The organism is Micromonospora sp. NPDC050200 (genome assembly GCF_040656135.1).
Lineage (GTDB): Bacteria > Actinomycetota > Actinomycetes > Mycobacteriales > Micromonosporaceae > Micromonospora.
Genome location: NZ_JBFALG010000022.1, coordinates 54,379 through 101,880, shown reverse-complemented (window position 1 = coordinate 101,880; position 47,502 = coordinate 54,379). Strand labels below are relative to the sequence as shown.

The 47,502-nt window shown below is 73.7% G+C and carries 51 protein-coding genes (1 of these 51 only partly in view); 19 read left to right on the top strand and 32 right to left on the bottom strand.

The features are described 5' to 3' along the window. Positions 1-45: 45 nt before the first annotated feature. The 3 genes from AB0I41_RS17145 to dnaE form a co-directional block, all read right to left on the bottom strand. Positions 46-1,098, bottom strand: a complete 1,053-nt coding sequence (locus tag AB0I41_RS17145) for an aminotransferase class V-fold PLP-dependent enzyme (protein ID WP_357107959.1) — start codon at positions 1,096-1,098, stop codon at positions 46-48. Positions 1,099-1,159: 61 nt separating this feature from the next. Next, positions 1,160-2,338, bottom strand: a complete 1,179-nt coding sequence (locus tag AB0I41_RS17140; protein WP_357107957.1) for a hypothetical protein — start codon at positions 2,336-2,338, stop codon at positions 1,160-1,162. Positions 2,339-2,407: 69 nt separating this feature from the next. Then, a complete protein-coding gene (gene dnaE, locus AB0I41_RS17135; RefSeq protein ID WP_357107954.1) occupies positions 2,408-5,941 on the bottom strand; it encodes a DNA polymerase III subunit alpha in 3,534 nt (1,177 codons plus the stop codon). Positions 5,942-6,232: 291 nt separating this feature from the next. On the opposite strand from dnaE, the gene AB0I41_RS17130 reads away from it, so the two are divergent. After that, positions 6,233-8,044 (top strand): carbohydrate binding domain-containing protein, encoded by a 1,812-nt coding sequence (locus tag AB0I41_RS17130; RefSeq protein ID WP_357107951.1) that lies wholly within the window; start codon positions 6,233-6,235, stop codon positions 8,042-8,044. Positions 8,045-8,209: 165 nt separating this feature from the next. On the opposite strand, the gene AB0I41_RS17125 is transcribed toward AB0I41_RS17130, so the two are convergent. After that, complete coding sequence (locus tag AB0I41_RS17125; protein ID WP_357107948.1) at positions 8,210-8,779, bottom strand: helix-turn-helix transcriptional regulator; 570 nt, start codon at positions 8,777-8,779, stop codon at positions 8,210-8,212. A 227-nt stretch (positions 8,780-9,006) separates the two neighbouring features. On the opposite strand from AB0I41_RS17125, the gene AB0I41_RS17120 reads away from it, so the two are divergent. The 3 genes from AB0I41_RS17120 (at position 9,007) to AB0I41_RS17110 (ending at position 11,527) form a co-directional block, all read left to right on the top strand. Further along, on the top strand, positions 9,007-10,095 hold the full coding sequence (locus AB0I41_RS17120) for a helix-turn-helix domain-containing protein (protein WP_357107945.1): 1,089 nt from the start codon (positions 9,007-9,009) through the stop codon (positions 10,093-10,095). 143 nt (positions 10,096-10,238) lie between these two features. Next, the gene (locus AB0I41_RS17115; RefSeq protein WP_357107943.1) at positions 10,239-10,580 is read left to right on the top strand and encodes a PadR family transcriptional regulator; all 342 of its coding nucleotides are present in this window, start codon (positions 10,239-10,241) and stop codon (positions 10,578-10,580) included. Further along, positions 10,577-11,527: a permease prefix domain 1-containing protein gene (locus AB0I41_RS17110; protein ID WP_357107940.1), complete on the top strand. Its 951-nt coding sequence runs from the start codon at positions 10,577-10,579 to the stop codon at positions 11,525-11,527. Before AB0I41_RS17115 ends, AB0I41_RS17110 begins: the two co-directional genes overlap by 4 nt. 49 nt (positions 11,528-11,576) lie before the next feature. On the opposite strand, the gene AB0I41_RS17105 is transcribed toward AB0I41_RS17110, so the two are convergent. From AB0I41_RS17105 to pgsA, 10 genes are all read right to left on the bottom strand, one after another. After that, positions 11,577-12,140 (bottom strand): GNAT family protein, encoded by a 564-nt coding sequence (locus tag AB0I41_RS17105; RefSeq protein ID WP_357107937.1) that lies wholly within the window; start codon positions 12,138-12,140, stop codon positions 11,577-11,579. Positions 12,141-12,171: 31 nt separating this feature from the next. After that, complete coding sequence (locus AB0I41_RS17100; protein ID WP_357107934.1) at positions 12,172-12,588, bottom strand: DUF402 domain-containing protein; 417 nt, start codon at positions 12,586-12,588, stop codon at positions 12,172-12,174. Continuing rightward, the gene (locus AB0I41_RS17095; protein WP_357107931.1) at positions 12,588-12,818 is read right to left on the bottom strand and encodes a hypothetical protein; all 231 of its coding nucleotides are present in this window, start codon (positions 12,816-12,818) and stop codon (positions 12,588-12,590) included. The genes AB0I41_RS17100 and AB0I41_RS17095 overlap by 1 nt, the downstream gene beginning before the upstream one ends. Before the next feature lie 5 nt (positions 12,819-12,823). Further along, positions 12,824-13,576 (bottom strand): YebC/PmpR family DNA-binding transcriptional regulator, encoded by a 753-nt coding sequence (locus AB0I41_RS17090; RefSeq protein ID WP_357107928.1) that lies wholly within the window; start codon positions 13,574-13,576, stop codon positions 12,824-12,826. Positions 13,577-13,794: 218 nt separating this feature from the next. After that, a complete protein-coding gene (gene pdxT / locus AB0I41_RS17085; protein WP_357107925.1) occupies positions 13,795-14,397 on the bottom strand; it encodes a pyridoxal 5'-phosphate synthase glutaminase subunit PdxT in 603 nt (200 codons plus the stop codon). 2 nt (positions 14,398-14,399) lie between these two features. Beyond that, positions 14,400-15,317, bottom strand: a complete 918-nt coding sequence (gene pdxS, locus AB0I41_RS17080; RefSeq protein ID WP_357107923.1) for a pyridoxal 5'-phosphate synthase lyase subunit PdxS — start codon at positions 15,315-15,317, stop codon at positions 14,400-14,402. Between the two features lie 186 nt (positions 15,318-15,503). Continuing rightward, entirely contained in the window at positions 15,504-16,007 is a 504-nt protein-coding gene (locus AB0I41_RS17075) for a hypothetical protein (RefSeq protein ID WP_357107982.1), read from the bottom strand. A gap of 8 nt (positions 16,008-16,015) precedes the next feature. Further along, entirely contained in the window at positions 16,016-17,185 is a 1,170-nt protein-coding gene (locus AB0I41_RS17070; RefSeq protein WP_357107921.1) for a glycosyltransferase family 4 protein, read from the bottom strand. 16 nt (positions 17,186-17,201) lie between these two features. Beyond that, positions 17,202-18,134, bottom strand: coding sequence for a phosphatidylinositol mannoside acyltransferase (locus AB0I41_RS17065; protein WP_357107918.1), 933 nt, complete (start codon positions 18,132-18,134; stop codon positions 17,202-17,204). Then, on the bottom strand, positions 18,131-18,751 hold the full coding sequence (gene pgsA / locus AB0I41_RS17060) for a phosphatidylinositol phosphate synthase (RefSeq protein WP_357107915.1): 621 nt from the start codon (positions 18,749-18,751) through the stop codon (positions 18,131-18,133). The genes AB0I41_RS17065 and pgsA overlap by 4 nt, the downstream gene beginning before the upstream one ends. Positions 18,752-19,002: 251 nt before the next feature. On the opposite strand from pgsA, the gene AB0I41_RS17055 reads away from it, so the two are divergent. Next, positions 19,003-21,165, top strand: a complete 2,163-nt coding sequence (locus tag AB0I41_RS17055) for an elongation factor G-like protein EF-G2 (RefSeq protein ID WP_357107913.1) — start codon at positions 19,003-19,005, stop codon at positions 21,163-21,165. Between the two features lie 122 nt (positions 21,166-21,287). Here the strand turns inward: AB0I41_RS17055 and AB0I41_RS17050 are convergent, their stop codons facing one another. Next, the gene (locus tag AB0I41_RS17050; RefSeq protein ID WP_357107910.1) at positions 21,288-21,785 is read right to left on the bottom strand and encodes an aldo/keto reductase; all 498 of its coding nucleotides are present in this window, start codon (positions 21,783-21,785) and stop codon (positions 21,288-21,290) included. Positions 21,786-21,866: 81 nt separating this feature from the next. Continuing rightward, the gene (locus tag AB0I41_RS17045; protein ID WP_357107979.1) at positions 21,867-22,292 is read right to left on the bottom strand and encodes an aldo/keto reductase; all 426 of its coding nucleotides are present in this window, start codon (positions 22,290-22,292) and stop codon (positions 21,867-21,869) included. 121 nt (positions 22,293-22,413) lie between these two features. Between AB0I41_RS17045 and AB0I41_RS17040 the strand changes: the two genes are divergently transcribed. Then, positions 22,414-22,923 (top strand): hypothetical protein, encoded by a 510-nt coding sequence (locus AB0I41_RS17040; protein WP_357107909.1) that lies wholly within the window; start codon positions 22,414-22,416, stop codon positions 22,921-22,923. Positions 22,924-22,933: 10 nt separating this feature from the next. Here the strand turns inward: AB0I41_RS17040 and AB0I41_RS17035 are convergent, their stop codons facing one another. The 3 genes from AB0I41_RS17035 to thrS form a co-directional block, all read right to left on the bottom strand. Further along, positions 22,934-23,581 (bottom strand): hypothetical protein, encoded by a 648-nt coding sequence (locus AB0I41_RS17035; RefSeq protein WP_357107906.1) that lies wholly within the window; start codon positions 23,579-23,581, stop codon positions 22,934-22,936. A 27-nt stretch (positions 23,582-23,608) separates the two neighbouring features. Continuing rightward, the gene (locus AB0I41_RS17030) at positions 23,609-24,121 is read right to left on the bottom strand and encodes an HIT domain-containing protein (RefSeq protein ID WP_357107977.1); all 513 of its coding nucleotides are present in this window, start codon (positions 24,119-24,121) and stop codon (positions 23,609-23,611) included. Positions 24,122-24,260: 139 nt separating this feature from the next. After that, entirely contained in the window at positions 24,261-26,267 is a 2,007-nt protein-coding gene (thrS, locus tag AB0I41_RS17025; RefSeq protein WP_357107903.1) for a threonine--tRNA ligase, read from the bottom strand. Between the two features lie 103 nt (positions 26,268-26,370). On the opposite strand from thrS, the gene AB0I41_RS17020 reads away from it, so the two are divergent. Then, positions 26,371-26,499, top strand: coding sequence for a hypothetical protein (locus AB0I41_RS17020; RefSeq protein WP_357107900.1), 129 nt, complete (start codon positions 26,371-26,373; stop codon positions 26,497-26,499). A 2-nt stretch (positions 26,500-26,501) separates the two neighbouring features. Here AB0I41_RS17020 and AB0I41_RS17015 read toward each other — a convergent pair whose 3' ends face one another. Further along, positions 26,502-27,422 (bottom strand): ADP-ribosylglycohydrolase family protein, encoded by a 921-nt coding sequence (locus AB0I41_RS17015; RefSeq protein WP_357107898.1) that lies wholly within the window; start codon positions 27,420-27,422, stop codon positions 26,502-26,504. Positions 27,423-27,495: 73 nt separating this feature from the next. Here AB0I41_RS17015 and AB0I41_RS17010 point away from each other — a divergent pair, with 73 nt between their 5' ends. Next, on the top strand, positions 27,496-28,185 hold the full coding sequence (locus tag AB0I41_RS17010; RefSeq protein WP_357107895.1) for a response regulator transcription factor: 690 nt from the start codon (positions 27,496-27,498) through the stop codon (positions 28,183-28,185). Positions 28,186-28,214: 29 nt separating this feature from the next. Continuing rightward, positions 28,215-29,618 carry a HAMP domain-containing sensor histidine kinase gene (locus AB0I41_RS17005; RefSeq protein WP_357107892.1) on the top strand — a complete coding sequence of 468 codons (1,404 nt, stop codon included), beginning with the start codon at positions 28,215-28,217 and terminating at the stop codon, positions 29,616-29,618. A 361-nt stretch (positions 29,619-29,979) separates the two neighbouring features. Here the strand turns inward: AB0I41_RS17005 and AB0I41_RS17000 are convergent, their stop codons facing one another. Both AB0I41_RS17000 and AB0I41_RS16995 read right to left on the bottom strand, forming a co-directional pair. Beyond that, entirely contained in the window at positions 29,980-31,005 is a 1,026-nt protein-coding gene (locus AB0I41_RS17000) for an adenosine deaminase (RefSeq protein WP_357107889.1), read from the bottom strand. After that, the gene (locus tag AB0I41_RS16995; RefSeq protein ID WP_357107886.1) at positions 31,002-31,796 is read right to left on the bottom strand and encodes a trans-aconitate 2-methyltransferase; all 795 of its coding nucleotides are present in this window, start codon (positions 31,794-31,796) and stop codon (positions 31,002-31,004) included. Before AB0I41_RS16995 ends, AB0I41_RS17000 begins: the two co-directional genes overlap by 4 nt. An 85-nt stretch (positions 31,797-31,881) precedes the next feature. On the opposite strand from AB0I41_RS16995, the gene AB0I41_RS16990 reads away from it, so the two are divergent. Together AB0I41_RS16990 and AB0I41_RS16985 are read left to right on the top strand one after the other, a co-directional pair. Next, a complete protein-coding gene (locus AB0I41_RS16990) occupies positions 31,882-32,022 on the top strand; it encodes a hypothetical protein (RefSeq protein ID WP_357107883.1) in 141 nt (46 codons plus the stop codon). A gap of 90 nt (positions 32,023-32,112) precedes the next feature. After that, positions 32,113-32,307: a hypothetical protein gene (locus AB0I41_RS16985; RefSeq protein WP_357107881.1), complete on the top strand. Its 195-nt coding sequence runs from the start codon at positions 32,113-32,115 to the stop codon at positions 32,305-32,307. A gap of 158 nt (positions 32,308-32,465) precedes the next feature. Here the strand turns inward: AB0I41_RS16985 and AB0I41_RS16980 are convergent, their stop codons facing one another. From AB0I41_RS16980 to AB0I41_RS16950, 7 genes are all read right to left on the bottom strand, one after another. Further along, a complete protein-coding gene (locus tag AB0I41_RS16980; protein WP_007458127.1) occupies positions 32,466-32,669 on the bottom strand; it encodes a cold-shock protein in 204 nt (67 codons plus the stop codon). A 288-nt stretch (positions 32,670-32,957) separates the two neighbouring features. Next, the gene (locus AB0I41_RS16975; protein WP_357107877.1) at positions 32,958-33,230 is read right to left on the bottom strand and encodes a DUF4235 domain-containing protein; all 273 of its coding nucleotides are present in this window, start codon (positions 33,228-33,230) and stop codon (positions 32,958-32,960) included. After that, complete coding sequence (locus AB0I41_RS16970; RefSeq protein WP_357107875.1) at positions 33,227-33,568, bottom strand: DUF3618 domain-containing protein; 342 nt, start codon at positions 33,566-33,568, stop codon at positions 33,227-33,229. The genes AB0I41_RS16975 and AB0I41_RS16970 overlap by 4 nt, the downstream gene beginning before the upstream one ends. Then, on the bottom strand, positions 33,565-33,999 hold the full coding sequence (locus AB0I41_RS16965) for a phage holin family protein (protein WP_357107873.1): 435 nt from the start codon (positions 33,997-33,999) through the stop codon (positions 33,565-33,567). The genes AB0I41_RS16970 and AB0I41_RS16965 overlap by 4 nt, the downstream gene beginning before the upstream one ends. A gap of 187 nt (positions 34,000-34,186) precedes the next feature. Further along, positions 34,187-35,383, bottom strand: coding sequence for a mechanosensitive ion channel domain-containing protein (locus AB0I41_RS16960; protein ID WP_357107870.1), 1,197 nt, complete (start codon positions 35,381-35,383; stop codon positions 34,187-34,189). 71 nt (positions 35,384-35,454) lie between these two features. After that, positions 35,455-36,276, bottom strand: a complete 822-nt coding sequence (locus AB0I41_RS16955) for a DUF1206 domain-containing protein (protein WP_357107868.1) — start codon at positions 36,274-36,276, stop codon at positions 35,455-35,457. A gap of 61 nt (positions 36,277-36,337) precedes the next feature. Continuing rightward, positions 36,338-36,703 carry a hypothetical protein gene (locus AB0I41_RS16950; protein WP_357107865.1) on the bottom strand — a complete coding sequence of 122 codons (366 nt, stop codon included), beginning with the start codon at positions 36,701-36,703 and terminating at the stop codon, positions 36,338-36,340. A 73-nt stretch (positions 36,704-36,776) separates the two neighbouring features. Here AB0I41_RS16950 and AB0I41_RS16945 point away from each other — a divergent pair, with 73 nt between their 5' ends. Both AB0I41_RS16945 and AB0I41_RS16940 read left to right on the top strand, forming a co-directional pair. Further along, positions 36,777-38,003: a cysteine desulfurase-like protein gene (locus AB0I41_RS16945; protein ID WP_357107862.1), complete on the top strand. Its 1,227-nt coding sequence runs from the start codon at positions 36,777-36,779 to the stop codon at positions 38,001-38,003. Then, positions 38,000-38,287, top strand: coding sequence for a GNAT family N-acetyltransferase (locus tag AB0I41_RS16940; RefSeq protein WP_357107860.1), 288 nt, complete (start codon positions 38,000-38,002; stop codon positions 38,285-38,287). Before AB0I41_RS16945 ends, AB0I41_RS16940 begins: the two co-directional genes overlap by 4 nt. Positions 38,288-38,397: 110 nt before the next feature. Here the strand turns inward: AB0I41_RS16940 and AB0I41_RS16935 are convergent, their stop codons facing one another. Next, complete coding sequence (locus AB0I41_RS16935) at positions 38,398-39,882, bottom strand: glycoside hydrolase family 3 N-terminal domain-containing protein (protein WP_357107857.1); 1,485 nt, start codon at positions 39,880-39,882, stop codon at positions 38,398-38,400. A gap of 211 nt (positions 39,883-40,093) precedes the next feature. Here AB0I41_RS16935 and AB0I41_RS16930 point away from each other — a divergent pair, with 211 nt between their 5' ends. The 4 genes from AB0I41_RS16930 (at position 40,094) to AB0I41_RS16915 (ending at position 44,252) form a co-directional block, all read left to right on the top strand. Then, complete coding sequence (locus AB0I41_RS16930; protein ID WP_357107854.1) at positions 40,094-40,219, top strand: hypothetical protein; 126 nt, start codon at positions 40,094-40,096, stop codon at positions 40,217-40,219. A gap of 85 nt (positions 40,220-40,304) precedes the next feature. Further along, complete coding sequence (locus tag AB0I41_RS16925; RefSeq protein WP_357107851.1) at positions 40,305-41,255, top strand: TIGR03557 family F420-dependent LLM class oxidoreductase; 951 nt, start codon at positions 40,305-40,307, stop codon at positions 41,253-41,255. A gap of 108 nt (positions 41,256-41,363) precedes the next feature. After that, positions 41,364-42,407, top strand: a complete 1,044-nt coding sequence (locus AB0I41_RS16920; protein ID WP_357107975.1) for a MoxR family ATPase — start codon at positions 41,364-41,366, stop codon at positions 42,405-42,407. 90 nt (positions 42,408-42,497) lie between these two features. After that, complete coding sequence (locus AB0I41_RS16915) at positions 42,498-44,252, top strand: hypothetical protein (protein WP_357107973.1); 1,755 nt, start codon at positions 42,498-42,500, stop codon at positions 44,250-44,252. 86 nt (positions 44,253-44,338) lie between these two features. Here the strand turns inward: AB0I41_RS16915 and AB0I41_RS16910 are convergent, their stop codons facing one another. Beyond that, positions 44,339-44,974 (bottom strand): TetR/AcrR family transcriptional regulator, encoded by a 636-nt coding sequence (locus AB0I41_RS16910; protein ID WP_357107849.1) that lies wholly within the window; start codon positions 44,972-44,974, stop codon positions 44,339-44,341. A 111-nt stretch (positions 44,975-45,085) separates the two neighbouring features. After that, positions 45,086-45,925, bottom strand: coding sequence for a methyltransferase domain-containing protein (locus tag AB0I41_RS16905; protein ID WP_357107846.1), 840 nt, complete (start codon positions 45,923-45,925; stop codon positions 45,086-45,088). 289 nt (positions 45,926-46,214) lie between these two features. On the opposite strand from AB0I41_RS16905, the gene AB0I41_RS16900 reads away from it, so the two are divergent. After that, a complete protein-coding gene (locus AB0I41_RS16900; RefSeq protein ID WP_357107843.1) occupies positions 46,215-46,718 on the top strand; it encodes a hypothetical protein in 504 nt (167 codons plus the stop codon). Between the two features lie 126 nt (positions 46,719-46,844). Beyond that, positions 46,845-47,502 carry the 5' portion of a helix-turn-helix domain-containing protein gene (locus tag AB0I41_RS16895; protein ID WP_357107841.1) on the top strand. 371 nt of this gene lie beyond the right edge of the window, so 658 of the gene's 1,029 nt are visible here — the first part of the coding sequence; the start codon lies at positions 46,845-46,847; the stop codon falls past the right edge of the window.

Sequence of the window (47,502 nt, the reverse complement as noted above, 5' to 3'; positions counted from 1 at the left end):
CCGGGACGGCGACGGGAAGGCCGGTGATGGCCTGCGTGGCTGCGGTCAACCCGGATCGGGTCGCCCCGTCAACGCGTCGAGCGCCAGGTCCACGTCCGCCTCGGTGGAGTAGACGTGGAACGAGGCGCGGACCCGGCCGGCGCGCACCGCCGCCCGCACCCCGGCCCGTTCCAGCTTCTCCCGCGCACCGGGCACCTCCACCGTCACGATCGCACTCTCCCCCGGCGGTCGGCCCAGCCCGGCGAGGAACCGGTTGGCCAGCGCGACGTCGTGCGCGCGGATCACCGGCACGCCGATCTCGGCGATCAGTTCCAGGGCCGGTGCGGTGCCGACCCAGCTGAACCAGGCGGGCGAGATGTCGAACCGCCGGGCGTCGTCGGCCAGCCGCAGCGGCGGGCCGTAGTAGGAGGCGTGCGGGTCCTGGCCCGCGTACCAGCCGGCGGCGTCCGGGCGCATCCCGTCGCGCACCGACGGCGCGAGGTAGGCGAAGGCCGAGCCACGCGGCGCCATCAACCACTTGTACGCGCCGACCACGACCACGTCGGCCAGGCCCCCGTCGAACGGCAGCCAGCCGCACGCCTGGGTGGCGTCCACCACCACCAGGGCGTCGTGCGCGCGGGCGGCTGCCACGATCTCCTCGTACGGAGCGACCGCGCCGTCGGCGGACTGCACCAGGCTGAACGCGACCAGGTCGGTGTGGGCGTCGATCGCGTCGACCAGCCCGGCCAGCGGCACCGTGCGCACCTCCACTCCCCGCTCGCCCTGCACCAGCCAGGGGAACAGGTTGGAGGTGAACTCGACCTCGGGCACCACCACGGTCGCTCCGGCCGGCAGGGCCGCCGCGACGGGGGCGAGCAGCTGCGACACGGTGCTGCCGATCGACACGTCCGCCGCCGGCACGCCGACCAGGCCGGCGAAGGCGACCCGGGACCGGTCGACCGCCTCGCCCCACCCCTCCCACGACGTACGCCCCACCCGCCAGTCGGCCAGCGCCTCCTGCACCGCCGTCCAGACCGGGTCGGGCGGCAGTCCGTAACTGGCGGTGTTCAGCCAGCCGGGCTGCGGCTGCCACAGCTTCTGCGCCTGTTCCAGCTCCATGCCGCCGACGGTAGTGGGACGCGGCGTCGTCGGGGACGGCCAATCGACGGTCGGCGGCCCGCTACCGGATGTTGCCGGTGTGGCCGAGGGAGTAGCGGCCGGGCTGCGGCCAGACGGTCAGGCCGTGCGGGCCACGGCCGACGGGGATCCGGGCCAGCAGCTTGCCGTCCTGCGTGCTCAACACGTACACCTCGTCGTTGAAGCGCCCGGAGAGCCAGAGCTGCCGGCCGTCGGCGGACAGCCCACCCATGTCCGGGCTGCCGCCGGGGATCCGCCAGGTCGTGGTGGGTTTCAGGGTGGCCAGGTCGAGCACGGTCACGGTCCCCTCGTCCCGGTTGGTGACAAAGGCACGGGTGGCGGCCCGGTCGAAGTAGATGCCGTGGGCGCCGTGGCCGGTGGGGATGAAGCCGGTCTGGCGCTCGGCCCGGCCGTCGAAGACGTACACCCCGTGGGCGTGCATGTCGGCGACCAGGAAGTGCTGCCCGTCCGGGGTCAGTCGGGTGTCCTGGGGCATGCCGTCGGCCGTCCTGGTCAGCCGGAACTCGCGCACCTTGTCGAGGGTGGCGGTGTCCAGGACGATCATCCGGTTGGCGAACTCGCAGCTGAACAGCATCGTCCTGCCGTCGGCGGAGTAGTCCATGTGGTTGATGCCCCCGCACGAGGGGAACCGCACCGAGCGCGTCCGCTTCCAGGTGGTCGGATCGTAGAGGTCCAGCCGCTGGTACGCCTCGGCGACCACGATCGCCTGCTTGCCGTCCGGGGTGAAGTAGAGGTTGTAGACATCCTCGAGGTTGACGAACTCGCCCGGCTTCCCGGTCCGGGCGTCGATCGGGATCACCCCGCCCCGGGGTATCTGGCTGGATGCCACGTAGAGGGTGCGCAGGTCGTAGGAGGGGACGACGTGCTGCGGCTCCGGCCCGCCGGGGAACTTCCCCACCACCTGGAAGGTGGCGGGGTCGATCATCCAGACGTCGTTGCTCTTGGTGTTCGGCACGTAGACCATCGGCCGGTCGCCGCGGACCTGCTCGGCGAGCTGGTTCGCGCCGGCCGCGGCGTAGACGTTGCCGGCCGCCGGGTACGCCGGCATGCCCGGCAGCCGCGGCTCGAAGGCCGCGCCGGACGGGGCGGCGGAGGACGGGCCCGTCAACGCCTCCCGGGTCGGTTCGCGGCTGGTGCAGGCCACGAGCCCGGCGAGCAGGATCACCACCGGGACGGCGAGCGGTAGGCGTCGGGTGGGCACCAGCCGACGGTATTGGATGAAGTCGCCTCACGTACGGCGAATCCGGCAAGTCGGCAACGGAGCAGGCAGCTAACTGACGTTGGCCGGGCCGAGCACGCTCTTCAGGTCACCCATCAGCGCGGTGGTCGCCGCCACCCGGAACGGCCCGAGCCGCAGCGTGGTGGTCTTGCCGCCGTTGAGCAGCTTGACGTGCACCTCGGTGTCGCCGGGGTGCAGCACCAGGGTCTCCTTGAGCCGTTCCACCAGCGGCGGGGTGCACCGGTGCACCGGGATGGTGAGGGTGACCGGCTTGTTGGCGGGGTTGCTGCTGACGTCCGGCATGGACATGTCCATCGCCATGATCCGCGGCGTGTCGTCGCGGCGGTCCACCCGCCCCTTGACCACCACGATGGCGTCCTCGGCGATGTACTGCCCGATCACCTCGTAGGTGTTGGGGAAGAACAGCGTCTCCACGCCGCCGGCCAGGTCCTCCAGGGTGGCCGAGGCCCAGGCCCGGCCCTGCTTGGTGACCCGGCGCTGCACGCCGGAGAGGATGCCGGCGAGGGTGACCACCACGCCGTCGGGCACCGCGCCGTCCTCGGCCAGCGAGGCGATGGTGGTGTCGGCCGCCGCGCCGAGGATGTGCTCCAGGCCGAACAGCGGGTGGTCGGAGACGTAGAGGCCGAGCATCTCGCGTTCGAAGGCGAGCTTGTCGCGCTTGTCCCACTCCCCCTCGCCGATGGTCGGCATGACCGTGGTGCTGCCGCCGGTGTCGGCCTCGCCGAAGCCGGCGCCGAAGAGGTCGTACTGGCCGACCGCCTCCTTGCGCTTGACATCGGCGTACGCGTCGATCGCGTCGGCGTGCACGGCGAGCAGGCCCTTGCGCGTATGCTCCAGCGAGTCGAAGGCGCCGGCCTTGATCAGCGATTCGATGGTCTTCTTGTTGCAGACCACCGCGTCCACCTTCGACAGGAAGTCGTAGAAGTCGGCGTACTCGCCCTTCTCCCCCCGGCACCGCATGATCGAGGCGACCACGTTGGCGCCGACGTTGCGTACCGCGGCCAGGCCGAAGCGGATGTCCTTGCCGACCGGGGTGAACGGCCCGGCGGAGGTGTTCACGTCCGGCGGCAGCACCTGGATCCGCATCCGCCGGCACTCGGACAGATAGAGCGCCATCTTGTCCTTGTCGTCACCGACGGAGGTGAGCAGCCCGGCCATGTACTCGGCCGGGTAGTGGGCCTTCAGGTACGCGGTCCAGTACGAGACCAGCCCGTACGCGGCGGAGTGCGCCTTGTTGAAGGCGTAGCCGGCGAACGGCACCAGGACGTCCCACACCGCCTGGATCGCCTCGTCGGAGTAGCCCCGCTCGCGGCAGCCGTCCCGGAACGGGATGAACTCCTTGTCGAGGATCTCCTTCTTCTTCTTGCCCATCGCCCGACGCAGCAGGTCGGCCTGGCCGAGGGTGTAACCGGCGAGGATCTGCGCGGCGCGCTGCACCTGCTCCTGGTAGACGATCAGGCCGTAGGTGGGGGCGAGGATCTCCCGCAGCGGCTCCTCCAGCTCCGGGTGGATCGGGGTGACCTCCTGCTGGCCGTTCTTGCGCAGCGCGTAGTTGGTGTGCGAGTCGGCGCCCATCGGGCCGGGTCGGTACAGCGCGATGACCGCGGAGATGTCCTCGAAGTTGTCCGGCTTCATCATCCGCAGCAGTGACCGCAGCGGCCCGCCGTCGAGCTGGAACACGCCGAGGGTGTCACCCCGGGCCAGCAGCTCGTAGGCGACCTTGTCGTCCAGCGGCAGGGCCAGCAGGTCGAGCTTCTTGCCGTGGTTGAGCTCGATGTTCTTGACCGCGTCGTCGATGATGGTCAGGTTGCGCAGGCCGAGGAAGTCCATCTTCAGCAGCCCGAGCGACTCGCAGGTCGGGTAGTCGAACTGCGTGATGATCGCCCCGTCGGCGTCGCGGCGCATCAACGGGATGTGTTCGATGATCGGCTCGGCGGACATGATGACGCCGGCGGCGTGCACACCGGTCTGCCGGATCAGCCCCTCGATGCCCTTGGCGGTGTCGATCACCTTGCGCACGTCCGGGTCGGACTCGTAGAGGCCGCGGATCTCGCCGGCCTCGGCGTACCGGGGGTGCTTCGGGTCGAAGATGCCGGTGAGCGGGATGTCCTTGCCCATCACCGCCGGGGGCATCGCCTTGGTGATCCGGTCACCCACCGCGTACGGGAAGCCGAGCACCCGGGCCGAGTCCTTGATCGCGGCCTTCGCCTTGATCGTGCCGAAGGTGGCGATCTGGGCGACCTTGTCCTCGCCCCACTTGTCGGTGACGTACTTGATCACCTCGCCGCGCCGGCGCTCGTCGAAGTCGATGTCGACGTCCGGCATCGAGACCCGCTCGGGGTTGAGGAACCGCTCGAAGATCAGACCGTGCGGGATCGGGTCGAGGTCGGTGATGCCCAGGGCGTACGCGACGAGCGAGCCGGCGGCCGAGCCCCGGCCCGGACCGACGGCGATGCCCTGGCTCTTCGCCCACTGGATGAAGTCGGCGACCACGAGGAAGTACGACGGGAAGCCCATCTGGTTGATGACGCCCAGCTCGTACTCGGCCTGGACTAGGTGCCCCTCCGGAATGCCGCCCGGGTAGCGGCGGTCCAGCCCGGCGAAGGTCTCCTTGCGGAACCAGGACTCCTCGGTCTCCCCCTCGGGCACCGGGAAGCGCGGCATCAGGTTGTGGAACTCGAACATCCCGGTCGGGTCGACCTTCTCCGCGACCAGCAGCGTGTTGCGGCAGCCCCGCTGCCACAGCTCGGAGGAGTCGACCGCGCGCATCTGCTCGGCGGACTTGATGAAGTAGCCGCCGCCCTCGAAGCGGAACCGGTTCGGGTCGTCGATGTTGCTGCCGGTCTGCACGCAGAGCAGCACGTCGTGCGCGGTGGCCTGGGCCTCGTGGGTGTAGTGCGAGTCGTTGGTGACCACCGGCGGGATGTCCAGCTTGCGGGCGATCTCGGTGAGCCCGTCGCGGACCCGGCGCTCGATCTCGAGGCCGTGGTCCATGATCTCCAGGAAGTAGTTCTCCTTGCCGAAGATGTCCTGGTAGCTGGCGGCGACCTTGAGCGCCTCGTCGAACTGGCCCAGCCGCAGCCGGGTCTGCACCGCGCCGGACGGGCAGCCGGTGGTGGCCATGATGCCCTCGGCGTGCTCGGCGATCAGCTCCATGTCCATCCGGGGCCACTTGACGTAGTGGCCCTCCATGGAGGCGCGCGAGTTGAGGGTGAAGAGGTTCTTCAGGCCGGTGGCGTTCATCGCCCACATGGTCTTGTGGGTGATCGCGCCGTTACCGGAGATGTCGTCGCTCTTCTGCTCCGGCCGGCCCCACTTGACCCGCGCCTTGTGATAGCGCGACTCCGGCGCCACGTACGCCTCGACGCCGAGGATCGGCGTGATCCCGGCGGCCATCGCCTGCTTGTAGAAGTCGTTCGCGCCGTGCATGTTGCCGTGGTCGGTGATCGCCACCGCCGGCATGCCGAGCCGGTTGGCCTCGGCGAAGAGGTCCTTGAGCCGGGCCGCCCCGTCGAGCATCGAGTACTCGGTGTGTACGTGCAGATGCGCGAACGAATCGCCCATGCGTGGCGCCCCCCGGGTCGAATCATGGGTTGGTCGAGGTCGGTCGGCCCACCCTATCGCCGGGCCCGCAGCCACCTCCAGCAGCCGCGCAGGGCGGACCCGGGGCAGTAGCGCGGGCCACACCGGTGGGACGGCCGACCGGCGCCGGCGCATCGGACTCCCCCGCCACCGCGCCGGTTCGTACGGGCCTGTTCCGCACGCCCGTTCGGCGGCTGCGAACAGGGCGGACGTCCCTACGGTGAGCCGACCCGGCGGCGTGCGAACGCCGCTCCCCGACCGGAAAGGCTCTCCATGACGCCATCCCTGAGCGTGCGCGCCGGCGGACGTCGGCGGTTGTTCCGCCGCGTGTCCAGCGCCGTGCTGGCGGCCGTGCTCACCGTCACCCTGCCGGCCCTGGCCCGGCCGGCGGCGGCCGCGCCCCCCACCGGAAACCTGATCATCAACGGCACGTTCGACAACGGCAGCACCGAGCCGTGGTGGAAGCGGCTGTCCGCGACCCGCATGTCCGTGCAGTCGGGCCAGCTGCACGTCCAGACCGCCGGAGCCAACAAGGCCCCCAACGTCTGGGACGACCTCGTCGGGCACTTCGAGTTCGGAGTGACCGCCGGGCAGCCGTACCGGCTCCGGTTCGACGCGGCGGCCGACGTCGCCCGCCCGGTGCGGGTCACGGTCTCCCGGGTCGACACCCCGTTCACCTCCGCGGTCGACCAGACGGTGGCGCTCGACGGCACGATGCGCCCATTCAGCTTCGACTTCGTCTCGCCGTTCAGCGACCCGAAGGCGGTCCTGCTGTTCCACTTCGGCGCGAGCCCCGCCTCGACCGTACGGCTGGACAACATCTCCCTCGTGCCGCTGGCCGTCGACCCGGCGACCGATCCCGTCCTCTACTGGGACAAGGTGCTGACGGACACCTACAGGGCGGTGGACGAGCCGCCCACGGTCATCGCCCGGAAGGCGGCGATCCTGCACGCGGCGATGCACGACGCGGCCGTCTCCGTCACCGGCGTCGGGCAGCCGTACCAGATCCGGGTGCCGGTCAGCTATCCGGGGACGATGGACGACGTGGTGGCCCCGTCGCTGCACGCCGCCATGGACCGGGCCGCGTACACGGTGCTCACCGCCCTCTACCAGGGCATCTCGTTCAGCAACGCGTGGAACGGCGCCGTCGCCCGCCGGCCTTCGGGGACCAACTCCGCCGAGGTGAGTCGGGGCGACTCGGTCGGCACGGCGGCGGCCAACGCCAACCTCCAGGCGCGGGCCAACGACGGCTCCGCCGCCGCGGACACCCCGCCGTACCAGCTCGACGGCGTCCGGGGCTCGTGGCGACCGACGGAGGGCAAGCCGGCGGTCACTCCGAACTGGGGGCTGGTCACCCCGTTCGCCCTCACCTCCGGCCAGCAGTTCCGGCCCGGGCCGCCCGCCGGCGCCGCCTCGTACAACGCCCTGCTCGGCACCGACGAGTACCGGCGCCAGGTCCAGGAGGTACGCGACTACGGCGGGACGGTCTCGTCGCTGCGCACGACCGAGCAGACGCAGATCGCCTTCTTCTGGGCCAACGACCTGGGCGGCACCTACAAGCCCCCGGGCCAGTTGCTCACCCACACCCGGATCGTGGCGGAGCAGGAGAAGCTGGGCATCCTCGCCAACGCCCGGCTGTTCGGGCTGGTCGGGCTCGCCCTCGCCGACGCCAGCATCGCCGCCTGGGACGCCAAGTACCGCACCGCGATCGACCTGTGGCGCCCGGACACCGCGATCGAGGATCTCGGCGATGCCGCCTGGGCGCCGCTGTCTCGGGACACCCAGGGCCGGTCCTTCTCCCCGTCGTTCCCGGCGTACGTCTCCGGGCACGCCACGTTCGCGGGCGCCTGGGCGGCCGTGATGCAGCGCTTCTTCGGCACCGACGCGATCGTCTTCGACGCGACCACGGACGACCCGGCCGTCCGGACCGTCGTGCGCCGGATGGCGGGCTTCGACGCGGCGGCCCAGGAGAACGCGGTGAGCCGGATCTATCTCGGGGTGCACTACCGGTTCGACGCCGACGCCGGCCTGGCCACGGGCCGCTCGGTGGGTGAGTACGTCTACGCGAGCCGGCTCCGGCCCTGAACGGATAGCACCGCCCCCGCATCGCATCGCCCCGTCCGGCCAGCCGCCGGGCGGGGCGACGCGCGCACCGGCCAGCCGGGGCGGCACGGTGCGCGCGGTGGGGGCCACGGGTCGAGCGGCCCGCACCGCGGTCGGTCAGTGACCGGCCGACGCCCCGTCCGCCGGTCACTGCCGCTCGGCCGGGGCGCACCGGCAGCTCCCCAGGCCGGCGTCGCCCGACGCCGACACGCCGGGCCGGCCGGTACCGCGCCATCGGACGGCCAGCAGGCCCGCCGTGCCGGCCAGCACGCAGACGGCGGTGGCGACCGTCAGCCGCATCGTCACGGCCCGGCGGTCCTCGGCGGTGCACCGTGCCGCCGGACCGGGGTGGCCGAGCGGCCCCCCGACCCGGATCAGGCCGGGCCGGAGCGCCTCGGGCGGCCGGCGGTGATCCGGCCGGACCGCCTCGGCGAGGCGCATCTCGATCTCGTTGCGCACCGCCAGCCAGCGCCGTGTCTGGGCGTCCGGCGTTTCGCACGCGGCGAGCAGCGCCAGCACGACCCGCTCCTGGGGCAGGGTGACCCGGCCCAGCGTGGTGGCCAGGGTGCTGGCCGGGAGCCAGTGCCCGGCGGCGGTCGCCCGCCGGGATATCTCCCGATAGGTGAGCCCGGAACGTTGCCGGAGCTGGCGCAGCGACGCCACGTACTCCCCCGGCGTCGAGGCTCGGGACGGACACGCCGGGACGACATCGATCATTCTTACTCCCCGTGGTCGGATCAGGACCGCGAGCCTCCGCGGCAGGGGCCGCGCCGACCAGCGGACACTCACGGTAGGTAGAGCGCCGGGCCCGGACAATGCCGCTGCGCCGCCCCCACGCTGTCCGGGCAGGTCACCGGGGCGTGTCCGGGTTTTTGTCCGGGCGGCCGGACAGCCACCGCAGGGCGGTCTTGTTCCGCCGATTCCGGATTCCCGAGAATCAGGCGATGGACTACGGGGAGCAGCACATCGCCCAGATCACCGACCCGGCCGCGTTCGTGGCGGCGATGCGCGCGCTGAAGGAGCGGTCCGGGCTGACCTACCGGCAACTGGAACAGCGCGCCACCGGCAACGGGGACGTCCTCGCCCGCAGCACGGTCGCCGACATCCTGCGCCGCAGCACGCTACCCCGCCCGGAGGTGCTGGCCGCGTTCGTCCGCGCCTGCGGTCAGGGCGAGCAGGTCACCACGTGGCTGCGGGCGCGGGACCGACTGGCGACGGCGGCGCTCGTCCCGCCCCCGGCCACCGCCCCGTCGGTCGCCGCCGGCCAGCCCGGCGCCGCACCGACCGGCACTGGCACCGGCACCGGCGATGCGGTCGGCCCGTCGGCGGCCGGATCCGCCCGGGTGGCGGCCCCACCGGCCGGCGCCCTGCGCGGCGGGGCCAACCCCGGGCGGCGCCCGAGGGCCAGGCCGGTGGTGCTCGCGCTCGGCGCCGTGGCGCTGGCCGTGACGGGGGCGGGCGTCTGGCTCACCCGGCCGTCCTCCGCCCCCGCCGGGTCGGCCGGGGAGAGGGGCTCGGACGGCACACCTGCCGTGGCGGCCGGCACACCCGGGCCGATCGCCGGCCGGGTCCGCATCCGGCCCGCCCGCACCCCTCAGTTCTGCCTCAGCGAAGGACGCGACCCCACTGGCGCCTACCCGCACGAGATCGCCGTCCAGCGTCCCTGCGGCGGCTCCACCCCGCCCGAGACGTACCTCGAACCGGCGGGCGGCCACCTGCACTTCATCAGGTGGGAACACCCCGTGAAGGGGCCCGGCTGCCTCACGGTACGCGGCGACAGCCCCGGGATGTTCCTGCTGGAGCCGTGGGACGACTGTCGCGCCGAGCGGTCGACACAGGTCTTCCGGTTCGAGCCGCAGCCCGGCGATCCCGGCGCGTACCGGATCCGGTCGGGACGGGAGGGGCTGTGCGTCGGGATCCGGGACGACGCCACCGACGCCTCCGCGGCGGCGCTGATCGAACCCTGCACGGGCGGCCCCGACCAGGAGTTCCTGGTCGACCGGCTCGGACCAGCGGGCGGCGCGGCGGGGTGACGCGCTGGCGCGGAGGGTGGTGAGCGGGGCGCACCGGGTGCCGGTCGCCCCGCCGTTCTTTGCGGACGTCGCCCACATTGATGCCGTTGACACGATGCCGCATCGCTCGACATTACTGTGTGGCACACAGTATGGTGTGACACATGGTGAGCGAGGAGATCCTGCGGACCCATCTCCAGGAGTTGCGCCGTGGCACGGTGGTGGTAGCGAGCCTGGTCGCCCTCCGCCACCCCGACTACGGCTACGCGCTGCTGCAACGGCTGGCCGCGCACGGCTTCCCGGTCGACGCGAACACGCTCTACCCCCTGCTGCGCCGGCTGGCGGAGCAGGGGCTGCTGACCAGCGAGTGGAACACCGAGGAAGTCCGGCCGCGGAAGTTCTACCGCACCAGCGAGGAGGGCGAGGCCGTGCTGCGCCGGCTCCTCGACGACCTCGCCGCCGTGCAGACCTCCGTCGCCGGGCTGATCGAAGGAGTGGACCGATGACCTCCCTGACCGACCGCTACGTCGCCGCCACCCTGCGGGCCGTGCCCGCACCACGCCGGGCGGAGATCGCCACCGAGCTGCGCGCCTCCATCGAGGACATGATCGACGGCCGCACCGGCGCCGGCCAGGACGCCGCCGCGGCCGAACGCGAGGTGCTCACCGAACTGGGCCACCCGGAGCGGCTCGCCGCCGGCTACGCCGACCGCCGACTCCAGCTCATCGGCCCCACCTACTACCTGGTCTGGCAGCGGCTGCTGCGGCGACTGCTCGCCATCGTGCCCGGCACCGTCGGTGTGGCGGTGGGCGTACTCAAGGCGACCGTCGGCGATGATCCCGGCGCGGCGATCGGCGCCGGCATCACCAGCGCCTTCCAGACGGCGGTGCAGATCGCCTTCTGGGTCACCCTGAGCTTCGCCGTGCTGGAACGGACCGACACCTCGCTGAAGCTGCCCGAGTGGAACGTCGACCAGCTCCCCGAGGGCCCCGTGGAGCGGGACGTGCGGATGATCGACACCTGCGCGTCCGTGGCGATGCTGCTGCTCGCCCTCGCCTTCCTGCCCTGGCAGCACGTCCAGTCCTGGGTCTCGGGCACCGACGGCGGGCGCATTCCCCTGCTCGACCCGGCGCTGTGGCGCTCGTGGCTGCCGTTCCTCGCGGCGGTGCTCGTCGCCGGCCTGCTGCTGGAGATCGCGAAGTACCGCGCCCGGCGGTGGACCTGGCCGCTGGTGGCGGTCAACGCCGCGCTCGACCTGGCCATCGCCGTGCCGGTCGCGGGGCTGCTGCTCACCGACCGGCTGCTCAACCCGGACCTGGTCGCCCGGTTCGAGTGGCTGGGCGCGGGCGGGCACCTGGACACCGTCGCCGGGGTCGCCGTCGTGGTCATCGCCGCGATCACGCTCGGGGACGTCGCCGACAGCGTGGTCAAGGCCCGCCGCCGCGACGCCTGACCGGGCCACCCGGCCCGGCGCACACTCCGGGTGCCGGGCCGGGGTCCGCTCAGCGGGCGCCGGCCCGCCACTCCCGGGCCAGCAGGGCGTACACCGCCTCGTCGGTCCACTCCCCCTTGACCAGCTCGTTCTCCCGCAGGTGCGCCTCCCGGCGCATGCCGAGCCGCTCCAGCACCCGGGCCGAGGCGGTGTTGCGGGCGTCCAGCCGGCCGACGATCCGGTGCAGGCCCAGCCCGTCGAAGCCCAGCCTCAGCAACTCCCGGGCCGCCTCGGTGGCGTACCCGTGGCCGGCGTGGTCGGGGTGCAGGACGTACCCGATCTCGCCCTGCCGGTGCGCGGCGCTGGTCCAGCTCAACACCACGTCGCCGACCAGATCCCCGGTCCGGCGCAGCACCACCGCCAGGCAGAGCACGTCGCCCTCCGCGCGCAGCGTGGTACGCCGGCACTTCGTCGCCAGCGTCGCCCCGGTCGCCGCCTCGTCCTCCGGGACGAAGTAGAGGTAGCGGGTCACGTCGGCGCGGGACCGGTAGGCGTGCAGGGCGGCCAGGTCGGCCGGGTTGAAGGCGCGCAGGTCCAGGCGTTCGGTGCGCACCGGAAGATCGGGAACCAGCATGCCGGCAGGCTACGGGCGGGGCAGCTGGGCGTCAGCCGGATTTCGCCGGCGTCGCCTCGCCGCTTCGGCACGCGACGGTGTCCCAACCGGCCGGCAGCCGCGGCACACCCCAGGACGGATCCGGCCGCCAGTTCGCCCAACCCTCGTCCCACCAGCGCCGGCCGGCGTCGAGCAGGGCCGCGATCCGGTCCCCCTCCGCGCGGATCGCGTCCGCCATCCCCGGGTAGCGCCCCTCGGTGAGACGCTGGGCGAACATCTCGACGTCCTTCCAGACGTACCGGTCGGCGCCCGCCGGCCACCACAGGTCCAGCTCGTGGTCGAGGGTGTCCACCCCGATCGGGGTACGCCGGAACGGGTCCTGGAGGTTGAAGTACCAGCCGGCGAAGGCACGGTCCTCGCCGGTCCAGAAGACGTCCACCGAGTGCGCCTCACCCGGGCGCTGGAGCATCAGCTTGCCGTGCCCCGACCAGGCCGTGTGGCCGGCGTCTGCCAGGGGTGCCGTCCACACGGGAAGGAACCGCCCTCCGGGAAGCCGAACTCGGCCCCCGGCGGCAGGTAGAGCGCGAGCAGGTCGGCGGAGTCCTCGACGCAGATGGTCGGGCAGCCGAACCACACCTCGCCGCGCAGGACCTCCCGCCGGACGACCACGTCGCCCGGCGGGAATCGCGGTCCGGTCATCGGGATCAGGCGTCCACCGCGGCCATGACGTCGTCGGAGACGTCGAAGTTGGCGTAGACGTTCTGCACGTCGTCGCAGTCCTCGAGGACGTCGATCAGCTTGAAGACCTTGCGCGCGCCCTCCTCGTCGAGCGGCACGTTGACGCTGGGGATCAGGGAGGACTCGGCCGACTCGTACTCGATCCCGGCGTCCTGCAGGGCGGTGCGGACTCCGATCAGGTCGGTCGGCTCGGAGACCACCTCGTACGCCTCACCGAGGTCGTTGACCTCCTCGGCGCCGGCGTCGAGGACGGCCATCATGATGTCGTCCTCCGTCGTGCCGGCCTTGGGGACGATCACCACGCCCTTGCGGGAGAACATGTACGACACCGAGCCGGCGTCGGCGAGCGAGCCGCCGTTGCGGGTCAGCGCGGTGCGCACCTCGGTCGCCGCCCGGTTGCGGTTGTCGGTCAGGCACTCGATGAGCATCGCCACGCCGTTCGGGCCGTAGCCCTCGTACATGATCGTCTGCCAGTCGGCGCCGCCGGCCTCCAGGCCGGAGCCCCGCTTGACCGCGCGGTCGATGTTGTCGTTCGGTACCGAGTTCTTCTTGGCCTTCTGGATGGCGTCGTAGAGCGTCGGGTTGCCGGCCGGGTCGCCACCGCCGGTACGTGCCGCGACCTCGACGTTCTTGATCAGCTTGGCGAACATCTTGCCGCGCTTGGCGTCGATGACGGCCTTCTTGTGCTTGGTGGTCGCCCACTTTGAGTGGCCGGACATGTCATACCTCCGTCTGTTGACCCACGCCTGCGTCGACTGTCCGCGCCAACCCCACGCCTGGACCGGTGGCCGGTCGGATGGAGGGCTGCGGCGGGCGGTCAGCCCTGCCGAACCGCGGCAATCCTACCGAGGTAGCCCCCCGCGGTGTCACACGCGCACCGCCTCCGAGCGTCGGCAGGGCCCCCTCCCGGGTCGGAAGGGGGCCCTGCCGGCAGCACTCAGGCGGCGCGGACCAGCTCCACGAAGTAGCGGTGCAGCCGCAGGTCGCCGGTGAGCTCCGGGTGGAACGAGGTGGCCAGCAGGTTGCCCTGCCGGACCGCGACGACCCGCTGGGCGGCCGGGCCCTCGGTGACCCGGCCCAGCACCTCGACGCCGTCGCCGACCCGCTCGACCCACGGCGCCCGGATGAACACCGCGTGGAACGGCTCGCCCTCGACCCCGGCGATCCGCACCGGGGCCTCGAACGAGTCGACCTGCCGGCCGAACGCGTTGCGCCGCACCGTCATCTCGATGCCGGCGAAGCCCCGCTGGTCGGGCCGGCCGTCCAGGACCTCGGCGGCCAGCATGATCATGCCGGCGCAGGACCCGTAGACCGGCATCCCGCCGACGATCCGCTTGTCGATCGGCTCGCGCATCTCGAAGATGTCGGCGAGCTTGCTGATGGTGGTGGACTCGCCGCCGGGGATGACCAGCCCGTCGACCGCGTCCAGCTCGGCCGGGCGGCGTACCGGGCGGGCTTCCGCGCCGGCGCCGGCCAGGGCCGCGAGGTGCTCGCGCACGTCACCCTGCAACGCGAGCACACCGATGGTGGGCCCGCTCATGCTCACCAGCCCCGCTCGGCCAGCCGGTGCGGCTGCGGGATCTCGTCGACGTTGATGCCGACCATCGCCTCGCCGAGGCCGCGGGAGACCTTGGCCAGCACGTCCGGGTCGTCGTGGAAGGTGGTGGCCTTGACGATCGCGGCGGCACGCTGGGCCGGGTTGCCGGACTTGAAGATGCCGGAGCCGACGAACACACCCTCGGCGCCGAGCTGCATCATCATCGCGGCGTCGGCCGGGGTGGCGATACCACCGGCGGTGAAGAGCACCACCGGCAGCTTGCCGGTCTCGGCGACCTCCTTGACCAGCTCGTACGGCGCCTGGAGCTCCTTGGCGGCGACGAACAGTTCGTCGGCCGGCAGCGAGCTGAGCCGGGCGATCTCCTGCCGGATCCTGCGCATGTGCATGGTGGCGTTGGAGACGTCACCGGTGCCGGCCTCGCCCTTGGAGCGGATCATGGCCGCGCCCTCGGTGATCCGGCGCAGCGCCTCGCCGAGGTTGGTGGCGCCGCAGACGAAGGGGACGGTGAAGGCCCACTTGTCGATGTGGTTGGCGTAGTCGGCCGGGGTCAGCACCTCGGACTCGTCGACGTAGTCGACGCCGAGCGCCTGGAGGACCTGCGCCTCGACGAAGTGGCCGATCCGGGCCTTGGCCATGACCGGGATGGAGACGGCGGCGATGATGCCGTCGATCATGTCCGGGTCGCTCATCCGGGACACGCCGCCCTGGGCGCGGATGTCGGCGGGCACGCGCTCCAGCGCCATCACGGCGACGGCGCCGGCGTCCTCGGCGATCTTGGCCTGCTCGGGGGTGACCACGTCCATGATCACGCCGCCCTTGAGCATCTCGGCCATGCCGCGCTTGACGCGGGCGGTGCCGACGAGGGAGGTGGCGCCGGCGTTCTGGGAGGTGGTTTCGGGCACGGGTTATCGCTCCTCGGACGTGCTCGGGGGGTGGCTACGACTGATGCTACGACGGGGTCAACGCCGGTCCGACAGCCAATCAGACCCCTGGTGGCCTGCACTGTGGCAGTCATCACCCGGGATCGGACACCCCACGCCGACCGGCTGAAACCGGGCAGCCGGCCCCTGCGCGGCCCGAATCGGGCGTCAGGTCGCGGGGGCCTCGGCGGCGACCGTGAGGGTCGGATCGTCGACGTCGAAGTAGCGGGGCCAGGGGTGCCGGCGCCCCATCCGGCACAGCCGCACCAGCGGACGGTTGCGCGCCGCCCGGGCGTCGCGGACCAGGTCGGTGTGGACCTGCCGGGCCAGGGCCAGCCGCCGGCTGGCGGCGATCACCGCCTCGCAGACCGGATCGGCCGGGTCCAGCCACACCGTGCGCAACTGCCGGGTGAGGTCGTTCTCGGCGGCCTCCCGCTCCTCCGGCGGGGCGTCCAGCGCGATCCGCGCCGCCGCGTACAGCTCCACGCCGTAGCGCCGCTCGGCCAGCACCGCGGCGGCGGCCGCCCGGCGCAGCAGGTGGGCGTCGAGCGCCCGGGCCGCGGACTCCGCCCGGGCCTGCAGCCGCTCGACCCGGCCGGCCGTCCAGATCAGGTACGCCGCGACCAGGGCGACGACCAGCGTCGCGCCCACCACCCACCACATGTGCGGCATCGTAGTGCTCACACCGCCCCGCCCAGCCCCACCCATTCCTGGTCGATGACCCGGCCGTCCGTGGCCTCGATGGCCGCCGCGTACACCTCCAGGACCCGGCGGGCCACCACCGGCCAGTCGTAGTACGCCACCACCTGGTCCCCGCAGGCGGTCAGCGCGGCCCGGCCCGGCGCGTCGTCGAGCAGCTCGGCCAGGGCGGTACGCAGCGCGACCGCGTCCCCGGTCGGGAAGAGCCGGCCGGCCCGCCCGCCGTCGAGCACCCGGCGGAACGCGTCCAGGTCGCTGGCGACCACGGTGGTGCCGGCCGCCAGCGCCTCGGTGAGGATCATCCCGAAGGACTCCCCGCCGGTGTTCGGCGCGACGTAGAGGTGCAGGCTGCGCAGCATCCGGGCCTTGTCCTCCTCGGGCACCATGCCGAGGAAGGTCACCCGGTCGCGCAGCTCGGCCGGGAACCGCCCGAACAGGTCGTCCGGGTCGCCGGGGCCGGCCACCAGCAGGCGCAGCCCGGGCCGGTGCGGGGCCAGCGCGACGAAGGCGTCGCGCAGGATCGGGAAACCCTTGCGGGCCTCGGTGAAGCGGCCGAGGAAACCGAGCGTGCCGCCGGTGCCCGGCGCGCACTCCCCCGGCCAGCCGGGCAGCGGCGGGACGCCGGCGAACTTCGCCACCGCCACCCCGTTGGGGATCTCCACCGCGCCGCCGTCCATGTGCTCGACCTGCACCTTGCGGGCCAGGGCGCTGACCGCGATCCGGGCGGTGATCCGTTCCAGCACGATCTGCAGGACGCCCTGCGCGGCGGCGAGCACCCGGGACCGGGTCATCGCGGTGTGGAACGTCGCCACCACCGGGCCGCGGGCGGAGAGCACCGCGAGCATCGACAGGCTCAGCGTCAGCGGCTCGTGCACGTGCAGCACGTCGAAGTCGCCCCGGGTGATCCAGCGGCGCACCCGGGCGGTGGAGACCGGGCCGAACGCGATCCGGGCCACGGAACCGTTGTACGGCAGCGGCACCGCCCGCCCCGCCGAGACCACGTACGGCGGCAGCGCCGACTCCTCGTCGGCCGGGGCGAGCACGCTCACCTCGTGGCCGAGCCCGATCAGCGCCTCGGCGAGGTCCATGACGTGGTTCTGCACCCCACCGGGCACGTCGAAGGAGTACGGGCACACGATGCCGATCCGCACGTAAGCGCCCTTCCCGTCAGGCCTGGCCGGTGATCGGCGCGGGTGGTGTCGCGTCGCTGCCTGTGCTCCGCTGGTCCAGCCACATCCGCTGCAACATGTGCCAGTCTTCCGGATGCCGCGCGATGCCCGCCGCCAGACCGTCGGCGATCCGCTGGGTCAGCACCCGGACCCGCTGGTCCAGCGGCGCCGAGTCCGGGTCCGGCAGCGGCAGCGGGCCCTCGAGCGAGGCGCACGCGGCATCCGGTTCGTACCACATCGACGTGACGTAGAGCGGGGCACCGGTGCGGATCGCCAGCAGCGCCGGACCGGCCGGCATCCGGGTCCGGCCGCCGAAGAAGTCGACCTCCACCCCCCGGGCGGAGAGGTCCCGGTCGGCGAGCAGCGGCACCACCGTGCCGGCGCGTACCCGGTCCACCAGCACGTCGAAGGCGGGCCGCTCGCCGCCGTGGGTGGGCAGGATCTCCATGCCCAGGCCCTGCCGGAAGGCGAGGAAGCGCTCGTAGACCGCCTCGGGCCTGAGCCGCTCGGCGACGGTGGTGATTGGCCAGCCGGTGGCGGCGACCCAGGCGCCCGCGGCGTCCCAGTTGCCGCCGTGCGGCAGGGCGACCACCGCGCCCCGGCCGGCGGCGACGTCGGCAGCGAGCTTCTCCACCCCGTCGAGCCGGAAACCGGCGAGGATCTCCCGACGGCTCAGCGCGGGCAGCCGGAACGCCTCCATCCAGTACCGGGCGTACGAGCGCAGCCCGCGCCGGACCAGCGCGTCCAGCTCGGCCTCGGGCAGATCCGGGCCGACCACCCGGCGCAGGTTGGCGCGCAGTCGGGCCGTACCCGCGCCGTTGGCCCGGTGGGCGCGGTCCGCGCCCACCCGGAAGGCCGCGGCCACCACGGGCCGGGGCAGCGCGCGGGCCAGGCGCCACCCGGCGACGTAGCCGAGCTCGGTGAGGTTCACTCCTTGCCGACCAGTTGGGCCTGCCGGTACACGTGCGCCATCCGCTGCCCCACCGTGAAGATCGAGACGGCGGCGAGCAACCAGAGCGCGACCTCCAGGGCGCGGTCCACGCCGAGCCCGGTGAGCAGGCCGCCCACCCCGACGATCAGCAGCCGCTCGGTGCGTTCGGCGATGCCCACGTTGCAGGTCATGCCGAGCCCCTCGGCACGGGCCTTGACGTAGGAGACCAGGCCGCCGGCGGCCAGGCAGAGCAGCGCCGCGGCCACCCCCGAGTACTGGTGCTGGGTGGCCAGCCAGTACGCCACCGCGCCGAAGACGGCGCTGTCGGCGACCCGGTCCATGCTCGAGTCGAGGAATGCCCCGAACCGGGTGGACCCGCCGCTCATCCGGGCCATCGTCCCGTCGAGCAGGTCGGTGAGCGCGAAGACCGTCACGATGAGGGCGCCGGCGACCAGGTCACCCCGGGCGCCGAAGCCGAGCGCGCCGACGAGCACGCCGACGGTGCCGGTCACGGTGACCGCGTTGGGGGACACGCCGGCGCGGAGCAGGCCGCGCGCGACCGGCTCCACGACACGGGTCATCCCCGCGCGGGCCGTCACTTGGAAGATCTTCGCCATGGGGGTCCCACGATAACGGCCGGCAGCGGCTGGCGACACAGCGGTCGTCCGACCCGCGTGGCGAAGGCTTGTGCCGGGTCGGCAACGGGTGTGAGATCGAGGTGGGAGGTGAGCCAGCTCACCGACCCACCCGTCTGAGTACCCGTCGTCCAGGAGAGCACCGGAGGATATCGCCGCGGCACCCGCCCGGGCCCGCTTCCCCGTCGCGCGCGGCGGTCGCCACCAACCACGGCTGAGGGAGGTGCGCCGCGATGGCGCAGAAGAACCAGGAGAAGGGTGTCACCGGCGCGGCGCCGGTGGTGACCGAGCCCGGCAGGGTTCGCAACGTGGTGCTCGTCGGGCACTCCGGGGCGGGCAAGACGACCCTGGTCGAGGCGCTGCTCACGACCAGCGGCACGATCGGCCGGGCCGGCAGCGTCGCCGACGGCACGACCGTCTGCGACCACGACCCGGCGGCGGTACGCCAGCAGCGCTCGGTGAGCCTGGCCTGCGCCCCGCTGCTGCACCAGGGGGTCAAGGTCAACCTCCTGGACACCCCCGGGTACGGCGACTTCGTCGGCGAGTTGCGGGCTGGCCTGCGGGCCGCCGACGCGGCGCTGTTCGTGGTCTCCGCGGCCGACGGGATGGACATGGCCACCGCCGCCCTGTGGGAGGAGTGCGCCGCGGTGGACATGCCGCGGGCCGTCGCGGTCTCCCGGCTGGACCACCCGCGCGCCGACTTCGACGAGGCGGTGGCGCTGTGCCAGCGGGTCTTCGGCGACAACGTGCTTCCGCTCTACCTGCCGATGCTCGGCGACGACGGCGAGTCGGTGGCCGGCCTGATGGGGCTGATCACCCGCCGGGTCTTCGACTACTCCGCCGGGCTGCCCGCCGCGGTCCGCGAGCCGGACCCGGAGCACCTGCCGGCGATCCTGGAGGCCCGCGACGAACTGATCGAGGGGGTCATCGCCGAGAGCGAGGACGAGACCCTGATGGACCGCTACGTCGGCGGCGAGGAGATCGACACCGAGGTGCTGATCACCGACCTGGAGAAGGCGGTCGCCCGGGGCCACTTCTACCCGGTGGTGCCGGTCTGTGCGGAGACCGGCGTCGGCCTGGACGTGCTGCTGGACGGACTGGTCGCCGCCTTCCCGTCCCCGCTGGAGCACGAGGTGCCCGCGGTCACCGGGGTGGACGGCTCGCCCCGGCCGCCGCTGAGCTGCGACCCGGACGGCCCGCTGGTCGCCGAGGTGGTCAAGACGACCGTCGACCGGCACGTCGGCCGGGTCTCGCTGGTGCGGGTCTTCTCCGGCACGCTCCGCCCCGACCAGGTGGTGCACGTCTCCGGGCACGGCATGGCCGAGCGCGGGCACCCCGACCACGACGCCGACGAGCGGGTCGGGCACGTCTACACCCCGCTGGGCGCGACGCTGCGCGAGGTGGGCGCCTGCGTGGCGGGCGACCTCTGCGCGATCACCAAGTCGGGCAGCGCGGAGACCGGCGACACCATCTCCGCCAGGGAGGAGCCGCTGCTCGTCGCCCCGTGGGCGATGCCCGAGCCGCTGCTGCCGGTGGCGATCGTGGCGAAGAGCCGGGCCGACGAGGACGCCCTGGCCCGCAACCTGGGCCGGCTGGTCGCCGGCGACCCGACGCTGCGCCTGGAGCGCAACCCGGAGACCCACCAGCTGGTGCTCTGGTGCATGGGCGAGGCACACGCCGACGTGGTGCTCGACCGGCTGCGCAGCGGCGGGGTGGAGTTGGAGACCGAACCGGTCCGGGTGGCGCTGCGCGAGACGCTGACCGTCGGCGCCCGGGGCCACGGCCGGCACGTCAAGCAGTCCGGCGGCCACGGCCAGTACGCCGTCTGCGACATCGAGGTGGAGCCCTTGCCGCGCGGCGCCGGCTTCGAGTTCGTCGACCGGGTGGTCGGCGGGGCCGTCCCGCACAACTACATCCCCTCCGTCGAGAAGGGCGTCCGGGCGCAGATGGAACGCGGCCTGGTCGCCGGCCACCCGGTGGTGGACCTGCGGGTGACCCTCGTCGACGGCAAGGCGCACAGCGTCGACTCCTCCGACGCGGCGTTCCAGACCGCCGGCGCCCTCGCGCTGCGCGACGCCGCCGAGCAGGGGCAGCCGGCGCTGCTGGAGCCGGTGGACGAGGTGGAGATCCGGGTGCCCGGCGGCTCGCTCGGCGCGGTGATGGGCGACCTGTCCGGTCGGCGCGGCCGGGTGCTCGGCACCGAGCCGGACCCGGACGCCGAGGGGCGCACCCTGGTCCGGGCCGAGGTGCCCGCCACCGAACTGCTCCGGTACGCGGTCGAGCTGCGCTCGATGACCTCCGGCACCGGCACGTTCCGCCGCGAGTTCGCCCGCTACGACCCGATGCCCGCCCACCTGGCCGAACAAGCCCACAAGGAACACACCACCCGCCCCTGACCCTCCCCTCCCCCTCCCCTCGCCAGCCGCGCACTTTCAGAGAAAGAGTGTTCATTCCCCGCCGGATGGCCACTCCTTCTCTGAAAGTGCGCGGATCTTGGGGGTGGGGGGTGGGGGTGGGGTTAGGGGCGGGCGGCGGGGGTGGGGGGCATCGGCCAGTGGGGGCGGTCGGCGTCGCGGAGGGCCGCCGTGCGCAAGGCAGCGAGCTGGCGTTCCACCTCGGCGAAATGGTCCGACGCGAGCGGGCCCAGGCGCAGGGCGGCGGCGTTCTCCTCGACCTGAGCCACCGTGCGGCAGCCGGGAATCGGCACCGTCCGGCCGCTGCGCGCCCAGATCCAGCCCAGCGCCCCCTGGGCCAACGTCCGGCCGTCGGCGGTCAGCGCGCCCCGCACGTCGGTCACCCGGCGCAGCCATTCCGGCGCCGGCCGCCCGCCGCGGAACCACTCCAGCCAGGTCGGCGCGACGCCGCGTACGTCGTCGGGAGGCAGCGTGGACCCGGGGGTGTACTTGCCGGTGAGCAGCCCCATCCCGAGCGGGCCACGGTTGACGCTGGCCAGGTCGTACTTGTCGCAGACGGCCAGCATCGCCGGGGTGTCCCGGAGCACGGAGAGGCTGACCAATTTGATTGAGAATCCTTAGTGATCATAGAATGATCGTGTCGAATTTCTTCGACTGTCGAAGGCTGCGAAGCGTCTCGGTGTTCACCCCGCGACGCTTCGTCTTTGGGCTGACTTGGGGAAGATTCCGGTGACGTGGGTCGGCGGCAGATCACCCAGGTGCAGCTGGTAGAGGTCGATCCGGTCGGTGTCCAGCCGGCGCAGCGAGTCGGTGACCGCCCGGCGCAGATACGCCGGTGAGGTGTCCTCACCGGTGGCCTGGCGGGTGCGCTCGTCGAAGGTGTAGCCCCACTTGGTGGCGATCACGGCCTCGTCCCGCCGGCCGGCGAGTGCCCGGCCGAGGACCCGCTCGCCGTGCCCGGCCCCGTACGTGTCGGCGGTGTCGAAGAGGGTCACGCCGAGGTCGAGCGCCCGGCGTACGGCCCGGACGGACTCCTCGTCGTCGACCCTGCCCCAGCCCAGGGGCCGGGTGCCCTCGGCCCAGGGGCCACCGATCGCCCAGCAGCCCATGCCGAGGGCGCTGGCCTCGATGCCGCTGCGGCCCAACGTCCGCGTCACTGCCATCGCCGCATCCTGTCACCTCGACCGGGTTGAAGGGCGGGAACGTCACCCGTCGTGCATGATCGACCACATGAGACGGCTGGGCGTGGACGTGGGCGGTGTGATCATCGAGCGGAGCGACGGGGACGAGGACACCTCGTTCTTCGGCGACAACTATCTGCGTACGCCCCCGCTGGACGGGGTGTTCGAGGCGCTGGCCGAGGTGGTCCCGCTCTTCGACGAGGCGTACGTGGTGTCGAAGTGCAGCGAGCCGACCGAGCGGCGGACCCGGGAGTGGCTGACCGACCACGACTTCCACGCCCGTACCGGGATCGGCCCGGAGCGGCTGCGGTTCTGCCGTACCCGGCCGGAGAAGGGGCCGATCGCCGCGCGGCTGGGGCTGACCCACTTCGTCGACGATCGGCTGGAGGTGCTGGGCCATCTGGACACGGTGCCGCACCGGTACCTGCTGCGGCCCCGGCAGGACGAGGTCGACGCGTACGCGGCGCTGCTGCCCGGCGTGCACCGGGTGGAGAGCTGGCCGGAACTGGTGGCCCGGGTCGTCGCCGGTGGTGCGGGGGCCACCGCGGACCGGCGGTGACCGACCGGGGTCAGCGCCGGGTGGCGTACGCCAGCGGCAGCGGGGTGGGCTGACCGTCCCAGGCACCGGTCAGCGTGGCGTCGGCGGGCACGCCACCGGCCGGCCCACCGGGATCGCCGGGGCGGCGGACGACCGCGAGCTCGACGGTGTCGGTCACGATGAGCGCCCGGTCGGCGTCCACCACCCGGCGGGGCGCGCCCATGTCGGGCAGGTCGGCGGTCCGGGCACCGACGGTGTCGATGGTCATCGAGGGAACGCGCCGCTCCCGGACGCCGTCGACCTCGAAGTACTCCTCCGCCTGGCCGGTCCCGGCGAGGACGGCGGCGGCCAGGCACGCGGCGTAGACCGGGTCCCCGCAGGCGTCGTACACCCAGCGCCGCCCGAGCACCGAGTGCTCGGTGGTGCCGACCAGCCAGCCGTCGGCGCCGTCCAGCGGTGCGTCGCGGTAGGTCAGCGGAACCTGGTGGACCGGCCCGTCCCCGGCCCGGACGAGGATCGTCTCGATCCCGACCGCGCCGGCCGGGTCGTCGAACCGGTAGGCCGCCACCCGCACCGCCTCGGTGCCGGCCGGCCCGTGGTACCAGGGACGGCCGGGGAGCCACTGCGCCAGCAGTTCGAGCTTGGTGGGACGCATCGTCGCGCGGTGCAGCAGGGCCATGCACAAGATCATAGAGCGCGCGGACGGTCAGGCCGGCCAGGCCTTGGCGAGCAGCTCGCGGCTGTCGGCGAGCAGCTGGGGCAGAACCTTCGTCCGGCCGATCACCGGCATGAAGTTGGCGTCGCCACCCCACCGCGGCACCACGTGCTGGTGCAGGTGCGCGGCGATGCCGGCGCCGGCCACCCCGCCCTGGTTCATCCCGAGGTTGAACCCGTGCGCGCTGCTGACCTGGCGGACCACCCGCATCGCGGTCTGGGTGAACACGGCCAGCTCGACCGTCTCCGCCGGGTCGAGCTCGGTGTAGTCGGCCACGTGCCGGTACGGGCAGACCAGCAGGTGACCAGGGTTGTACGGGTAGAGGTTGAGCACCACGAAGACGTGCTCGCCCCGGGCCACGACCAGGCTCTCCTCGGCCGAAAGCCCGGGGGCCAGGCAGAACGGGCAGCCGGTGGGCTTCTCGTAGCCGCCCTCGGGCCGGTCGTCACCGGAGATGTAGGTCATCCGGTGCGGCGTCCAGAGCCGGTCCAGCCCGTCCGCCAAGCCGTTGTCCGCGCCGTCGTGGAAGTGCCGCTCCGCCCCAGTCACATCGCCGATCCTACGGTCACCGCAGCGGATCCCACCCGTCCGGACCGGCCGGCCAGGGCCGCGGGGTGAGCCGCGCGGTTTCCTTCGGGGAGTGTCAGCTCTCGGCGGACGGCCCGGAGTTGGCGCGGGAGCTGACCACGTCCAGCACGTGCGTGACCGCCTCGGCCATCGGCACGCCGTTGCGCTGCGAGCCGTCCCGGTAGCGGAAGGAGACGGTGCCGGCGGCCACGTCGTCGTCGCCGGCGATCACCATGAACGGGATCTTCTGCTGCTGGGCAGTGCGGATCTTCTTCTGCATCCGGTCGTCACCCGCGTCGACCTGGGCCCGGATGCCCTCGGCGCGCAGCGCGGCGACGAAGCCGTGCAGGTAGTCGGTGTGGTCCTCGCGGATCGGGATGCCGACCACCTGCACCGGCGCCAGCCAGGCCGGGAACGCGCCGGCGTAGTGCTCGGTGAGCACGCCGAAGAAGCGCTCGATCGAGCCGAAGAGCGCCCGGTGGATCATCACCGGCCGCTGCCGGCTGCCGTCGGCGGCCTGGTACTCCAGGCCGAACCGGGCCGGTTGGTTGAAGTCGACCTGGATGGTGGACATCTGCCAGGTCCGGCCGATGGCGTCCCTGGCCTGCACCGAGATCTTCGGGCCGTAGAAGGCCGCGCCGCCCGGGTCCGGCACCAGGTCCAGCCCGGAGGACTCGGCGGCGGTGCGCAGCGCCTCGGTCGCCTCCGCCCAGTCCTCGTCGCTGCCGATGAACTTCGGCGAGTCGTCCCGGGTGGACAGCTCCAGGTAGAAGTCGTCCAGGCCGTAGTCACGCAGCAGGTCGAGCACGAACGTCAGCAGGGTGGACAGCTCACCCGGCATCTGCTCCCGGGTGCAGTAGATGTGCGAGTCGTCCTGCGTGAGGCCGCGCACCCGGGTCAGGCCGTGCACCACGCCCGACTTCTCGTACCGGTAGACCGTGCCGAACTCGAACAGCCGCAGCGGCAGCTCCCGGTAGGACCGCCCACGCGCCCTGAAGATCAGGTTGTGCATCGGGCAGTTCATCGCCTTGAGGTAGTAGTCCGCACCCTCCAACTGCATGGGCGGGAACATCGTGTCGGCGTAGTAGGGCAGGTGACCGGAGGTCTCGAAGAGCTGTGCCTTGGTGATGTGCGGGGTGTTGACGAACTCGTACCCGGCCGCCTCGTGCCGGCGGCGCGAGTAGTTCTCCATCTCCCGGCGGATGATGCCGCCCTTGGGGTGGAAGACCGCCAGGCCGGAGCCGATCTCGTCGGGGAAGCTGAACAGGTCGAGGTCCGCGCCGAGCTTGCGGTGGTCGCGCCGGGCGGCCTCCTCCAGCAGCTTCAGGTACGCCTTGAGCTCGTCCCGGGTCGGCCACGCCGTGCCGTACACCCGCTGCAGCTGCGGGTTCTTCTCCGAGCCGCGCCAGTAGGCGGCGGCCGAGCGCATCAGCTTGAACGCGCCGATCAGCCGGGTGTTCGGCAGGTGCGGCCCACGGCACAGGTCCGACCAGCAGACCTTGTCCTCGTTCGCGGCGAGGTTGTCGTAGATGGTCAGCTCGCCGCCGCCCACCTCCATCACCTGGGAGGAGTCCAGCCCCTCCCCCTTGACGTCGATCAGCTCCAGCTTGAACGGCTCGGCGGCCAGCTCGGCCTTCGCCTCGTCGAGGCTGCGGAACCGGCGGCGGCGGAACCGCTGGCCGGACTTGATGATCTCCTGCATCCGCTTCTCGAGCTTGCCCAGGTCGTCGGGCTGGAACGGCTTGTCGACGGCGAAGTCGTAGTAGAAGCCGTTCTCGATGGGCGGGCCGATGCCGAGCCTGGCCTCCGGGAAGACGTCCTGCACGGCCTGGGCGAGCACGTGCGCGGTGGAGTGCCGCAGCACGTTGAGCCCGTCCGGCGAGTCGAGGGTGACCGGCTCGACGCTGGTCTCCTCGGCCGGCTTCCAGTCGAGGTCGCGCAGCTGGCCCTGCGGGTCGCGGACCACCACGATCGCCTTCGGCCCGGCCACGGGCAGCCCGGCCGCGGCCACCGCGTCGGCCGCCGTCGTCCCGGCGGCGACGACGACGGGGTCGGCCACGACGGGGGTACGGGGTGCGGACACGGTGACTCCTCAGCTGCAGACGGTACGGATGGTGCCGGTTCCGGCTCCTGCGATGCTATCGGTCGCCCCTTTCCGCCCGGCCGTCGGGAAAGGATGGGACCCGGTGTCCGCCCGCGCGGCGGCGGACGACGGCGACGGCGACCAGCCCGAGGGCGACCCGTCGACGCAGGAGCAGCCCGACGGCGAGCGCTCGGCCGCCGGCGTCCCGGGCGAACCGGTGGGGTCGCGCTGAGGTCAGCGCACCCAGTCGGGCAGCGGCTCCCGCGCCGCCAGCCAGCCGTCCGGTATCCCGCCGGGCGTGCCGACCCCGGTGTGGGCGGACACGATCGCGCCGACGATCGCGGCGGTGGTGTCGACGTCCCCGCCCGCCTCGACGCAGGCCCGGATCGCCGCCGGGTAGTCGTCGAGGTGGGTGGCGGCGACCCAGAGGGTGAACGCCACGGTGTCCTGGGCGGTGACCCCGGCGCCGTTGCCGAGCGCCTCGACGACCTCCGGCAGGCCCCGGCCGAGCAGCCCGGCGGCGCGGCGTACCCGGCGGTGGACCTCGGCGGCGGGGTCCAGCGTGGCGGCGACCGCGGCGAGCAGCCGGGCCGGGTCGGGTCGGTCGCCGTCCAGGCGGGCCCGGGCGGCGAGCGCGGCGGCGACGGCCACCGCGACCGCGCCGGCGATCCCCTCGGGGTGGGCGTGGGTGACCTCGGCGGACGCGCGGGCCTGCGCCGCCGCCCGGGTGGTGGAGTCGGCGAACCAGGCGCCGAGCGGGCCGACCCGCATCGCCGCGCCGTTACCGCAGGAACCCTGCCCGTCGAACGCGGACGCGGCGGCCACCGGCCAGGGCGTGCCGGTGCGGATCAGTCGCAGGATCACCACGGCCCCGGGGCCGTATCCCCGGTACGGCTCACAGCGCTCGGCGAAGGCGAGCGCGAGCCGGTCCCGGTCGATGTCACCGTGCTCGGCGAGCTCGGCGACGACCGAGCAGGCCATCTCGGTGTCGTCGGTCCACCGCCAGGGCGGCGGCGGAAGGCGTCCGGCCGCCATGTCGTCCGGGCGCCGGCCCGGGACGAAGAACTGCGATCCCAGGGCGTCACCGACGGACAGGCCGGTGAGACTGTCCCGGGCCAGGGCCAGCCGGGTGTCGGGAAACAGCGTGAACGTCATCGTCGTGTCAGCTTGCCCCGTCGGCGGGCACGCCGCAACGCGATCAACTTGCCCCGGGCAGTACGGTGCTGACGTGGCCACCGTACTCCTGGTCGAAGACGACCACGTCGTACGCGGCGCGATGCTGCGTTCCCTCAGCGAGCGGGGGCACGCGGTGCACGCGGTCGGCACGGCGCTGGACGCGTTGCGCCGGGTCGCCGCCGAGACCCCCGACCTCGTCGTACTCGACCTCGGCCTGCCCGACCTGGACGGCTCGGACGCGCTGCGGATGCTGCGCGGCATCACCGACGTCCCGATCATCATCGCCACCGCCCGCGACGACGAGCAGTCGGTGGTCCGGCTGCTGCGGGCCGGCGCGGACGACTACATGGTCAAGCCGTTCACCGGCGCCCACCTCGACGCCCGGATCACCACCGTGCTGCGCCGGGTGGGCCGGGCCAGCCGTACGGTGCAGCCGGCGGTGCATACGGTGGGCGGCCTGCGGGTGGACGTGGGTGAGCGCAGCGCGGTGCTCGACGGGGGGCCGCTGGCGCTGACCCGCAAGGAATTCGACCTGCTGGCGTATCTCGCCGCACGACCCGGCCGGGTAGTGTCCCGGCGGGAGCTCTTGGAGGAGGTATGGCGGCAGCCGTCGGTCGGCGAGGATCAGACCATCGACGTTCACCTCTACTGGCTCCGCCGCAAAATGGGCGAGTCCGCGGCGAAGCCGCGTTACCTGCGCACCGTGCGGGGGGTGGGCTTCCGGCTGGTGGCCCCGGACTGAGGCTGGCGCTGGCCTACCTCACGGCCGGCATGTGCGCGCTGGTCGCGCTGGCGTTCCTGGTTCCGCTCGGAGTGAGCCTGCGCGACGACGTCCGCGACGAGGCGCTGGCCGACGCGGCACGGCGCAGCGCGCTGGTCACCGGGGCGCTCGCGGTCAGCACCGAACCGGCGGCCGTGCGGCGGGCCGTCGAGGCCGGCGGGGACGACCCGGCCACCCGGCCGGTGGTGCACGGACTCGGCGGGGACGAGACCGCCGGTCGGGCCTCCGAGGCGGACCTGCAGCGGGCCCGCGCCGAGCAGCGGTCGGTGGTCACCGACGTCCCCGGCGGGGCGTTGCGGCTGGACCCGGTGGTGCTCGACGACAAGGTCGCCGTGGTGGAGGTCTTCGTCCCCGCGGCCGACCTCGACGAGGACTCCGGCGGCACCTGGCTGCTGCTGACCGCCGTCGCCGTGGCCCTGGTCGGGGCCGCCGTGATCGTGGTGGACCGGGTCGCGGCCCGGGCGGTCGACTCCACCCGGGGGCTGGTGAAGGCCGCCCTGGCCGTCGGCGACGGCGACCTGGGAGTCCGGGTCGAGCCGAGCGGCCCACGGGAGCTGGCCGAGGCCGGGTACGCGTTCAACCGGATGGCCGACCGGATGGCCGCCTCTCGCACGGACGAACGGGAGCTGGTGGCGGACCTGTCGCACCGGCTGCGGACCCCGCTGACGGTGTTGCGGCTGGACGCCGAGGGGCTGGACTCCGACGACACCAGCGTCGGCTCGTTCACCCCGGCGGAGCTGGACCGGCGCCGTGCGATCCGCCGGATCCGGCAGGCGATCGTCACCCTGGAGGGCGAGATCGACGTGCTGATCAAGACCACCCGCAAGGCGGTGGCGCACGAGGCCGGGCCGGCGGAGTGCGACGTCAGCGAGGTGGTCCGGGACCGGATGGTGTTCTGGGCGGCGCTGGCCGGCGACCAGAACCGGCCGCACCGGGTCAGCGGCGCCCAGCTGCGCATCCCGGCGCCGGTGCCCCGCGCCGAGCTGGCCGCCGCGCTGGACGCGGTGATCGGCAACGTGTTCCGTTACACCCCGCAGGGGACGGCGTTCGAGGTGGCGGTCTCCCGCCGGGACGGGTACGTGGCGATCCGGATCGACGACGCCGGGCCGGGCATCACCGACCCGGACCGGGCGCTGCGCCGGGGCACCAGCGACCAGGGCTCCACCGGGCTGGGGCTGGACATCGCCAAGCGGGTGGCGTTGCAGGCCAACGGTTCGGTGAGCATCGACCGGGCCCGGCTGGGCGGGGCCAGCGTGGTGATGCTGCTGGCCGACCCGGAGGCGACGCCCCGGCAGGTCAACCGCTTCGGGCTGGTCGGCCGGAGGGCCCGGGAGGCCCGGGAGCAGAAGACCGGCGGGCGCCGGTGGTCCCGGCAGCGCCCCTCCGACGACTGACCCCAACGGCCGGGTGCGCCCCTTCGGCGGCCGTTCCGCCGGGGACGGGGGCTACCGCGCCCCGACGGCGAGGCGGACGGGCCCTGTCTGTGGGGCGGCGCAGGTCTTCCTTAGATCCGGGTTAACGCGGGCGGCACACCGGCCGCGTCCTGTCAGCATCAGTGAGAACCCATCAGCTCCACCGGTCTGTCGCCCCTGACAACTGCCGGCCGGTGGAGCCCGAGCCGCGGCGGGGGCACGGTCCCCCACACCCGCCCCCGCCGCGCGCCCACCTCTCACCGGCCCGACAGTCGTGAGGTGACCCGATGAGCCCGTCCGTCAGCCGGCTGCTCCGGCCAGCGTGACCCGGCCGCGCGCCCGCTCAGCGCGTCGCGGCCGCCGACCAGGCGTCGATCTCGGCGCTGATCCGGGCCTTCTCCGCCGGCTCGAGGAACGAGGCGGTCACCGCGTCCCGGGCCAGCCCGGCCAGCCCGTCCGGGCCGAGGTCGAGCAGCCGGGCGGCCACCGCGTACTCGTCGTTCAGGGTGGTGCCGAACATCGGCGGGTCGTCGGAGTTGACGGTGACCAGCACGCCCGCGTCGACCAGCCGCCGCAGCGGGTGCTCGGAGAGGTGCGCCACGGCCCGGGTACGGACGTTGGAGGTCGGGCAGACCTCCAGGGCGATCCGGTGCTCGGCCAGGTACGCCAGCAGCTCCGGGTCCTCGGCGGCGGAGATGCCGTGGCCGATCCGCTCGGCGCCCAGGTCGCGCAGGGCGTCCCAGACCGTCTGCGGGCCGGTGGTCTCGCCCGCGTGCGGCACCGAGCGCAGCCCGGCCGCCCGGGCCTGGTCGAAGTACGGCTTGAACTGCGGCCGGGGCACCCCGACCTCCGGTCCGCCGAGGCCGAAGCTGATCAGCCCGTCCGGCCGCTGGTCCAGGGCGATCCGCAGGGTCTCCTCGGCCGCCGGCAGCCCGGCCTCGCCCGGGATGTCGAAGCACCAGCGCAGCGCGATGCCGAAGTCGGCCTCGGCCCGCTTGCGGGCGTCCTCGATCGCCTCGCAGAACGCCGGGGCGGGGATGCCACGGCGCACGTGCGAGTACGGGGTGACGGTCAGCTCGGCGTACCGGACCTGCTGGCGGGCCAGCTCGCGGGCGACCTCGTGGGTGAGGATCCAGACGTCCTCCGGGTCCCGGATCAGGTCCACGACGCTGAGGTAGACCTCGATGAAGTGGGCGAAGTCGCGGAACGCGAAGTAGTCGGCGAGCGCCTCCGGGTCCGCCGGGACCGGGCTGCGCCCCTCGTGCCGGGCGGCCAGCTCGGCGACGATCCGGGGCGAGGCGGAGCCGACGTGGTGCACGTGCAGCTCCACCTTGGGCAGTCCGGCGATGAAGGTGGGCAGGTCGGTCACAGGTTCTCCTCTGCACGGGCGCCGGTGCGGGCGACCACGAAGATCCGGCGGAACGGAAAGTACACCTGACCCTGCCGCACCGGGTACGCCTCGGCGAGGCGTACGCCCAGCTCGGCCCGGAAGTCCGCCCAGCCGGCGGCGTCCAGCGCGGCCCGGACCGGACGCAGCGCCGTGCCCTCCATCCAGGCCAGCACCGGGTGGTCGGCGGCGGTCTCGGCCGGCAGCAGGTGCACGTAGACAGTCTCCCAGGCGTCGACCGCGCAGCCGGCGGCGGCCAGCGACGCGGCGTAGCCGACGGCGTCGTCGACCGGGGTGTCGCGCAGCAGCGGCGCCAGCGTGGCGGCCCAGCGGTCCCGGCGGGCGACCTCGCGCAACGCCCGGTGCGAGGGGGCGTCGAAGTTGCCGGGGACCTGGAACGCCAGCCACGCGCCGGCCGGCAGCTCGCGGGCCCAGCGGATGAGCAGTTCCCGATGGTCGGGCACCCACTGCAGCACGGCGTTGCAGACGACCACGTCGACGTCGGGCGCGGGCCGCCAGTCCCGGACGTCACCGACGGTGAACTCGACCGGGGCGTCCAGGGCGGCGGCCCGGGCGATCATCTCCGGGGACGAGTCGACGCCGCGGACCTCAGCGTCCGGCCAGCGGGCGGCGAGGGCGGCGGTCAGGGTGCCGGGCCCGCAGCCGAGGTCGACCACGGTGCGCGGCCGGTCGGCCGGCACGCGGGCGACGAGGTCGTGGAACGGTCGGGACCGTTCGTCGCCGTAGCGCAGGTAGGTCGTCGGGTCCCACATCGCAGCCTCCAAACCGTACGTACGTCTTGGTGCGACCCTACGGCCCGCGCCGCGGCCCGGCAAGGCGATCACTAGGCTGGGTCGGATGGAACAGCGCAGCTTGGACCGGCTCGGCCGGCGGGTGGGTGTGGTCGACCTCGGCGCCTGGCAGCTCGGCGCCGACTGGGGCCAGGTCAGCGCGGTCTACGACGAACTGGTACGGCCCCCGGTGCACGACCGGTGGTGAGCCGCGCCGGGGGCGGTGCTCGCGTACCGCCCGGTCGGGCCGCATGCTGACCGGAGGGCCGGGTCCACCGGCGAAGGCGAGGAGGGACCGATGAGGGGCTGGCTGACGCTCACCCTCGGGCTGCTGGCCGTGGTGGTCGGGGGGGTGTGGACGGTGCAGGGCCTCGGGTACGTCGGCGGCAGCGTGATGACCGACCAGCGGATCTGGGCGGTGGTCGGGCCGGTGCTGATCCTGATCGGACTCGTGGTGCTCTGGCGCGGCCTGCGGGCCCGTCGCCGCAGCTGACCGACCCGTCCGGCGGCCACCCGGCGGGCCAACCGGCGGCGGTCGCCGGCGCACCCGGCCCGGATACGCGGAAAGCCCCGCATCCCTGCAGGACACGGGGCTTCTCGTCGATCCGGGGGGCCGGATCACCCGGGCCGGCGGCTGCCGACCGGCACTGCTCAGAGGGGGCGGACCTGCTCGGCCTGCGGACCCTTCTGACCCTGGGCGATCTCGAACTCCACCCGCTGGTTCTCCTCCAGCGAGCGGTAGCCGCTGGTCTGGATGGCCGAGAAGTGGACGAACACGTCAGCACCCCCGCCGTCGACGGTGATGAAGCCGAAGCCCTTGTCAGCGTTGAACCACTTCACGGTTCCCTGCGCCATGTGAATCTCCTTCTAAAACTGGCGGCCGAGCACGCCGTGCGGCCGATTGGCCGTTTTCGAGCAGCGGCGCCTGAGGCGGCCCCCACGTAGGAGACTTCTCTCAACCCACGCCATCTCGCAACAGCGGGGACAGCAAACCACGTACGCAAAAACTCTGCACAGCCTACCCGACGAAATTTTCCGACATGTGACCTGACGGATGCCCTTGATCAGCTGGGCGGGTGTCTCCGGCCGTGCGAAAGGCCCCCCACCCGTCGATGCGGGAGGGGGGCCTTCGACCTCTGCGGCTCAGTCCGGCCAGCGGCCGGTCAGCCGTCGTACGCCGACCGCACCGCCCCGGTCCACAGCGGCCCGGACGACCGCGAAGATGGCGCCCTGCAACGCGGCCGCGGCCAGGATCTCGCCCCAGCGGCGGTTCTCGTCGGTCGCGCTGGGGGCCTCGCCGTCACCGGCGGTCACCTTCCAGACCTGCCGGAAGATCGCCCCGGCGACCGTGCCGGCGGCCAGACCGAGCAGTACCCCGACGGGTTTGTACGCGGCCCTACCGATGCCCTTGTTCACCTGCGCCTCCCCCGCACGATCAGCAGCACGACCACCGCCGCCACGGCGCCGGCCGCGACCGTCGCCCACGGCATCGGGTTGCGCCGGACCGCCCCGCCCTTCTCGTGTGCCTGCGCCCGCGCGACGTCGGCCTTCTGCGCCGCCTGCCCGCGCATCCGGGCGACGGTCTGCGCGGCCTGCTCGCGCATCCGCTCCTTCGCCTGGCCGGCGGACTCCCGCAGGCGGGCCTTGACGTCGGCCCTGGCGGCCAACAACTCCATCGTCTCGCCCAACTCCACCCGGGTGCGCCGGATCTCCTCGCGGAGCGCCTCCGCGTCACCGGTCCCGTTGCCCGTCATGCCCGTCCCCTGTCCTTCACCGCCGCCGTGACGACGTCCACGTCCGCCCGGACGCTCCGCACCGTCGACGCCGGCACCGGCGGGACCGCCTGGCTGACCTGCTGCTTGCCGACCAGGGCGAGCACCCCGGCGACCAGGAAGAGCGCCACCGCCACGATCAGGGCGGCCAGCCACGCCGGCAGGACCAGGTCCAGCAGCAGCACCGCGGCGGTGACCAGCGCGCCCAACCCGTACAGGGCCAGCGCTCCGCCCCCGCCGAAGAGACCGATTCCGATCCCGGCGTGCTTGCCCTTCCGGGTCAACTCCGCCCGAGCCAGCGCCAGTTCGTCCCGGACGAGGCGGGACACCTGCTCGGTGGCCCGCTGCACCAGTTCGGCGGTGGACGGCTCGCTCCCGGTCCGGGACGTCTGGTGCTTCGCCACGTCAGCCATGCTGTCCTCCTTTCATCATCACCGCGCTGTATGCCCGGAGTCGCCGCCCGTCAATCCTGCGTGCAGTGACCAACCACATCTGACCCCAGGTGGACCCGCAGCGTCCGGCGAAACGCGGAAGCCGGTACGACGAAAGCACCCGCCGGCCGGCGCGGAGGCCGGCCGGCGGGTGCGGACGGAGGGTCGCTCAGCGGCGGGCGTCGGCGTGCTCCTCGGGGCCGACGAAGGCCTCGCTGCGCGCGGCGCCGTCGTCGCTGCCGCCGAAGACGCGGGCGTCGTCGGGCAGTTCGGGCTCCTGGCGGCGGCGCACCGGCTGGCGGGGCCGCACCCACTGCCACTCCAGGGCGCCGGAGGCGTCACCGATCTCGGTGCGGGTCCGCGGCAGCGCGGTCGGGCGGTGGTCCCGGACCCAGCCGACCAGGTGCTCCCGGACCAGGCAGCGCAGGTCCCACAGGCTGCCCGCGTCGCCGGCGCTGACCAGCGCCCGGACGGTGATCGTGCCGCCGGTCGCGTCGGTCACCTGGAGCACGCAGACCCGGCCGTCCCACAGCTCGGTGCTCTCCACCAGGCGGCGCAGCTCCTCGCGCATCGCCTGCACCGGGATCGCCCAGTCCACCTCGAACTCGGCGGTGCCGAGGACGGCGGCCTCGGTGCGGGTCCAGTTCTCGAACGGGGTGCTGGTGAAGTACGAGGTGGGCAGGATCAGCCGGCGGTCGTCCCAGATCTGCACCACCACGTAGCTCAGGGTCAGCTCCTCGATCCGGCCCCACTCCCCCTCGACCACGACCACGTCGTCGAGGCGTACCGCGTCGCTGAAGGCGAGCTGGAGGCCGGCGATGACGTTGCCGAGCAGACTCTGGGCGGCCAGGGCGGCGACCACACCGACCACACCGGCGGAGGTCAGCACCCCGGCGCCGATGCCGCGTACGGCGGGGAAGGTCATCAGCATGACGCCGACGGTCAGCACCACGATCACCACGATGGTCAGCCGGCGCAGCAGCACCACCTGGGTGCGTACCCGGCGGGCGTGCCGGTTGTTCGGCACGTCCACCCGGAACCGGGCCAGGGCGGTGTCCTCCACCGCCACCAGCAGCGCGGCGACCAGCCAGGCCGTCGCGGCGACCACGGTCAGCACCAGGGTGTGCAGCGCCACCTGCCGCCAGGGCGTGCCGACGGCGTACCCGGTGGTGAACCGGACCGCGAACTGGACGGCGAGGACGGTGGCGGCCACCTGGAACGGGCGGTACACGTGCTCGGTCAGCTCGGCCGTCAGCTGCGACCGCCGGCCGAACCGGCGCAGCGCCCGGTGCACCACCTCGACGAGCAACAGGGCGATCGCCGCCACGGCGGCCGCGGCGACGATCGTCTCCAGGAAGTCCTGCACGGGCTCTCCCCCTCCGGACCGGACTTCGGGCAAAGGCCCTATGGTGCCCGGCATTTCCGGTATCGACCAGCTCAGACCTTGCGGTACCGGGACCGGAGGAAGCAGAACGTGCCGAAGGCGGCGATGCCGAGCGCGACCAGCACCAGCAGAACCTGGCCGTAGGACCGGTCGCGCAGGGTGCGCAGCGCGGCGTCCAGACCCCGGGCCTTCTCCGGGTCGTAGCTGACTGCGGCAACGACGATCAACAGGCCGGCGATGCCGTACGCGACGCCCTTGGCGACGTAGCCGACGACGCCGAGCCGCCGGGCCAGGGTGCGGGTCCGGCGGCTCATCTCGCCGGTCTTGAGGTGCTTCTCGAAGCGCTTGACCAGGCCGTAGATCACCAGACCGACGCCGATGCCGGCGAGCACCAGACCGGCCAGGCCGACCAGCAGCCGCCCGCCGCCGGAGGTCATCAGCTTGCCGGTCAGCGCCTCCTGCTGGTCGGCGCTGTTGGAGCCGGCGTCCTGGAAGACCTTGACGGCGGTCCAGGCGAAGTAGAGGTGGACGATCGTCCGGCCGGCGGAGGCGACCCGTTCCCCGACGCGCTCCCTGCCCTGCTCGGCGCGGTGCCCGACGGCCGCTTCCAGACCCTGCCAGCTCGCCATCGCCAGCAGGCCGATCGCGATCAGGACGACCAGCGTCCGGCCCAGCGGCTGGGCGGCGATGGTCCGCAGCGCCCCGGACTGGTCGCCGTTCTCGCCGGGCCTGCCGAAGGCGATCTGCAGGGCCAGCCAGGCGAGGAGCAGGTGCACGACCCCGTAGCCGATGAAGCCGGCCCGGGCGAGGAGTTCCAGCCAGCGGCTGTCCGCGGTGCGGGCGGCGGTGGCTTCGGCGTTCGCGGTGAGCGACATGGCGCCACAATCTCCGAACGCGAAGATCCCCAAACGTGCCGCGGCCCCGCCTCGACCCTGGTCAGCTGCTGGAACCGCGCGCCACGCGGATCTTGACCTGCTGGTCGGTGACGCTGTCCAGGGTGACCGCGAAGCCGCCCACCTCGGTGGCCTGCTGGCCGACGGTGAGGGAGAGCTGCTCGCCGGCGACCTCGACGGTGACCTGGTCGCCCTGGGCGCCGACCAGCTTGGCCTCGACGCCGAGGACGGTGGCGCGGGCGTCGACGCCCCGGTCGAAGGTGACCGTGCAGGCGTCCAGGCCGCAGTCGGTCTCGGCCCCCTCCGAGCTGCATCCGGACAGCACGGCCACACCGAGCGCCAGGCCGGCCAGCAGGCCGGCAACCCGGCGGGTGGGGGTCAGCGGGGAGGTTCCGGATCGCGTCGTCATCCGACCAAGGGTACGAGACGGCTCCGCCCGAGTGATCATCGGCCGGGGCGGGGCGCCGCGTTAGGGTCCCGTCATGCCGTTCGACATTGCCCGGACCCGGGCCGCCTACCCCGCCCTGACCGAGGGTTTCGCCCACTTCGACGGTGCCGGGGGCACCCAGACCCCGCAGTCGGTGATCGACGCGGTCGGCGGGGCGATGCGCACCGCGCTCGGCAACCGCACCCCCGCCTTCGCGCCCGGCCGGCGCGCGCTGGAGCTGGTCGACGCCGCCCGTGCCGCGGTGGCCGACCTGCTCGGCGCGGCGCCGCGCGGGGTGGTGCTCGGGCCGAGCGCGACGGCGCTGACGTACACCCTGGCCCGGACTCTCGGCGAGACCTGGCGCCCGGGCGACGAGGTGGTGCTCTCCCGGCTCGACCACGACGGGAACGTGCGGCCCTGGGTGCGGGCGGCGGAGGCTGCCGGCGCGACCGTGCGCTGGGCGGAGTTCGACCCGGCCACCGGTGAGCTGCCCGCCGGCCAGTACGCCGAGCTGGTGGGCGAGCGGACCCGGCTGGTCGCGGTGACCGCCGGCAGCAACGCGATCGGCACGGTGCCGGACGTGGCGGCGATCGCCAAGACCGCGCACGCGGCCGGGGCGCTGGTCTGCGTCGACGGGGTGCACGCGGTGCCGCACGGCCCGACCGACCTCGCCTCGATGGGTGCGGACTTCCTGGTCACCAGCGCCTACAAGTGGTCCGGCCCGCACGTGGCGGCGATGGTGGCCGACCCGGCCCGGTGGGAGTCGCTGCACCCGGCCAAGCTGCTCCCCTCCTCCGATGCCGTGCCGGACCGGTTCGAGCTGGGCACGCCGAGCTTCCCGCTGCTGGCCGGCGTGGCCGCCGCGGTGGACCACCTGGCCGGGCTGGACCCGACCGCCACCGGCGACCGGCGGGAGCGGGTCCGGGCCGGGCTGGCCGCCGCGCAGGCGTACGAGGAGTCGCTCTTCGACCGGCTGCTGGCCGGGCTGGCCGACAACCGGGCGGTCACCGTGTACGGGGCCGCCGCGCGGCGCTGCCCGACGGTGTCGTTCCGGCTCGCCGGGTGGTCGCCGGCCGGGCTGGCGGCGGCGCTGGGCGAGGCGGGGCTCTGCCTCTCCTCCGGCGACTACTACGCCTACGAGTACTTCCAGGCGATGGGGCTGCGGGCGGACGGCGGGGCGGTCCGGGCCAGCATCTACCACTACAACACCGCCGACGAGGTGGACCGGTTGCTGACCGAACTGGACCGGCTGGCCCACCGGCGGGAGACAATGGGCCGGTGAGCTTCCTGGTCGAGGAGAACCCCGCCGAGCACCGCTTCGAGATCCTGGTCGACGACGCGCTGGCCGGCTTCACGGCGTACCTGCCGCGCGGTGAGGTGCGGGTGTTCACCCACACCGAGGTGCGCCCGGAGTTCCAGGACATGGGGGTCGGTGCCGCGCTGATCCGGGGCACCCTGGACCAGGTGCGCGAGCAGGGCGGCCGGCTGGTGCCGCAGTGCCCGTTCATGCGGGCGTTCATCGAGCGGCACCCCGAGTACGCCGACCTGGTCTTCGAGCCGGCCTGACACTCGCCCCGGGTCGGGCCCGACGACGCCTTGCGGCCGGTCGCGGTGTCGCGTGAGGCGGACACCGCGACCTGCCGCAAGTGGAGTGGATCTCCCGCCGGGCGGCGGGGTCAGCGGGGGCCGGCGAGCAGTTCGGCGGCGGCCCGCGTGCCGGCGCGGGTGGCGCCGTGGGTGGCCACGTGCACCCGGCCGACGACCAGCTCGGGCACGCCCAGCTCCACCACGACGGCGTCCGGCCGGGCGGCGAGGGCCCGCGTGACGGCGGCTTGCATCCAGTCGTGGCGGTGCAGGTCGCGGACGACCAGGACGAGCGGCCGGCCGTCCGTCCCGGTGATCGGCTCCGCCGGCACCTCGGCCTCGGCGAACCGCGCGCCGGTGGTGCCGGGCCGCAGCGCGGCCAGCGGGGCGGCGATGCCCCACGGGGTCTCCGGACCGATGGCGATGTTGCGGGGCGGGGCGAACTCCACCACGTGGGCGGGGGCGGCCAGTGGCAGGTCACCGGCGGCGCCGCTGACCCGCAGCGCCCGGCGCGCGGCGGCCAGGCCGACCGGCGAGCCGTCGGCGGGCAGCACGCCCGGGGCCGGACGGTCGGCGCGGGCGGCCACCGTCCAGGCGGCGAGCTGACCGACCCGCTTGGCCGCCTCGGCCAGCCGTTCCTCGGGCAGTTCCCCCGCGACGACGGCGGCGACGACGGCGTCGCGCAGGTGCCGGGCGGCGTCCTCGCCGGCCCGCTCGCCGCCGACGCAGACCGCGTCGGCCCCGGCGGCGAGGGCGCGCACGGCCGCGCCGGCGAAGCCGTACCGGTCGGTGACGGCGCGCATCTCCACCGCGTCGGTGACCACCACGCCGGAGAAGCCCAGCTCGCCGCGGAGCAGGTCGCCGAGGATGTGGGGGCTGAGGGTGGCCGGCAGCTCCGCGTCGAGGGCGGGCACCAGCAGGTGCCCGGTCATCACGGCCTGCACGCCGGCCGCCACGGCGGCCCGGAACGGGACCAGCTCGCCGGCGTCGAGGCGGGCCCGGCTGGCCCCGATGCGGGGCAGGTCGTGGTGCGAGTCGACCCGGGTGTCGCCGTGGCCGGGGAAGTGCTTGGCGCAGGCGGCGACGCCGGCGGACTGGAGGCCGCGCACCCAGGCGGCGGTGTGCCGGGCGACCAGCTGCGGGTCGGCGCCGAAGGACCGTACGCCGATCACCGGGTTGGCCGGGTTGTTGTTGACGTCGGCGTCCGGGGCGTAGTTGAGGGTGACGCCGAGCGCGGCGAGGTCGGCGCCGAGGTCCCGGGCCACCTCCTCGGTCAGCTCCGGGTCGTCGACGGCGCCGAGGGCGAAGTTGCCCGGGCGGGAGCTGCCCAGCGCCGACTCGATCCGGGTGACGTCGCCGGCCTCCTCGTCGATGGCGACCAGCAGGTCGGGGCGTTCGGCGCGCAGGGTGGCGGTGAGCGCGGCGAGCTGGCCGGGGTCGACGACGTTGCGGGCGAAGAGGACCACGGCGCCGAGCCCCTCACCGAGCCACCGGCGGACCCAGTCGGGCGGGGTGGTGCCGACGAAACCGGGCTGCAGGACGGCGGCCGCCAGGCCCGCCAGGTTGCGCTCGCTCACGACGCCGCCGCCCGTCGGTCGGCGGCGGCATGAGGCTCGGAGGCGTCGTGCCCGATGGTTCGCTCGCTCATGCGGCCCCCGTACCCCCGTGTGGTCTCCGACGGCCCGTCGCCGTCGCGGTGCTGCCATGGTCACACCGGGCATTGAAATAGTCAATAAACCTTACTGTTACCGCCTGGCGCCGCCCGGGGCAGCGTGCGACAGTGCGGGAATGGATCTGCTGCCGCTCGCCGACGCCACCTCACCGGCCGACATCCCCGGCGTACGCCTGCTCGGCGTGGTGGTCGGGGGCCTGCTGCTGCTCGCCGCCATCCGGGCCATGTTCGGCCGCCGCTGAGACTGATCCTCCGCCGTCCCGGGTACGGCATCCCGGTCGGCCCGACGCGACCGGCGACGGGCGACGGCGACGGCGAGGGGGAACGATGAAGATCGGCTACTTCCTGTCCAGCGAGGAGTACACCCCGGCGGAGCTGCTGGAGCAGGCGCGCGGCGCCGAACGGGCCGGGTTCGAGGCGCTGTGGATCTCGGACCACTACCACCCGTGGTTGGACGCGCAGGGGCAGAGCCCCTTCGTCTGGTCGACCATCGGCGCGCTCAGCCAGGTCTGCTCGCTGCCCGTCACCACCGCGGTGACCTGCCCGACCGTCCGCATCCACCCGGCGGTGCTCGCCCAGGCCGCGGCCACCAGCGCGGTGCTGCACTCCGGGCGGTTCGTGCTCGGCGTCGGCACCGGCGAGGCGCTCAACGAGCACATCCTCGGCGACGCCTGGCCGCAGGCCGACGTCCGGCTGGCGATGCTGGAGGAGGCGGTCGAGGTGATGCGCGAGCTGTGGCGGGGCGGGTTCGTCAACCACCACGGCAAGCACTACACCGTCGAGCACGCCCGGGTCTACACGCTGCCCGACGCGCCCCCGCCGATCCACGTCTCGGGATTCGGCCCGAAGGCGGTGGACCTGGCCGCCCGGATCGGCGACGGCTACCTCAGCACCATGCCCGACGCCGAACTGGTCCGCCGGTACCGGGAGAACGGCGGCGGCGACAAGCCGTGCCAGGCCGGCTTCAAGGCGGCGTACGCCGGCAGCGAGGACGCCGGGGCGCGGCTCGCGTACGAGAAGTGGCCCAACGCCGTCGTGCCGGGCGAGCTGTCCCAGGTGCTCCCCTCCCCGCGCCACTTCGAACAGGTCGCCCAGTTGGTCGAGCCGGAGATGATGAAGGAGTCGTTCGTCTGCGGCAACAGCGCCGACGCGCACCTGGAGATGATCGACCAGTACGCCGAGGCCGGCTTCGACGAGGTCTACGTGGCCAACACCGGCCCGCACACGCAGGGCCTGTTCGACCTCTACCAGCGCGAGGTGCTGCCCCGCCTGCGCTGACCCGGGGCGTCCGGGACGGCCGGGGCGCCGGCCCGGACCACCGCGATAATCGGGTGCGCCGCCCCGACCCGCGCGCCGATCATGATCGGCGTGCACTCCGCCCTCACGGTGACCCCGGCCGAACTGCCCACGCTGCTGCTGCACGTGGCCGTGGTCCGGCCCGTCTTCGTCTGGGGCGCGCCCGGCATCGGCAAGAGTTCGCTGGTCCGGGCCTTCGCCGAATCGCTCGGCCTGCCCTGCGTGACGCTGGTCGGCACCCAGCTCGCCGCCGAGGACCTGATCGGCGTCCCGGAGCTGCGCGACGGGCGCAGCCGCTTCGCCCCGCCCGAGTCGATCGCCCGCACCGAGCCGTACTGCCTCTTCCTGGACGAGCTCAACTCCTCCAGCCCGGAGGTGCAGAAGGCGTTCTACTCGCTGATCCTGGACCGCCGGATCGGCTCCTACGAGCTGCCGGAGGGCTCGATCGTGATCGGCGCCGGCAACCGGGCCACCGACAACGCGCTCGCCCGGCCGATGGCGTCCGCGCTGGTCAACCGGCTGGTACACGTGCACCTGCGGGCCTCGGCCACCGACTGGCTGGCCTGGGCTGCCGGCGCGGGCCTGCACCCGTGGGTGCTCGACTACCTGACCGAGCGCCCCGACCAGCTGTGGGTGGCGCCGCCGAAGACCGAGGAGCCGTTCTCCACCCCGCGCAGCTGGCACATGCTCTCCGACGCGCTGCGCTCCTTCGGCGAGGGCGTCGACGAGGCGACCGTACGACTGCTCGCGGCCGGCACCCTCACCGGGCAGCACGCCGCCGGCTTCGCCGCGTACGTCAAGACGGTGCGCCACCGGTACGGCCTGGACGCCATCGTCCGGGGCGACGCCGGCTGGCCGCGCGCGGCGACCGACCGGGACCTGCTCTACTTCTTCGCCGAGGCGTTCCGGGCGCGGCTGGTCAAGGAGCTGCCGGCCGACCGCGACCACGCCTCCCGCACGGTCCGCGACTTCGCCCTGCGCGCCAAGGGCCTGCTGGTCGAGCTGGCCGAGATCTCCCTGGAGTGCGCCCAGCTGGTCGTCGCCACCGACGACGACGGGATGCCGGTGCTGCCGGCCTGGTTCCTGGTCGAGGTGACCCGGGACCTGCCCCGGCTGGTCGCGGCCCGGGCCTGACCGGTGGCCACCCGACGACGCGCCGGCCGGAAGCCGGACCCGAACGAGGAGGCGTTCCTCCAGGCCAAGCAGCGGGTGGCCGCGCACCCGATGTTCCGGCCGCTCTTCTCCTCCAGCGGCGCGCGCAACGCCTGGTTCGCCTGGTGCGACGACGACGAACTCGACGACCGGCGGGGGTGGGCGCGGGTCCGCGAGGACGGGAAGATCGTGGTCAACCGGCGGCGTCGCGCCGACGCCGACGAGTGGTACTGGGTGCTCGTGCACTGCCTGCTGCACCTCGGCTTCGGCCACCTCGACCCGGAGCGGGAGGATCCGGCCGACCGGGCCGACCAGGCCGCCGCCTGCCTGGTGGTGGCCCGGTTCCAGCACGACGCCAGGTTGGGCCGGCCGCCGAGGGAGCTGCCCACCCCGCTGCCCGCCGGCGACGAGGCCCGGCTGGCCGCGCGGTGGCGGGAGAGCGGCGTGCCCGACGGGTACGCCGACTGCGGCGTCGGCGGGCACGGCGGCGACATCGACCGCCGCCCCCGACCGACCGACCGGTACGGCTGGCAGCCGCCGGCCGGCGTCCGCTGGCAGACCTGGCCGGAGCGGTTCGCCGTCGGGCTGGCGGCGGCGGCCAGCGCGGCGGTGGAGGCCGCCGGCGCGCCGAGACCGGGCCCCGGGCGCCTGACCCACGCCACCGTCTGGGAGCGGGCGCGCCGCTGGTTCGTCTCGTCGTATCCGCTGCTGGGGGCGCTGGCCGCCGGTTTCCGGATCGTCGCCGACGTCGAGCTGGCCCGCTCGTGGCAGATCTCGGTCGCGGCGGTCGACGCGCACGCCGGGGAGATCTACGTCAACCCGCTGCGGGCGATGCCGGAGGAGGAGTGCCGGTTCGTTCTGGCCCACGAGATGCTGCACGCCGCGCTGCGGCACGCCGACCGGGTGGCGCACCGCGACCCGTACCTGTGGAACGTCGCCACCGACTACGTCATCAACGGCTGGCTGGTGGAGATGGCGGTCGGCGCCATGCCGGACGGGCTGCTGCACGACCCGCAGCTGCGCGGCCTGTCGAGCGAGGCGGTCTACGACCGGCTCGCCACCGACCTGCGCCGGCACCGCAAGCTCGCCACCCTGCGCGGCGCCGGGCTGGGCGACATGCTCGGCGAGCGGGCGCCCGGGCCCGGTGAGGCGCGCCGGGGGGTCGACCTGGACGAGTACTACCGCCGCGCGCTAACCAGCGGGCTGGCGTTCCACGAGTCGGCCGGGCGCGGGCTGCTCCCGGCCGGCCTGGTGGCCGAGATCCGGGTGCTCGACGCGCCGCCCCCGCCGTGGGACGTGCAACTGGCCCGCTGGTTCGACGAGCGCTTCCCGGCCCGCGAGCGGCAGCGCTCGTACGCCCGCCCGTCCCGCCGCCAGGCCGGCACCCCGGGCATCCCCCGCCCCGGCTGGCACCGGCCGGAGGAGCGGGAGCGCCGGCCGACGTTCGGGGTGGTGCTGGACACCTCGGGCTCGATGAGCGCCCGGCTGATGGGGCGGGCGCTCGGTGCGGTCGCCTCGTACGCGCTGGCCCGGGACGTGCCGGCCGCCCGGGTGGTGTTCTGCGACGCCGTCGCCTACGACGCCGGCTACCTGCCGGTGGCGGAGATCGCCGGCCGGGTGCGGGTACGCGGCCGGGGCGGCACCGTGCTGCAACCGGGGATCCGGCTGCTGGAGCGGGCCGACGACTTCCCGTCGGACGGTCCGATCCTGGTCGTCACCGACGGGGAGTGTGACGTGCTGCGCGTCCGGCGCGACCACGCGTTCCTGGTGCCGGCGGGCGCTCGGCTGCCGTTCACCCCGCGCGGCCCGGTCTTCCGGATGGCCTGACCACGCCCACCCATCAGCCCCATGCCCTGATCGCCTGCGCTCTGCCGGGACGACCGGCCGCCCGGATCGGGTTCCCCGGACGATCATCATCCCGCGGGTGGAGTGACGCCTCGCAGGAGCGTGCGGACCAGGTCGTCGACCAGCTCGGGTGAGGGCTCCGGCGCCGGGCCGGCGGGGTCGAGCAGGTGGCTCAGCACGAGGTCGTGGCAGACGCCGACGACCAGCGCGGCGACCGCCTCGGCGCTGGCGTCCGGCGCCACCCGCCCAAGCTCCTGCTCGGCGCGGACGTAGCCGGCGAGCTCGACCCGCAGTCCGGCCCCGCCGCCCATCGGGTTCGGCAGCTCGACCAGGCGGGCGAGCACCCCGGGCTGGGTGAACACGCCCGCCATGGCCGGCAGGATCGCCGCGTGCAGCGCCAGCGCCCGCGACAGGTACGTCCGCAGGTTCGCCGCCACCGTGCCCGCACCCGGCCGCGGGGGCGCGTCCTCCAACGCCGCCTCGGCGGCCCGCACGTGCGCGTGCAGCGCGTACGCGAGCAGCTCCTCCTTGTCGGCGAAGTGGTTGTAGAGCACCCCGTCGGCCACCTGGGCCTCGCGGGCGATGTCGCGGACGGTCAGCCCGACGGTGCCGCGCCGGGCGACCAGCCGTCGCGCGGCGGCGATCAGGTGGTCGCGCAGGCTCTGGTCGCCGCCGCGCAGCGCCGCGGCTCTCCTCGGTGACATCACCGGCATCCTAGGGCCGCCGGCGGCCCGCCACGCGGACCCGCCACCCGGTCGCGACGGGCCCCGTGCCCCGTCCCGGCCGCGAGGAAGGCAGGCGGGGCGCCGCGCGCGTCACGCCGGGCGGCGGGCGGTGACCAGCCAGCCGGTGCCGCGCAGGCGTACCCCGTCGGAGCCCTCGTAGGGGCGCAGCGCGTCGGTCAGCGCGGCGCGCGCCCCCGACGCGGTGGCCGGGTCGACCCGGTCGAGCTGGTGCCGCACGGGTCCCCAGCCACCGAGGAACTCCCCGGCGTCGGCGGCGTCGCGGCCCCAGAGCTGGGACGCCTCGACCGGCGCGCACTCGACCTCGGTGAGGCCGGCGTCGGCGAGGACCCGCCGGACGACCGCCGGGTCGGCGAGGGAGAGCGGCTCGGCGGTGCCCGTGCCGTCGGTGCCCGGGTGCGGCAGGCGGGCCACCAGTGCGGCGAGCACCCGCCCGAGGTCGCTGTGGCGGAGGTCGTCGAGGCAGACGAAGGCGAGCCGGCCGCCGGGGCGCAGCGCGCGGGCGAGGTTGCCGAAGGCGGCGACCGGATCGGCGAAGAACATCACCCCGAACCGGCTGAGGACCACGTCGAACGCGGCATCCGGCAGCGGGTGCACCTGGGCGTCACCGCGGATGAAGCGGACGTTGTCCACCTGCCCCTCCGCCGCGCCGGCCCGGGCCCGGTCGAGCATCGGGGCGGAGAGGTCGATCCCCGCCGCGTGGCCGTCGCCAGCCCGACGAGCGGCCAGCCGGGTCAGCTGCCCGTTGCCGCAGCCGACGTCGAGCACCCGGTCGCCGGGCCGGACGTACGCCAGCAGCGGAGCGTTGAAGCCGGCATTCACCGCGTCGTAGCGGTCGTGGTGCTGGGCCCAGTGCCGGCCCTCGTAGCCGTTCCACGCCTGCGCCTGGTGCTTGTTGACGACCACTTCCATCGACCCTCCCGATTATGAACGCACGTTCATGAGCGTCCGTTCATAATGAATGGGCGGATCGGCCGGTGTCAACGGTTTCGGGTCTGATCAATTCGGGTACCTCCGGCCCTCGATGAAGCTGTCCATGCACTCGACGACGTTGCGCCGCCGACGACGTTGCGCCGCGCGGCGCGGAGCCTGCCCGTGGTGTCGGAACAGGGCCAGCTCACGCTGGACTAGCCTGAGCCGGGCGCCGGCACGCCGCGCGCAGCACCGAACAGACATTGACCAGGGCGAGAGGGGCTCAGTCGTGATCGAACAGCCGGCGTACACCCGGTTCGGGTTCTCCGACGAGGAGTGGGGGCTGCTGGTCGGCCTGCCGCAGGCGGTCCTGACCGCGGCCAGCGCCGCGGAGTCCGACGGCAGCCGGCGCACCCGGGCCGAGACCGCCGCCGGGCTGGAGATCATCTCCACCGGCCGCGAGTCGGCCAACCCGCTGGTCGCGGCGGTCGCCGGGGAGATCGTGTCCCAGGTGGGCGACCCCGAGGCCGGCGAGGAGCTGCCGGTCATCGAGCCGGCCGACCCGCAGGGCCTGATCGACGACGTGCTGGCCCGGGCCGGCCAGGCGTCGGCCCTGCTGGCCGCCCGGGTGGACGAGGGCGAGGCCGGGGCGTACCGGCACTGGCTGGTGGAGATCGCCGAGCAGGTGGTCGTCGCCGCCCCCAGCGGCGGGCTCCTCGGCCTCGGCGGTGACCAGGTCAGCGACTCGGAACGACGCTTCCGGGACCGGCTCTCGCACGTGCTCAACGACTGAGCGGTACGGCCACGGATCCGCGCGCCCGACGGGCGCGCGGATCCGCCGTCTCCGGCCCCTCGCCCGGCCGCCCCGCCGTCGCCGACAATGGACCGGACACGCGGGGCCGACGCCGAAGGTGGGGAGATGCTGAACCGGACCGTCATCGACACCGAGGCGCTGCCGCCGCGCGAACGGTTCGGAATGTGGCTCGACCTCGTCGCCCGCACCGCCTCGCCGCTGCGGATGCGGTCCGCGCACGCCGACGACTTCACCGCCCGCGCCGAGATCATCCCCCTCGGGCCGATCCAGCTGGTGAACTACCGCTATCCCTCGCTGGACGCCGTCCGGACCGCGAAGCTGGCCCGGCAGACCGAGGTGGACTACTTCCTGCTCGCCCTGACCACCACCGGCACCGGCGCGTCCGGGCAGGCCGGGCGACAGAGCGTGATCGGGCCGCGGGAGTTCACCTTCTACGACGGGTCGCGCCCGCACCGGGTCAGCCACGAGGGCGAGCAGGGCGGGCTCGCCAGCTCCGTGGTGGCCCTGATCCCGTACGGCGCGCTGCCACTGCCCCCGGACCGGCTCGCTCCCCTGCTCGCCGGCCGGATGTCCGGCACCGAGGGGGTGGGCGCCCTGCTGGCGCAGTACCTGGTCCAGCTCACCAGCCATGCGGAGCAGTACCACGCGGCGGACGCCGAGCGACTCGGCGCGACCGCTCTCGACCTGATCGCCACCATGCTCGGCCGACACCTGGTCGCCGAGGACGCGGTGCCCCGGGAAGCACGCCGCCGGGCACTGCTCG

Coding starts and splice junctions, on each gene's coding strand:
- AB0I41_RS17145 (WP_357107959.1), bottom strand. CDS start 1,098: ATGGAGCTGGAACAGGCGCAGAAGCTGTGGCAGCCGCAGCCCGGCTGG.
- dnaE (WP_357107954.1), bottom strand. CDS start 5,941: ATGGGCGATTCGTTCGCGCATCTGCACGTACACACCGAGTACTCGATG.
- AB0I41_RS17130 (WP_357107951.1), top strand. CDS start 6,233: ATGACGCCATCCCTGAGCGTGCGCGCCGGCGGACGTCGGCGGTTGTTC.
- AB0I41_RS17125 (WP_357107948.1), bottom strand. CDS start 8,779: ATGATCGATGTCGTCCCGGCGTGTCCGTCCCGAGCCTCGACGCCGGGG.
- AB0I41_RS17120 (WP_357107945.1), top strand. CDS start 9,007: ATGGACTACGGGGAGCAGCACATCGCCCAGATCACCGACCCGGCCGCG.
- AB0I41_RS17115 (WP_357107943.1), top strand. CDS start 10,239: ATGGTGAGCGAGGAGATCCTGCGGACCCATCTCCAGGAGTTGCGCCGT.
- AB0I41_RS17110 (WP_357107940.1), top strand. CDS start 10,577: ATGACCTCCCTGACCGACCGCTACGTCGCCGCCACCCTGCGGGCCGTG.
- AB0I41_RS17105 (WP_357107937.1), bottom strand. CDS start 12,140: ATGCTGGTTCCCGATCTTCCGGTGCGCACCGAACGCCTGGACCTGCGC.
- AB0I41_RS17100 (WP_357107934.1), bottom strand. CDS start 12,588: ATGCTCCAGCGCCCGGGTGAGGCGCACTCGGTGGACGTCTTCTGGACC.
- AB0I41_RS17095 (WP_357107931.1), bottom strand. CDS start 12,818: ATGACCGGACCGCGATTCCCGCCGGGCGACGTGGTCGTCCGGCGGGAG.
- AB0I41_RS17090 (WP_357107928.1), bottom strand. CDS start 13,576: ATGTCCGGCCACTCAAAGTGGGCGACCACCAAGCACAAGAAGGCCGTC.
- pdxT (WP_357107925.1), bottom strand. CDS start 14,397: ATGAGCGGGCCCACCATCGGTGTGCTCGCGTTGCAGGGTGACGTGCGC.
- AB0I41_RS17075 (WP_357107982.1), bottom strand. CDS start 16,007: ATGCCGCACATGTGGTGGGTGGTGGGCGCGACGCTGGTCGTCGCCCTG.
- pgsA (WP_357107915.1), bottom strand. CDS start 18,751: ATGGCGAAGATCTTCCAAGTGACGGCCCGCGCGGGGATGACCCGTGTC.
- AB0I41_RS17055 (WP_357107913.1), top strand. CDS start 19,003: ATGGCGCAGAAGAACCAGGAGAAGGGTGTCACCGGCGCGGCGCCGGTG.
- AB0I41_RS17045 (WP_357107979.1), bottom strand. CDS start 22,292: ATGGGCTGCTGGGCGATCGGTGGCCCCTGGGCCGAGGGCACCCGGCCC.
- AB0I41_RS17040 (WP_357107909.1), top strand. CDS start 22,414: ATGAGACGGCTGGGCGTGGACGTGGGCGGTGTGATCATCGAGCGGAGC.
- AB0I41_RS17035 (WP_357107906.1), bottom strand. CDS start 23,581: ATGGCCCTGCTGCACCGCGCGACGATGCGTCCCACCAAGCTCGAACTG.
- AB0I41_RS17015 (WP_357107898.1), bottom strand. CDS start 27,422: ATGACGTTCACGCTGTTTCCCGACACCCGGCTGGCCCTGGCCCGGGAC.
- AB0I41_RS17005 (WP_357107892.1), top strand. CDS start 28,215: ATGTGCGCGCTGGTCGCGCTGGCGTTCCTGGTTCCGCTCGGAGTGAGC.
- AB0I41_RS16995 (WP_357107886.1), bottom strand. CDS start 31,796: ATGTGGGACCCGACGACCTACCTGCGCTACGGCGACGAACGGTCCCGA.
- AB0I41_RS16990 (WP_357107883.1), top strand. CDS start 31,882: ATGGAACAGCGCAGCTTGGACCGGCTCGGCCGGCGGGTGGGTGTGGTC.
- AB0I41_RS16985 (WP_357107881.1), top strand. CDS start 32,113: ATGAGGGGCTGGCTGACGCTCACCCTCGGGCTGCTGGCCGTGGTGGTC.
- AB0I41_RS16980 (WP_007458127.1), bottom strand. CDS start 32,669: ATGGCGCAGGGAACCGTGAAGTGGTTCAACGCTGACAAGGGCTTCGGC.
- AB0I41_RS16970 (WP_357107875.1), bottom strand. CDS start 33,568: ATGACGGGCAACGGGACCGGTGACGCGGAGGCGCTCCGCGAGGAGATC.
- AB0I41_RS16965 (WP_357107873.1), bottom strand. CDS start 33,999: ATGGCTGACGTGGCGAAGCACCAGACGTCCCGGACCGGGAGCGAGCCG.
- AB0I41_RS16955 (WP_357107868.1), bottom strand. CDS start 36,276: ATGTCGCTCACCGCGAACGCCGAAGCCACCGCCGCCCGCACCGCGGAC.
- AB0I41_RS16950 (WP_357107865.1), bottom strand. CDS start 36,703: ATGACGACGCGATCCGGAACCTCCCCGCTGACCCCCACCCGCCGGGTT.
- AB0I41_RS16945 (WP_357107862.1), top strand. CDS start 36,777: ATGCCGTTCGACATTGCCCGGACCCGGGCCGCCTACCCCGCCCTGACC.
- AB0I41_RS16930 (WP_357107854.1), top strand. CDS start 40,094: ATGGATCTGCTGCCGCTCGCCGACGCCACCTCACCGGCCGACATCCCC.
- AB0I41_RS16925 (WP_357107851.1), top strand. CDS start 40,305: ATGAAGATCGGCTACTTCCTGTCCAGCGAGGAGTACACCCCGGCGGAG.
- AB0I41_RS16915 (WP_357107973.1), top strand. CDS start 42,498: ATGTTCCGGCCGCTCTTCTCCTCCAGCGGCGCGCGCAACGCCTGGTTC.
- AB0I41_RS16910 (WP_357107849.1), bottom strand. CDS start 44,974: ATGTCACCGAGGAGAGCCGCGGCGCTGCGCGGCGGCGACCAGAGCCTG.
- AB0I41_RS16905 (WP_357107846.1), bottom strand. CDS start 45,925: ATGGAAGTGGTCGTCAACAAGCACCAGGCGCAGGCGTGGAACGGCTAC.